We start from the raw sequence: 48,298 nt of genomic DNA, 5'->3' as shown, positions 1-48,298 counted from the left end.
TTTTTGTTTTTTTTGTGGGGTGGGGGGTTTTTTTTTGGGGGTTATCTCTGCCTTGACAAGCACCCCCGAACCGCAGGGAGGCTTCGTATCGGGGTGCGGGGGAGGGGCTGGGTGCCTCGATCGTTGGGTGCCTCGATCGTTGGGTGCGTCGGTGCGGTGGGTGGCGTGGGGCTAGCGCCCCGATGTGGCGTTGGGTGCGTCAGATGCAACGAATGCCACATTGGGTGCGTGGAATGCACCCAATGCCACGTGGGGGGGCGCATCCGGCGGCAGGCGAAGGCGGTCTGTGGAGGACTCCTTGAGGGAATCTGATTCCGTGAGGGGGTGGCGGATTCAGGTGGTGGTTGCAACGCCTGGTGTTTGTTGGTGTGAGAGTAGCGTGTTGAGGGTTTCGGCGGGGGTGTGCCAGCCGAGGGTTTGGCGGGGTCGTCCGTTGAGTTCGGCGGCGACGCGGTCGAGGTCGGCCCGGGTGTGGCGGGAGAGGTCGGTGCCTTTGGGGAAGTACTGGCGGAGCAGGCCGTTGGTGTTCTCGTTGCTGCCGCGCTGCCAGGGCGAGTGCGGGTCGCAGAAGTAGATCTCCATCCCGGTGGCGAGAGCGATCTGCTGGTGGCGGGCCATTTCGGTGCCCTGGTCCCAGGTCAGCGACCGGACCAGCAGCGGCGGCAGGGTCTGGATCGCGTCGGTCATCGCCGCCGCGACCGCGGCGGCGTCGCGGCTCTCGGGCAGGTGCAGCAGCAGCACGAACCGGGTCGAGCGTTCGACCAGGGTGCCGATCGCGGATTTGTTGTCCTTGCCCAGGATCAAATCGCCTTCCCAGCGCCCGGGGACCGCGCGGTCGGCGGCCTCGGCCGGCCGCTCGCTGATGTTGACCATGTCCGCGATCCGCGCCCCGGGCCTCGCGCGGCGGGCCTGGGCCTGCCGGCGCGGGACCCGCAGCGCCCGCCCGGTCCGCAGCGCCGCGGCCAGTTCGCGGCGCAGCGCGCCCCGGCCCTGCACGTACAGCGACTGGTAGATCGTCTCGTGCGACACCCGCATCTCCGGCCGGTCGGGAAACTCCAGCACCAGTCTCGCCGAGATCTGCCGCGGCGACCACCGCCGGCCCAGCCCCGCCGCCACCGCCTCCCGCAGCACCGGGTCGGCGGCCAGCTTCGCCGTCTTCGGCCGTCTCGCGCGCTGCTCCGCCGCGTGCTGGGCGCTGCTGGCCCGGTAACTGCCGGACCGGACCGTGTTGCGGGCCAACTCCCGCGACACCGTCGACCCCGGCCGCCCGATCGCCCGCCCGATCGCACGCACCCCGTGGCCCGCCGCCCGCAGACAAGCGATCTCTTCCCGCTCGGCCAGACTCAACCGCACCGGCCCCGGCCGAGCGGGCGCATTCCCCATCACCCCGCCAGCTTGGCGGAACAACCGCGCCCCCGTCGGCGCGGCAATCCCCACCGACCACGCCGCCGGCTTCACCGCCAACCCGGCCCGGACCCGCTCCCAAAACAACACCTGCACCGACCGCGGCAACCACCGATACTTCCGCGCCACAACCCCACCCTCCAACAAGGCAGTGTTGCAACGACCCCATGACCCCAAGGGTCCTTGAGGGAATGCGGGTCGTGAGGGGAACCCTGAGGGAATCAGAGTCTGTGAGGGGAACCCTCACAGACTGCGGTTCGGCGCGCCCGGTGTTGGTTCCACTCGCCGGGACGACGGCGTGCTCTCGCTGCGGATGATAGGAATGGCCGGTGACCCAACCGAACTTGATCGACGCCGCCGCGGACGAGGCTGTCACGCTTACCAGCGAGCTGATCCGCATCGACACCACCAACACCGGCGACCCCGAAACCCTCGTGGGGGAACGCGTCGCGGCTGAGTACGTCGCGGAGAAGCTGACCGACGCCGGGTACGAGATCACCTACGTCGAGTCCGGCGGCAAGGACCGGCACAACGTCATCGTGCGGCTGCCAGGGGCCGATCCGAGCAGGGGCGCACTGCTGATCCACGGCCACCTCGACGTCGTCCCGGCGGATCCGGCCGAGTGGTCTGTGCACCCGTTCTCGGGGGCGGTCCAGGACGGGTACGTGTGGGGGCGCGGCGCGGTCGACATGAAGGACATGGTCGGCATGACGCTGGCCCTGGCCCGGCACTACAAGATCAACAATATCGTGCCGCCGCGCGACCTCGTGTTCCTGTTCGTCGCCGACGAGGAAGCGGGCGGCAAGTACGGCGCGCAGTGGCTGGTCGAACACCGGCCGGAGTTGTTCGAGGGCGTTACCGAGGCGATCAGCGAGGTCGGCGGCTTTTCGATCACCTTGAAGGACAACGTCCGCGCGTACGTGATCGAGACGGCCGAGAAGGGCATCCGCTGGATGAAGCTGCGCGTGCGCGGCACGGCGGGCCACGGGTCGATGATCCATCGCGACAACGCGGTCACCAAGCTGGCCGAGGCCGTGGCGAAGCTGGGGCAGCACCAGTTCCCGTTGGTGCTGACCGATTCCGTGCGCGAGTTCCTCGCCGGGGTCACCGAGATCACCGGCTGGGATTTCCCGGAGGACGATCTTGAGGGCTCGGTCGCGAAGCTGGGCAACATCTCCCGGATGATCGGCGCGACCCTGCGCGACACCGCGAATCCGACGATGCTCACCGCCGGTTACAAGTCGAACGTGATTCCGTCGGTGGCCGAAGCTGCCGTCGACTGCCGCATCCTGCCCGGGCGGCTCGAGGCGTTCGACCGCGAGCTGGACGAGCTGCTGGGGCCGGACATCGAGAAGGAGTGGATGGAGCTGCCGCCGGTCGAGACGACGTTCGACGGCGCGCTCGTCGACGCCATGACCGCCGCGGTGCTCGCCGAGGACCCGGGCGCGCGCACCCTGCCGTACATGCTCTCCGGCGGCACCGACGCGAAGTCCTTCCAGCAGCTCGGCATCCGCAACTTCGGCTTCGCGCCGCTGAAACTGCCCGCCGACCTCGATTTCTCCGGGCTCTTCCACGGGGTCGACGAGCGTGTCCCGGTCGACGCGCTCAAGTTCGGCGTCCGCGTGCTGGACCGGTTCCTCCGCTCGTCCTGATGCCCGGGTTCCGGCTCGCCGACGGCACGCCCCTGCACCTCGTGCGCAGGGGCGATCCGGCGGCGGCCGTGACGGTCGTGCTGCTGCACGGCTACGCGCTCGACCAGCGCAGCTGGGGCCGGATCGCCCCGGTGCTGCCGGACGCGGTCGAGCATCCGCTCGCGGTGGTCAGCTACGACCACCGCGGGCACGGCGAATCCGGCCGGGCCGCGCGCGGCACCGCGACGATGGGCCGGCTCGCAGACGACCTCGCCGAGGTGATCGAGCAGGCCGTCCCGCACGGCCGCGTCGTGCTCGTCGGGCACGACATGGGCGGGCTCGCCGTGATGTCGCTGACCCAGCGGCATCCGGAGCTGTTCGCCGCGCGCGCCGGCGGGCTGGTGCTGCTGTCGACGTCGTCGGGACGGATCGCCACCGAGGCGTCCGCGGCCTGGCCCAACGCGCTCGGGAAAGTCGCGCAGGACCTGGAAATGGTGCTGGGCGCGAAGCTGTACGGGCTGGTCCGCGAGCACACCAGCCGCGCGGTGAGCGCCGGGCTGCGCTGGTGGCTGTTCGGCGACGATCCCGACCCGGACCTGGTCGAGCTGACCGTCAAGATGATCCGCGGCAACTGGCCGCACACCATCTCGCAGTTCCGGCCCGCGCTCGACGCCTACGCGCGCGAGGCCGCGTTGACGCTGGCCGGAGACCTGCCCGTGACGGCGATCGTGGGGGAGCGGGACCGGATCGTCGCGCCCGCCGACGTGGAGCAGTTCGTGCACGGGCTCGCTCAGGGATACGCCGTGGTGCTGCCCGGCGTGGGGCACGTCGTCCCACTGGAGGCCGCCGCGCAGGTGGTCCCGCGGATCGCGTCCGTCGTCAATGAGGTCCACCGACAACAAAATCTGTCTTGACAAGCTGAGTGTTCCGACGCGACGATGGGACGCATGTTTCCCGTTGCGGTGATCGAGGACGCGGCCGCGGCCGAGGTGTCGCTGGACCCGGTCCGCGCCCGGCTGCTGGCCGAACTGGCGCAGCCGGCCTCGGCGACGATGCTGGCCGCCCGCGTCGACCTGCCGAGGCAGAAAGTGAACTACCACCTGCGCGCGCTGGAGAAGCACGGGCTCGTGGAGCTGGTCGAAGAGCGGCGCAAAGGCAACGTCACCGAGCGGATGATGCAGGCGACCGCGTCGTCGTACGTGATCTCGCCGTCCGCGCTCGCCGCCGTGCAGCCCGATCCGGCGCAGTCTCCGGACCGGCTGTCCGCGCGCTGGCTGCTGGCGGTCGCGGGACGGCTGGTGCGCGACGTCGGGATCCTCATTACCGGTGCGGCGAAAGCGAAAAAGCGCGTCGCCACCTTCGCGCTCGACGGTGAGATCCGGTTCGCTTCGGCGGCCGACCGCGCCGCGTTCGCGGAGGAACTGGCGACCGCGGTGACCACGCTGGTGGGGAAGTACCACGACGAAAAAGCCGAGAACGGCCGCGCGCACCGCGTGGTGCTGGCGGTGCACCCGAGCGTGCCGACGGGGGAGGAAAACGAGCATGGGTAAGGAATTCCGGGAGATCGACGTCGCCGAGGTCCCGGTCGAGCCGGAGCAGGTCTGGGCGGCGATCGCGACCGGGCCGGGCATCGACTCCTGGTTCATGGGCCGCAACGAGGTCGAAGGCGGAGTGGGCGGCGCGGTGCGCGGAGCGTTCGCCGCCTACGAGCCGACGCACGCGATCACCGCGTGGGACCCGCCCCGCCGCCTGGCCTACGGCGGCGAACCGGAGCCGGACGGACGGCGGATCGCGTACGAATTCCTCGTCGAGGGCCGGGACGGCGGCAGTTCGGTGATCCGCTGCGTCACGAGCGGCTTCCTGCCCGGCGACGACTGGGCGGACGAGTTCGAGGCCATGCAGGCGGGCGGCGCGCTGTTCTTCCGCAACCTGGCGGAGTTCGTGCGGTACTTCCCCGGCCGGACGGCGAAGCCGGTCACCGCGTTCGGTTCGACGGTGATCGCGGACTGGCCTGCGCTGTGGGCCGCGTTGGCGAAGGAACTGGGCGTTGACGAGCTGACCGTCGGCGCGAAAGTCCGGCTGGCCGGTGCCGAGGGCGTGCTTTATGCGGTTAACGACCAGACCGTCGGGATCCGCACCGACGAGGGACTTTTCTGCTTCATGCAAGGCTTCCGCGGCCCGCTGGTGGCGACGCACCACATCGTCGCTCCGGAGGTCGATGTGGCTGCCGAGGAAGCGAAGTGGGCGGAGTGGATGGCCGCGCTCGGCTGAGCCTTGTCGAAAACCGGGGCCGCCCGTTCGTCATCCGGTCGAGAGTGTTTTCCGACCAGGAGGAGAAACCGTGCAGTACGCGATGCTGATCTGCGGCGACGACCGCGAATGGGCCGCTTTGTCCCCGGCGGACGAGGAGGACGCGATGAAGCAGATCTACGCGTGGTTCGAACGCTGGCAGCCGGCCGGCAAGATCGGAACCGGCATCGAACTGCAGCCCCGCGAGACGGCGAAGACAGTGCGGGCCGGGTCACCCGGACAACCGCTGATCACCGACGGGCCGTACGTGGAGCTCAAGGAGATCGTCGGTTCGGTGATCCTGCTGGAGTGCGCCGACATCGACGAGGCGGTCGAGGTCGCCGCGAGCTGGCCGCTGGGTCCGGGGGTGAGCGCGGTGGAGGTCCGGCCGGTGATGAGCCGCGAAGAGGAGTGAGTCGCCGGCCGCCCGGAGCGCCATGATTCCCGGCTGACGGCGAGAAAGCCCGTCCCGGCAAACCCAGCGGGCGCCGGTGAGCGGCGGTTACTCGCCCGCGTAGCTGCTGAAGGTCCAGACCTGGCCCTCGGGATCGGCGCACGAGTACTCGCGGACTCCGGCCGGGGAATCGTGCACCGGGTTGAGGATCCGCGCGCCGGCGGCCTCGGCCCGGGCCTGGTGGCGGTCGAGCGTGCTGTCCGGCGTCCATACGCACAACGCGTGACTGGTGCCGCCCAGCACGAGCGGGCTGTGCATGCCGTACTGGTCGGCCTCGTGGTCCCGGCTGAGGAAGATGAGGCTCGCGCCCGCGCGGACCTGGGCGTGCTCGACGCCGTTCGCTCCGTCGACCACGAAATGCGACTCGAATCCGAACGCCTCGACGAGGAATTCGAGCGCCGCTTTCGGATCCGAGTAGGTGAGGTTGGGGTACACGGTTTGCGGCGGCGGAGTGTCGGCCATGCGGCCAGGCTACCGCTCGAACTCGGCTATCCGGCGCGTCATCAGCTCGCGCTCGGCCGGATTCGAAGCCAGCTCCAGTGCCCGCTCCGCCGACGCGAGCGCGTCGCCCGGCCGATCCAGTGCGGCCAGCAAATCGGCGCGGGCCGCGTGCCACAGGTGATAGCCGGAGAGGGCTTCCTCGAGCGCGTCGACCTCGTCGAGCGCCGGGCCTGGGCCGACGGCGTACCGCGTGGCCACGGCTCGGTTCAGCAGTACCACCGGCGAGGGATCCAGCGCGTGAAGCCGGTCGTACATCGCGCGTACGCCGGCCCAGTCGGTGTCCACGAAACTCCTTGCGACAGCGTGGATCGCGGCGATGCCGGCCCGGGTTTGATAAGGCCCGGGCCGGCCGAGCCGCACCGCCTCGCGCAGCCGGCGCAGCGCCCGCTGAATCGCCGGACCGTCCCACAATCGCCGATCCTGCTGTTCCAGCACCACGATCCGGTCCTGCGCGTCGAACCGCGCCGCGACGCGCGCCTGCTGCAACTCCAGCAACGCGGCCAGCCCGGCGGCTTCCGGTTCGCGAGGCAGCGCATCGGCGAGCTGCCGAGCCAACTCGACGCCCTCGCGCGTCAATTCCCGCCGCTGCGCCGAATCCCCGCTGGACAGATAACCCTCGTTGAACACCAAATAGAGCACGGCGAGCACGGCCGGCAGGCGGTCGGCGTACTCGTGCGGCCGCGGCGGTTCGAATCCGACGCCGCGTTCCCGCAACAGCCGCTTGGCTCGCGAAAGCCGTTGCGCCATCGTCGGCACCGGCACCAGAAAGGCGGCGGCGATCTCGGCGGTGGTCAACCCGCCGGCGGCGTACAGCGTCAGCGCGACCTGCGCCGGTTCCGGCAAATCCGGGTGGCAGCACGCGAAAATCATCGCGAGCCGGTCGTCGACCCCCGGCTCCGGCGGCGGTTCCGACGCTGCCCGAACGGCCTTCTCCCGCCCGGCCGCGTCCCGGCGAAGCCGGTCGATCGCTTTGCGCCAGCCGGTGGTGACCAGCCAACCAGCGGGACTGGCCGGCACTCCCTCGGCAGGCCACCGCTTGAGAGCTTCGGCGATCGCTTCCGACAGGGCTTCCTCGGCCAGGTCGAAGTCGCCGAGCCGGCGGCTGAGCGCTCCCAGCATGCTGGCGGCGTCCGCGAGCCAGATCCGCGCGGTCAGTTCGGCGACGTCGTTCACCGCGTCACCCTAGGTTCAGGCGCGGACGTACCGCAGCAAGGCGACGCCGCTCTCGAACGTCCGGCTGTCGGCGAGCCGATAGCTGTCCACCGAGAACCCGGCGTCGAACAGGGGCGCGCCGGAGCCGATGACCACCGGGTACAGCTTCAGGTGCAGCTCGTCCACTTCGTCGCGCAGCGCCCCGGCCAGCGCGCCGCCGCCGACGAGCCAGATGTCCTTGCCGTCTTCCTTCTTCAGCTCGCGGATCTTCTCCGCCGGGTCGGTGTTGACCACCTGCACGGCCGGGCCGGGAGCCTCGGTCATGGTGCGGGAGAAGACGTAGTGCCGCAGATGCGTGTACGCGTCCGGAACGCCGAGGTCGACGCCCATCCGATAGGAGACGCGGCCTTCGACGACCGTGTCGAAATGCCGGTGCGGGACGTCCTCGATGCCGAGCACGGACCGCAGATGGGTCGGCACCATCTCCGGGTACTCGCGCAGCAGCGGCTCGGCGTGGTCGCCCTCGAACCGGAAGACCGAGCCGGTCGGGTCTTCCCGGGTCGGCGCGGCGATGAAGCCGTCGAGCGTGGACGCGACGAGATAGACCAATTTGCGCATAACGGACAGTTAATCAGGTCAGGTGGCGAGCCCCGTCGAGTGGTCGGCCGCCGTGCGCTTCCGCCGCAGCCACACTCTCCGCGTGCCGTCGGCGTAAAGCCGGACCGTGCGCAGCTCCCACCCCGCGAATTCGGCGTGGATGGAGAGCTGGATCATCGCCGCGCGCCGGGACACCGCTGGGGGAAGGCGCAGGCGGCGATACTCCCAATCCCCTTCGACCACCGCCTCGTCGACTGTCGTCATGGCTGGATCACCTGGGTCCCTTCTCCGGCGGCCGAGCCGACGAACACGCGGCCGCTCTGGTCGTCGACGCCCACCGTGTCCGGCTGGCGCACGGTCGGGAATCGGTATTTCTCGACGGGCTCTCCGCCGCGGACGTCGTAGCCGACGACCTCGTTGCGGGCGGTCAGGGTGATCCACGCCAGGCTGCGCTTCGCGTCGTACGCGATGCCGTACGCGCCGCCCGGGACCGGGTAGCGCTGGCGGAGGATCAGGGGGTTGGTGGAGAACGCGAGCAGTGCGCCCGCGCGTGCGTCGGTGACCAGCACGCGGCCGTACGAATCAGCGACCGCGTTGGCCGCGCCGTCGCCCGCGCGCAGGCCTTCGTCCATGGTTCCGGCTTGGACGTCCACGCTGAACACAGCGGTGCGCAGCCGGTCGAGGACCACGACGCCGTTGCCGGTGTTCACCACGTCGTCGGCGCTGTACAGCTGGCCGGTGATCGTTTTCGCCACCGCGCCGTTCGTCAGCACTTCGACGGCCTTGCGGTCGCGGACCGCGACGAGCGTGTCCGGTCCGTCCGCGGTTCCGGCGGCGGGCTGTCCCGCGACCTTCTCGGCGGTCAACTGCCCGCTCGGCAGCGCGACGCGGGCGAGCACGCCCTTGCCCGGGACTCCGGCGAGCGCCTGGCCGCCGGACACGCTGAGCGATTCCGCCGGACCGGGCAGCGCGACGGTCTTCTTCGGCGCGCCGAGCGAGCCTAGATCGTAAAGCCGCAGCTCAGGCGGCTGCGAGAGGGCCACGACGAGGGTGTGGCTCTGCTGGTCGGTCGCGATCGCGGACACCACCGGCATCGGCAGCACCTGCCCGGCCGGCGGGACCGCGCGGGCGGGGGAGACGGCCGGTTTCGCGGCCGTCGGATTGGCCACGACCTGGAGATTGTCCTTCGGTTCGGCCGAGGACGAGCAGGCGGACAGCGCGAGCGCACCGGCCAGCGGGATCGCGATCCGCGACGCGGCGGTGAGCCGACGCACCTTGAAACCTCCAGCAAAGTTCCGGCGAACAGGTCCCTTCAGCATCCTCTCCGAACGCCGAACCGTCACGCCCGTGTCACCGACCCGACACCTACGGCTCACCGGGTGCCCCGCTCCGGATAGCCGAAGCCGACGCTGCTGACGTCGTCCAGAGCGCTGCGGATCGCCGGGGGAAGCGTCAGGTCCTCGGCCGCGAGAGAGCCGGTGAGCTGGCCGGTGTCGCGCGCTCCGACGACCGGAGCGGCCACGCCGGGCCGGTCCCGGACCCAGGCGAGCGCCACCGCGAGCGGCGACGTGCCGAGTCCTTCGGCGGCGGTCACGACAGCCTGCACGATCCGCGCGGCCCGTTCAGTGCGGTGGTGTTCGACGTATCCGGCGTACTCCTCGGACGCTCCGCGCGAGTCGGCGGGCGTTCCGGTGCGGTACTTCCCGGTGAGGACGCCGCGGCCGAGCGGAGCCCACGGCAGCAAGCCGATCCCGTGATGCGCGGCGGCCGGGACGACTTCGCGTTCGATGCCGCGTTCCAGCAACGAGTACTCGAACTGCCCGGACACGAACGGCACTGTGGCGAGCGAAGCGGCGGTGGCGAGCTGCCAGCCCGCGTAGTTGGACACGCCCACGTAGCGGACCTTGCCGCTCGTCACCGCGTAATCGAGCGCGGACAGCGTTTCCTCGATCGGCACGCAGGAATCCCACGCGTGCAGCTGCCACAGGTCGATGTGGTCGGTGCGAAGCCGCCGCAGCGAGCCTTCGAGCGCGGACAGCAGCGCGCCGCGCGAGGCCCCGCCGCCGAACGGGCCGTCCCCGCGCCGGGCGACAGTCTTGGTGGCCAGCACGATGTCCTCGCGCGGGACCAGGTCCGACAGCAGTTCGCCGAGCATCCGCTCGGCCTCGCCGCCGGCGTACAGGTCGGCGGTGTCCACGAGCGTGCCGCCCGCGTCGACGAACGCGACCAGCTGGCTGGCCGCCTCGTCCGGATCGGTGTCGCCGCCCCAGGTCATGGTGCCGAGGGCCATCCGCGATATCCGCAGTCCCGACCGGCCGAGCTGTCGCTTTTCCACGACGGTCGAGCCTAGTGGGCGCACCCCCCGCGACCGGACGAAGGTGACCCCGTGTCGGGCCGAATGCCGGAATGATTCCCTCGCGACCGTGTCTTCCGGTACGTGAGGGGAACCCTGAGGGAATCAGATTCCCTCAGGGTTCCCCTCACGTACGACAACCCAGCCTCCGCCGCCCGCAGCCCCTGGTGCGGACCGGCGCCCTCCCGGGAACCCTCAGGAACCACCCGATAGGTTCCCGACCGTGCGAATCGGACTGCGCCCCGAGCGGGCGGGCGAACCGGCGGGAGCGGCCTGATGGGATGGTTCGAGGCCCTGGTGCTGGGGCTGGTGCAGGGGCTCACGGAGTTCCTGCCGATCTCCTCGAGCGCGCACGTGCGGATCGTGGCCGCGCTGTCGGGCTGGGGCGATCCGGGCGCGGCGTTCACCGCGGTGACCCAGATCGGCACCGAGCTGGCGGTGATCCTCTACTTCGGACCGAAGATCGGCCGGATCCTGCGCGCCTGGTTCTTTTCGATCTACCGCCCGGACTGGCGGCGCGACCCGGACGCGCGGCTGGGCTGGCTGATCATCGTCGGCTCGCTGCCGATCGTCGTGCTCGGCCTGCTCCTGCAGGACGAGATCGACCGCGCGTTCCGCGACCTGCGGATCACCGCGACCACGTTGATCGTGTTCGGCCTGATCCTGCTGTGGGCCGACCGCACCGCGAAGCAGCAGCGGACGCTGGACCACCTGAACGTGCCGCACGGCCTGGCGTACGGCTTCGCGCAGGCGCTCGCGCTGATCCCGGGCGTCTCGCGCTCGGGCGGCACGACGAGCGCCGGTCTGCTGATGGGCTACACGCGTTCGGAAGCCGCGGAGTACTCGTTCCTGCTCGCGGTGCCCGCGGTGTTCGGTTCGGGGCTGTACAAGCTCACCGACATCGGCAAGAACGGCGAGAACGCGCAGTGGGGGCCGACGATTCTGGCCACGCTGGTCGCGTTCGGCGTCGGCTACCTGGTGATCGCCTGGCTGATGGCCTACATCAAGAAGCGCAGCTTCGTGCCGTTCGTGATCTACCGCGTCGTGCTCGGCGCCGTGCTGTTCGGCCTGGTCTTCGGCGGTGTGCTCGACCCGAACGCGGGACCCGCGGGCGGCTGACCGGGCGGATCACCGGTTAGGGTGGCGTCGTGAGTACGGTCATCTTGCTCCGGCACGGGAAGTCCACGGCCAACGGCTCGGGCGTCCTCGCCGGGCGCACCCCGAAGGTCGGGCTGGACGACACCGGCCGGGCGCAGGCCGCCGCCCTCGTCGAGCGCTTCGCCGGGGTGCCGGTCGCCGAGCTGGTGGTGTCGCCGATGCTGCGCTGCAAGCAGACCGTCGCGCCGCTGGCCGCCGCGCAGGGCCTGGAGAAGGTCGTCGAACCGCGGCTGTCCGAAGTGGACTACGGCGAGTGGACCGGCCGGGAACTCAAGAACCTGGTGAAGGAACCGCTGTGGCGCGTGGTGCAGGCGCACCCGTCGGCGGCGGTCTTCCCCGGCGGGGAAGGGCTCGCCGAAATGCAGGCGCGCGCGGTGGCCGCGATCCGCGCGCACGACGCCCGGATCACCGCCGAGCAAGGCGACCACGCGGTGTGGGTCGTATGCAGCCACGGCGATGTGATCAAGTCGATCCTCGCCGACGCGCTGGGCCAGCATCTCGACGCCTTCCAGCGGATCGTCGTGGACCCGGCCGCGGTGTCGGTCGTCCGCTACACCGAAACGCGGCCGTTCGTGCTCCGGGTGAACGAACACGGCGGCGACCTGGCCGGGATCGTGCCGCCGCCGCCCAAGAAACGCGGCCGCGCCAAGAAGGGTTCCAGCGACGCCGTCGTCGGCGGAAGCACGGGCCGCTGACGATCGACAGTCCTTCCGTCGGATGCCAGACCCCGTAGGGTGGGCGGAACCACGTGGAGAACCCTGTGGAGAACCAGGAGCGCAAACCCGAATGATTTCCCCGGACAACCCGTTCGCCGTCCCCAGCGACCTGCCGTACGAGCTGCCGCCGTTCGACCGGATCGCCGACGAGCACTACCGGCCCGCCTTCGAGGCCGGTCTCGCCGAGCACGCCGCCGACGTGGAGCGGATCGCCGACGACCCGGCCGAGCCGACCTTCGAGAACACCATCGCGGCGCTGGAGCGGGCCGGGGCGCTGCTGACGCGGGTGTCCGGCACGTTCTTCAACATCTCGAGCTCGAACGCGACCGACGAGGTCCAGGAGATCCAGGCCGAGCTCGCGCCGAAGCTGGCCGCGCACGCGGACGCGATCCACCTGAACCCGCGCCTGTTCGCCCGCATCGACGCGCTGTACCAGAAGCGCGCGGAGCTGGGCCTGAGCACGGAAGCGCTGCGCCTGCTGGAGCGTCGCTACACCGACTTCAGCCGGGCCGGAGCCGGGCTTCCCGAGGCGGACCAGGCGAAGCTGCGCGCGCTGAACGAGCAGCTTTCGACGCTGCAGACCCGTTTTTCGCAGAACCTGTTGCGGGACACCAACGAACTCGCCGTCGTCCTCGACGACGCCGCGGAGCTGGCCGGTCTGGGCGAAAGCGCGATCGCGGCGGCGGCGCAGACGGCGGCCGAGCGCGGTCTCGAGGGCAAGTACGTGCTGACCCTGACGCTGCCCACCGCGCAGGCAGCCGTGGCATCGCTGGAGAACCGCTCGGTGCGCGAGCGCGTTTTCACCGCTTCGGTGTCGCGCGGCAACCGCGGAAACGACTATGACAACAACGCGATCGTCGAGGAGATCACGCGGCTGCGGGCCGAGCGGGCCGCGCTGCTGGGCTACCCGAACCACGCGGCGTACGTGATCGCGGACGAGACAGCCAAGACCGTCGAGGCCGCCGGCGGGCTGCTGGAGCGGCTCGCGCCGGTGGCGGTCGCGAACGCGCGCACCGAGGCCGCGGAGCTGCAGAAGCTGCTGGAAGCCGACGTGCCCGGCGCGACGCTGCAGCCGTGGGACTGGGCGTTCTACGCGTCGAAGGTGGAGCGCGAGCGGTTCCAGCTGGACACCGCGGCGCTGCGGCCGTACTTCGAGCTGGACCGGGTGCTGCACGACGGCGTGTTCGTGGCCGCGAACCGGTTGTACGGCTTGACTTTCACCGAGCGGAACGACCTGCCGAAGTACCACCCGCAGGTGCGGATCTTCGAGGTCTTCGACGCCGACGGCAGCGGGCTCGGCCTGTTCCTGATGGACTACTACACGCGCGACTCCAAACGCGGCGGCGCGTGGATGAACAACTTCGCGGACCAGTCGCGGCTGCTCGGGCGGCGCACGGTCGTGGTCAACGTGCTGAACGTGACCAAGCCGCGCGAGGGGGAGCCGACGCTGCTCTCGCTCGACGAGGTGCGCACCGCGTTCCACGAGTTCGGGCACGCGCTGCACTCGCTGCTGTCCGGCGTCGAGTTCCCGACCTTCACCGGCACCAACGTGCCGCGCGACTTCGTCGAGTACCCGTCGCAGGTCAACGAGATGTGGATGCTGTGGCCGGAAATCCTGGCCAACTACGCCAAGCACCACGAGACGGGGGAGCCGCTGCCCGCCGGGCAGGTCGAGCTGCTGGAGGCCGCGCAGCAGTACGGCGAGGGCTTCCGCACGACCGAGTACCTCGCCGCCGCGCTGCTCGACCTCGCGTGGCACCGCCTCGGCCCGGACGACCGGGTGGAGGACGTGCAGCGGTTCGAGGCCGAAGCGCTGGAGAAGGCAGGCGTGGCACTGGAAAGCGTTCCGCCGCGCTACCGGACGACGTACTTCAACCACGTCTTCTCCGGCGGCTACAGCGCCGGGTACTACTCCTACATCTGGAGCGAGGTGCTCGACGCGGACACCGTCGAGTGGTTCACCGAAAATGGCGGCCTGAAGCGGGAAAACGGCGACCACTTCCGGTCGACCCTGCTGGGCCTCGGCGGCAGCGTCGACCCGATGGAGGCGTTCGCGACCTTCCGCGGCCGCGCGCCGGAGATCGAGCCGCTGCTGAAGCGCCGGGGTCTCGCGGGCGCGTAAGCTGGGTGTATAACGACCTATACGGCGGGGCTGAGGCGACCGGCCCCGCCGTTGGCGTTTCGGCTCGAAAACCTCAGCCGACGGCGATGTTCGGCAGCCAGAGCGCGAGCAGCACCGCGAACGTGGCCATGCTCGCGCCGAAGGCGATCGGCTTGGAGTGCCGGATCGGCCAGGTGCGCGGGCCCACTCCCACGAGGAACGAGATTCCCCCGGCGATCAACGCCGGGGGAAAGAGCGCGTCTGCCCGGGTGTCGGCATGCGTCGCGCCGCTCAGGGTGATCATCGTGACCACGACGGCCATCGCCACGCCGAATGCGGTCGCGATCGTCCCGGCAATGATTCGCGGCCGGTCCGCTTGCTGGCGCGGCGGCACAGGTTCCGGATCGACCGGCTGCTGAACGGTCTCGACCCGGGTTTCGCGTCGCGGCGAGTTCGCCGCGACGGCAAGTTCCCGTGCCTCGGCGAAGGACGGACGGGCGGCCGGATCTTTCGCCAGCAACCGGACGATGAGTTCGGTCAGCACACCCGCGCGCCGGGGCGGCGGGGGCTCGCGGAAGAGAATCGCGGCCATCGTCGCCTTGGCGGTGTCGCGCGCGAACGGGGAGACGCCCTCGACGGCGTGATAGAGGGTGGCCCCGAGCGAGAACAGGTCGCTGACCGCGCCGCGGCCGTGGCCTTCGAGCCGTTCCGGGGCGGTGTATTCGACCGAGCCGATGAACATGCCGGTGGAGGTCAGCTGGGTGTCGGCGTCGTGGGTGGCGATCCCGAAATCGGTCAGCAGCACGTGGCCGGTCCCGGTCAGCAGGACGTTCCCGGGTTTGACGTCCCGGTGCGCGATGTCCGCGTCGTGCGCGGCGCCGAGCGCGTCCACCAGTGCCGCCGCGATCGGTGCCGCCTGTGCGGGGGAGAGCGGGCCGTCGGCGAGGCGGGCGGCCAAGGTCTGGCCGTCGACCAGGCGCATCACGATCCACGGGACGCCGTCTTCGACCACGACGTCGTGCACGGCCACGATGTTCGGATGGTCGCGCAGCCGGGCCGCGTGCCTGGCCTCCCGCTCGGCCCGCTTGAGCCGGTCGGCCTGTTCGGCGTCGCTGGACGACGGCGGCAGCCGCATCTCCTTGATCGCGACTTCCACGGCGAGGGTTTCGTCGTAAGCCCGCCACACCCGCCCGAAACCGCCGGACCCGAGTTCGCTGATCAGCCGGTAACGGCCGCCGATCATCGCGTCCGGTCGCCCTTCCGCCATCCCCACCGTCCCTGCGCGCTCGCGGTCGTCAGCTTCGCCAGCGTAGGGAACGACGCCGAGTTCCGCCGTTGAACGGCCGGTTCCGGCCGCCGGTACCCGCGCGAAACCGGCTCTTCGTCGGATCCGCTGACACTCAGGCCCGGGATTCGGCGGATCCGACGAAGCCGCGGAGGGGGTGCATGACCACACAATGCGGCGTCGCCGAATCAAGGAGGATCCGACGGTGAGCATGGGCAGTTCCGCGCCGGGCGTGCGGCGGACCGAACGGACCACGTTGGCGCTGCTGGTCGGCGTCTTCATCATCGACTACATCGACCGCGTCATGATCGCGGTCGCGCTGCCGCTGATCGGCGCCGAGTTCGGGCTTTCCAAGACCACGCAGGGGCTGGTCGTGTCCGCGTTCGCGATCGCCTACCTGCTCGGGCAGATGCCCGGCGGGCTGCTCGCGGACCGGGTGGGCGCGCGGCCGTTGCTGGTGATTTCCCTGGTGGCGTGGTCGGTGTTCACCGCCGCCACCGGGTTCGCGCCCGGATTGGTCGTGCTGCTGGTGCTGCGCGCGGCGTTCGGGTTCGCGCAGGCGTTGTTCCCCGGTGCGGCGTTCAAGGCGCTCGCTGAACGGACGACACAGGAAGGCCGCAGCCGCGGCGCGGGGCTGCTGCTGGCGTCCAACTCGGTCGGCGCCGGGCTCGGGCCGCTGCTGGTCGCGCCGCTCGTGGTCGCGGCTGGCTGGCGGCATACGTTCTGGATCGTCGCGGTGGCCGGGCTGGTCGTCGGGTTGTTGCTGTGGCGGTTGCTCCCGGCTCCGCTGCCGCGGGAGCTGACCGAACCCGAGGCGCGCGTCGCCCCGGTGAAGGTGCCGGTGTCGCAGGTGCTGCGGAACCGGCTGGTGATCCGCTGCGCGGCGATGTTCGCCTGCTTCAACATGCTCGCCTACGGGATGATCACCTGGGTTCCGTCCTACCTGGTCGAGACGAAGGGCCTGTCGCTGGTCGCGGCCGGAATCTCGGCGGCGATCCCGCAACTGGTCAGCGCGGCGGCGGTGCTGCTGGGCGGCTGGCTGATGAGCCGGTACTTCGACCACCGGCCGCGCTGGCTCGTGGTGCCCGCACTCGTCGCGGCGGCGGGTGTGCTCGTCGCGATGCTGCTGTCGGATTCGGCGACCGGATTCACCGTGCTGCAGACCGTCGCGATGTTCATCAGCGGCCTCGCTTCGATCGGCATTGTCGGACTGCCGTTGCGCGTCCTGCCGCGCGACCTGGTCGGCGCGGGGATGGGCCTGGTCAACACCGGCGGTCAGCTCGCCGGCGTGCTCGCGCCGCTGGTGATGGGCTGGCTCGCGGACCGGTTCGGGTTCGCCGCGGCGTTCGGCTTCCTGGCGGTGTCGACGCTGGCCGCGGCCTTGATTTCGCTGACCACGCGGTCGACGACGCTCTCGCTCGGCGCGCCCGCTCCGGCCAGGGAACAGGTCGGCTGATCCACTGCGGCCTGGTGGTCCGGCACCGGACCACCAGGCCCCGGTGGCGCCCGACGATCCGACCCGGCCGTTCGGCCGCATTAGTGGTCTAGACCTTGACGGGTGACTGGTCCAGTCCAATTCTGAGAAGGTTCCGGCCGTGCGCCGCCGCCGCACGGCCCCTTTTTCGGCACTGGAGCCCGCATGCGACGAAGAAGTCACTTGTCACGATTGTCCGCTGTCCTGGCCGCCGCCGCGGCTCCGCTCGGCGTGCTGGTCGCCACCGCGGCCCCGGCGCACGCCGCGACGCCGCTGCCGAACCACGTGTTCGCGCCCTACTTCGAATCCTGGAACGGCCAGAGCCCGGCCGCGATGGCGCAGGAAGCCGGCGTCAAGCACCTGACGATGGCCTTCCTGCAGACCGCCTCCTCGGGTTCGTGCACCGTGCTCTGGAACGGCGACGCGAGCCTCCCGGTCGCGGATTCGTCGTTCGGCGCGGACTTCCGCACCATCCGCTCGCGCGGCGGGGACGTGATCCCGTCGTTCGGCGGCTACACCGCGGACCACAACGCCACCGAAATCGCCGACAGCTGCACGAACGTCGACCAGATCGCGGCCGCGTACGAATCGCTGATCACCACCTACGACGTGCCGCGCCTCGACATGGACATCGAGGACAACTCGCTGACCAACTCGGCCGGCATCGACCGCCGGAACAAGGCGATCAAGAAGGTGCAGGACTGGGCCGCGGCCAACGGCCGCCAGCTGCAGATCTCCTACACGCTGCCGACCACCACGAGCGGTCTCACCAGCGCGCTGGGCGTCCTGCAGAACGCGGTTTCCAACGGAGCCAAGGTCGACGTGGTCAACCTGATGACCTTCGACTACTACGACAACGCCACGCACAACATGGCCCAGGACACCCAGACCGCCGCCGCCGGACTGGTGTCGCAGCTGGCCTCGCTGTACCCGGACAAGTCGCAGGACCAGCTGTGGGGGATGGTCGGCATCACCGAGATGCCGGGCATCGACGACTTCGGCGCGGCCGAAACGTTCACCACGGCCGACGCGGTCACGGTCTACAACTGGGCCGTGTCCAAGGGCATCAACATGCTGTCCTTCTGGGCGCTGCAGCGGGACAACGGCACCTGCCCGGGCACCGGGGCGCAGGACACCTGCTCCGGGATCCCGCAGGACAAGTGGTACTTCAGTCACACGTTCTCCCCGTTCACCGGCGGAACTCCGGTGCCGGGCAACGACTTCTCGGTCTCGGCCAGTCCCGCGTCGGCTTCGGTCGACCCGGGCGGTTCGGCGACCGGGAAGGTGACCACCGCAGTGACTTCCGGTACGGCGCAGCAGGTTTCCCTCGCGGTGAGCGGCGCACCGGGCGGCGTGACTGCCTCGGTCAGCCCGACGACCGTCAAGGCGGGGGAGAGCGCGAACCTGTCGATCACCACGACGGCGGCGACTCAGCCGGGTGTCTACCCGTTGACCATCACCGGCTCGGTGGCGGGCGGCGGCAGCCACACCGCCACGTACACGTTGACGGTCAACGGAACCAGCCCGACCGGCAGCGTCGTCAACGGCAACTTCGAGACCGGTGCGCTGAGCCCGTGGACCGGAGGCACGATCGTGTCCTCGCCGGTGCACTCCGGCAGCCACGCACTGCAGGTGTCGCCGACGGCGTCGACGACCGGGGAAGCGGCGCAGAAGCTGACGCTCGCGCCGAACCACGCGTACACGCTGACGGCGTGGGTGCAGGGCGGATACGCCTACGCCGGGGTCAGCGGGGGAGCGACAGCCAGCTCGTGGACGGCGAACTCCAGCTGGACCAAGCTGACCGTCCCGTTCACGACCGGATCCTCCGGCGCGGTGACGGTGTACGTCCACGGCTGGTACGGCCAAGCCCCGATCTACGCCGACGACATCTCGGTCAGCTGATTACTGTATAACGACCTATACAGCCGGGCGCTAGGCGAGAAACTTCGCCTAGCGCCCGGCTCGCGTTCCCAACAGAAAAACTCAATGACGGCCGAGGGCCGAGATCAGGCCGCGGTACAGCCAGTACATCGGCTTCGGGGCGTAGTCGTCGGTCATGAGGCCGAAGTTGTCGAACGCGCTGGGGGAGCCGGTGACATCGTCGCGCAGGTCGAACATCTCGTAGCTGGCCACGTTTTCCGTGCCGCGGTCCTGGTTGACCGCCAGGATTTCGGTGGTGAGCGCGCGGGCCTGGTCGGCGGGCGTGCGCTCGGCGGTGTGCGTCGCCCAGCCGTTCTCCGACACGCGGATCGGCACGTCGGCGCCGAGGCCGGCGATCGGCATCTCCTGGGTGCGGACGTTGTGCAGGGTCTGGTGGACGAAACCGGCGAGGTCGGACTGCGGCGGAATGCCGGGCAGGCCGGAGTCCGGGTAGAGGTCGACGCCGACGAAGCCGACCGATCGGCTGAACTCTTCGCCGCCGAGCTGGGCGAGGTGCTGCCAGAACTGGGTGAACGGCTTGGTGTAGGCGACCTCGTCGAAGCCGATCTGCAGCCGGTGGAAGCCGTCGCGGTCGGCGGTCTTCTTGCCCGCGATCACGCCTTGCACCAACGCGGTGTCGCCGTTCGGCTTGGGCACCACGTTCTGTTCGAGGGTCACCGAGATCGTGTCGGCGACCGGGCTGTAGCGGTGCACTGTGTTCTCGACGCAGGTTTGCCATTCCGGCATGCTTTCGCCGGAGTAGCTGAGCACGACGTCGAGCCGGCGGCCCGGGGCGAGGTACTGCATTTCGTCGTCGGGGAAGGCGCTTCCGCAGCCGAGGTAGTCGCGGAGCAGGAACGGCTGGCGCCCGGATTGCAGCTGCGCCAACGCTTTCTGGATCTTCGCCGGATTATCCGGTTTGCCGGTGGTGGAACCGCCGCCCGCGTAACCGCCCGGGTAGATGCCGAAGGTCAGCGGCGAGGTCGTGGCGTCGGCGGCGGCCGGGGCGAGCACGGAGAATCCCGCGACGAGGGCGGCGGCCGCGGCGGCGGTCCGGATCTTGTTCATAGGAGTGAGTATTGCGGCGCACCGGGGACTGGCCCGGTGACGGATGTCATCTTCCGGCCGGGGTATTCGTCAGCAGTCTCGGGAAGGTTCCTTCGGCCGGACAACGCCGTTCAGGGTGCGGCGGGACGGTGCCGGGGCCGATCACGACCGGTTCCGCGCTGCCGAGTGCGGCGTCGAAGACAGCAGGATCCCAGCGGCCCCACGCGATCGACACGGCGGGCAGGTTTTTCGCGTGCCGGTGCGCGGCGAGGGTGTCGAGGAATCGGTTGGCGGCGGCGTAGTTCGCTGGTCCGGCCTGGCCGAGGATGCCTGCGACGGAGGAGAAGAGCACGAATGCCGACAGCGGCAGGTGTTGCGTGGCTTCGTGGAGGATCCAGGCGGAGTCGGCTTTGGCGCGCAGGACCGGGTCGAGACGCTCGGCGAGGACATCGTCAGCGAAGACGGCCGCGCAGTGGATGACGGCGGTCAGCGGCGGGTTGCAGGAGGCGATGAGGCTTTCGGCCTGGCAAGGGTCGGCGACGTCGATGGCGGCGATGCGCACGTCCGCGTCGAGGTTCTGGAGATGTTCGGCGTTGGGTGCGGCGGGGCCGCTTCGGCTTGCTAGCACGAGGTGCCGGACGCCGTGTTCGGCGACGAGGTGCTCGGCCAGGAGTGCCCCGATTCTGCCGGTGCCGCCGGTGATGAGGACGGTGCCGGACGGATCGATGGGCCGGGCCGTCCGGACTGCGGCCGGACGGATCCGGAGGGCGTGCGGAACTCCGTCGCGGAGGGCGAGCTGTGGCTCGGTGTGGCCGCCGACGAGCGCGAGGACCTCGTCGGCGGGCATAGGCGTGTCGAGGTCTACGACGGTGACCTTGCCCGGGTACTCGGCGGCAGCCGCAATGCCCAAGGCCGCGGCACTTGCGGGGCCGGTGGCATTGGCCGTGACGACGAGCCGGTCTTCACGGTGCTGCAGAGCGTCGAGGGTGTGGGCGGTGAGGGAGTGGAGGTCGTTGCTGACGGGGATTTCGAGGATCTGGGCCGCGCGGGGCTTGGCCGGGACGGGGACCCACTCCGGGCGGTAGAGCATGGCTTCGGCGGGCAGGTCGACCTGCCGGGCACCGGTCCCGGCGAAGACCGCGTTCCAGGCGACCGGGATGCCCGCCGTGTGCAGCCGGGCGACCTCGGCGAGGAGATCGCGGACGGAGGCCGGGGTGAGGTCAAGGACGAGGCTGGTGTCGTCCCAGGGCCGCTTGGTCACGCGGGCGACCGCCTCAGGGTAGAGGCCCCAGGATTCCAGCAGACAGCACAGCGCGCCCTGGAAAGCGAAGTGGCGGTCCTGGTAATCGCCGAACATCGCGTCGAACGTTTCCGCGAAGAGCGGAGACCGTCGGGCGAACTCGGTTTCCCTGCCCGGCGGGAGTTCGGTGGTGCGGGAGACGAAGGTCAGCCGAGGGCGCCGCACGACGGGTTCGCCGGTCGTCTCGCCGCTCGCCACGGCTTCGAGGGCGGCTCGGTCCCCGGCTGGGACCAGGACGCGGAGAGCCAGCGGAGTCCGGGTCGCGAGCGTGTAGGAGAGGTCGAGATCGGACGCCGTGCTGTCGAGGATGCCCCCGGCGAGGGCGCGCAGGGCGACGCTGTCGGTCGCGCTGAGCAGCCAGGGCGGCGTGGGGAAATCCGTGCGGGCAGCGGGTTCGGGCATGGGAGTCTCTTCCGAAGGGCGTTCGCGGGATCGGGCCGGGGAATGCCGTCGACGGGCCGGGGACTCCAGGATCCGCGTCGGCGAAGGGGAGGGGCCTCGCGGTTCCAGCCTGCCGCAACGGAATTGCGCGGGATTCAGCCTGGCGAGCCACGATTTCCGCACCAGCGACCGCGAATCCGGTCCGTGAGCGCACCCGGCCCGCGGCGAGGGTGCGCGCGGTCCGCCGGGCGAGCGGCGGCCGGACCGCCTCGGCTCTGTGTCCTGGCACTCCTCGACATATACCGCGCTCAGGCCGGGCCGGGCGGCGGCTTTCCCGTTTGGTCCCCGTTCCGTGCACTCGGTGCCTCCGCCGCTGCTCGGCGGGCAACAATCGCCGCGACTCTCGCGCACGTTTCGTCCGGGTCGAGATGCTCGGTGTCGAGCACTGTGCACTGTGGACGGAGCGGGAGGTACTCCGCGACGTGGTCGTGGATCCGGTCGAGCACGACCGGTCCGCCCAATTCGGCCATCGCGTCGGTGGCCGCGTGGTCGCCCCGCGCGGCGAACCGGGCCTTTGCCTGCGGCCGGGGCGCGGCGAGCATGATCTCGACGTACTCGCCGCCCGCCGCGCGGGCTGCCTCTTCGAACCGCTCGGCCTGCTCGACCCGGGTCACCAGCTGCGGCATGACCACGTCGTGCCCCGCCCGCAGGTGGGTTTCCGCCATGGCGAGGGCGAGCCGTCGCGCGGCGGGCAGCGTGTCCCAGAACGCGGTCCGCCAGCCGCCGATCATCGTCACCACCTGGTCGGCTTCGAGGGCGAGCACTCCCGGGTGAAGATCGGCGTAGCGCCGCGCGACGGTGGATTTCCCGATGCCGGACGGGCCGTTGAGGTGGATCAGCCGGGCCATGCGCCCGACCCTAGCGGTCGAGCGGCTGCCAGCGGCCGTCGCGAACGCGGCCGAAGACGACGTCGGCGAAATGGTTGCCGTAGCCGATCGTGCCGGGTTCGGCGAGTTCGGCGACGAGCTTCCGGCGGTGGCTGGCGGCCTCGAGCGGATCGTGGTCGTACACGCAGGACCAGTCGGGATTTTCGATCTGCATCGGGGAATGGACCGCGTCGCCGAACGCGATCAGCCGTTGGCCGCCCGCGGTGATGACGTACTCGGCGTGTCCCGGCGTGTGCCCGGCCGTGAAGCGAATCCGGACGCCGGGAAACACTTCCTGCCCGTCCTTGATCGTGCGGACCCGCTCTGTCATCGCGTCGATCTCGCCGGACGCCTCGCGCTGCGTCCATTCCGGTTCCGTGACCAGATATTCGGCCTGAGGGAACGCTTGTTGCACCGCCCAGCCGATGTGGTCCGAGTGCAAATGCGTGAACGCCACCGCCTCGACGTCTTCCGGCTTTCGCCCGAGCGCGGCCAGACTGTCGAGCAGCCCGCCGCCGTACAGCAGGCCGTTCGGCGCGCCCGGCTCAGCGGGCACCGACTGCGGTCCGAACCCGGCGTCGATCAGCAGCGCCCGGCCGTCGCGTTCCACCAAGAGACCGCCGATGCTGGCGACGAGATAGCCGTCGTCGTCCAGATACTCCGGGCGCGCGGCCCAGGTCTCGGCAGTGCTGTCGGGCAGCCACAGCCGCGGATTCCCTTGCACAGCACCGTCCGGCACGAAGGACACCTTCGTCTCGCCCAGGTGCACGGTCTCGAGCAGCGCGGGCCGGCGCAGTCGTTCGTCGAGCACGGTTTCGTTCCCTTCCCTCGGTCTGTCCCGACCATAAGCATCAAGCTAGAAACATTCAAGCTTTAAATATGCTGACTTGATGAAGTTGCTAGGATGAGGCCATGACGGAACCTCAGGCGATCGCCGAACGGGAGCTGTGCGGTCTGGTGAACGGGCTGGCGCAGCAGATCGCCGACCACGTCCGCGAGCGCGCGGTGGCGCTGGGGCTGACCGCCGCGCAGGCGACCGCGTTGCGGGAGCTGACCGGCCCGATGACCATGCGCGAGCTGGCCGAGCGGATGAGCTGCGAGCCGTCGAACGCGACGTTCGTCGTCGACAAGCTGGAGAAACAGGGGCTGATCGAACGGCGTGCGCACCCGACCGACCGGCGCGCCAAGCATCTCGTCCTGACCGGGGACGGCACGGCGTTGCGGGAGCGGCTGCTCGAACTGCTGACGCGGGATTCGCCGCTGGCCGGGCTCAGTCCGAAGGAACAGCGGGTGCTGCAGGGTCTTCTGGAGCAAGCGATCGTGCCGGGCGCAGGCCGTCGAGGATGATGCGCAGGTTTCGCCGCCACTGGTCGCCGCTCGGGACGAGGCCGATCGTGCGGCCGGGCGGGATCGCGGTGGCGAGGGCGAAGGGGATGTCCCGCCAGTCGAGGTCGGCTCGGAGCACGCCGGCCTTTTGTGCGCGCTGGACGAGTTGACGCATTGCACGCTGCAGCCGGGTGATGCGTGGTCCCAGGTCAAGCCGCTCGCCGCGGCCGGAGAGTGCGTCGTGCAGGCCGCAGCTGGATGCGCGTAGCTGGACGTAGGTTTCGGCGAACTCGGCGAATCCCTGCCACGGGTCGGGGGAGTCGATCGCGTGGGCGGCGCGGTCGGTCATCTCGTCGATGGTGTCGGTGAGGATCGCGGCGAGGAGTGCGTCCAGCGACGGCACACGCCGGTACAGCGTGCCGAGGCCGACGCCCGCGCGCTGCGCGATATCACGAGTGGTGACCGCGAGCCCCAGTTCGTCGAGCGCTTCGCGGGTCGCCGCGACCAGCCGCTCGACGTTGCGCTGCGCGTCGGCACGCGGTTGGCCTTGGGCGAGCAGTGCTGCGACGGCGGAGTCCGGCATTCCCGCAGTCTAAACCAAGCGGGTCAGACTGTTCCGCTTCTGGTAGCTTGACAGAACCGGAACATCGTGACCCGCTTACTGGAGGCAGGGACTTGACCAAGCCGATCGGCGTCGGAATCCTCGGCGCGAACCCGGACCGGGGCTGGGCCGGGCGGGCACACGTACCCGCGATCGCCGCGTCGCCCGACTTCTCTCTCGCTGCGGTCGCGACTACGCGCGCCAGCAGCGCGGAGGAGGCACGCATCCGCTTCGGTGCTCGACATGCCTTTACTGACGCCCGAAGTCTTGCCAAGCATCCGGACGTTCACCTGGTTGTCGTCACGGTGAAAGTGCCCGCGCATGTGGAGCTGGTGACGGCGGCGCTGGAGGCAGGCAAGCATGTGTACTGCGAATGGCCGCTCACGACGACCGCAGAGGAAGCCGCCGCACTGGCTGTCGCGGGGGAGCGGGCCGGCGTGCACACGGCTGTCGGGCTGCAGGCGCGGTTCTCGCCGACCGTTCGCCGAGCCCGGGCGATGATCGCCGAGATCGGCACGGTGCAGTCCGCGACCGTGTACAGCTCGCGCACCAAGGGAAACACCCGCGACGTCCCTAGTTGGACTGCTTACACCTACGACCGTCGCGCTGGGGCAGGGCTGGTGGAAGTCCTCGGCGGGCACACGCTCGATCTGGTGCAGTACCTGCTCGGGCCGATCCGCGAGCTGACGGCCCGGACTGCGATCCGGAACCGTTCGCATCGCATCGCCGAGACGGGGGAGCCGATCGACGTCACGGCCCCGGATCACTTCCTGGCCCACGCCGAGCTAGACAGTGGGGCAGTGGTGTCAGTCCATCTGCACGACGGGGAAGTGGCGTTGCCGCGGACGCGGATCGAAATCGTGGGCACCGAAGGGAATCTCGCGCTGACTTCCGCGCCGGAGGCCGATCCGTGGGCGGCCCAGCTGCAGATCGGTCGGCTGGAGCTGCGCTCGTCGCGCCCAGAGAGTCCGGAATGGACGGTGGTTCCGGTGAACGAAGCCAGCGCATTGCCGATCCAGGCGGCGAATGTCGGCCGGGTCTACGAACAGCTCGCGGCGGACCTTCGGGACGGCACGCACACGGTTCCCGACTTCGACGTCGCCCGCCGCCTGACCGAACTACTCTCAACTGTATAACGACCTATACGGCAGGCGATGGGAAGAGACATCGCCATCGCGAGGCATCCCGGCCAACTCACTGCTTCAAACACAGCAAAGACGTCGAGACCGAACGATGGCCGCCCCGAACCCGGGGCGGCCATCGCGGAAAACAAACGTCAGATCAGGCCCAGCTTGCGGACCGCGTCGCGCTCCTCGGCCAGTTCGGCCACGGAGGCGTCGATGCGCGGGCGGGAGAACTCGTCGATCTCCAGGCCCTGCACGATCTCGTACTTGCCGTCCTTCGCGGTGACCGGGAAGGAGGAGATGAGGCCCTCCGGGACGCCGTAGGAGCCGTCGGAGACGACGCCGGCCGAGGTCCAGTCGCCCTCGGCGGTGCCGTTGACCCAGGTGTAGACGTGGTCGATCGCGGCCGACGCGGCGGACGCGGCCGAGGACAGGCCGCGGGCCTCGATGATCGCGGCGCCGCGCTTGGCGACGGTCGGGATGAAGGTGTCGGCGAGCCACGCCTGGTCGTTGATGGTCTCGGCGACGTTCTTGCCGTTGACCTCGGCGTGCTGCACCGACGGGTACTGGGTGGCGGAGTGGTTGCCCCAGATCGCGACCTTCTTGAGGTCGGTCACGGCCACGTTCAGCTTCTTGGCCAGCTGAGCCAGCGCGCGGTTGTGGTCGAGGCGGGTCATCGCGGTGAAGCGCTCGGCGGGCACGTCGGGGGCGTGCGACTGGGCGATCAGCGCGTTGGTGTTGGCCGGGTTGCCGACCACCAGCACGCGGATGTCGTCGGCCGCGCCGGCGTTGATCGCTTCGCCCTGGGGCTTGAAGATGCCGCCGTTGGCCTCGAGCAGGTCGCCGCGCTCCATGCCCTTGCTGCGCGGGCGGGCCCCGACCAGGAGGCCGATGTTCGTGCCGGAGAAGGCCTGCTTCGGGTCGTCGAAGATGTCGATGCCGGCCAGCAGCGGGAACGCGCCGTCGTCCAGTTCCATCGCGGTGCCCTCAGCCGCCTTGACCGCCTGGGGGATCTCCAGGAGCCGAAGCTTCACCGGGGTGTCGGCGCCGAGCAGCTGACCGGACGCGATGCGGAACAGCAGCGCGTAGCCGATCTGGCCGGCCGCACCGGTGACGGTGACGTTGACAGGGGCTTGGGTCATTGCGCTTCTCCAGCTTGAGACGACTTTGGCTAGTACCGAGGATGCTAGCCCTACCGGCGGGCGTCGTCCGGGTGCGTCCAGTCACGGTAGCCAGGATCACGTTCGGGGCCGGCGGGATCCGCCTTAAGTCGCGCGCCGAAGGGCGTAACTCGAGATCACGATCTCGTTGCGGGCCGGTGCGGGGGAGGCGGGTCCGGCGCCGTCGGATGGGGCGGCCGCGGCCGCGACGGGCGGCGGCGCCGGGAGATTCCGCCGGATCGGGTGAGAAGCCCGGGCCGGCGCGTCGGCCGCCGCGGCGCACGAACTGTCCTGATTGCCCCGGTTTTCGGGCCGATTTCCGCCGGAGTTGTCCGGACCAGTCGGGCCGGGTGGTTCTGGGTCGTGTATTTTTGAATCATTTTTGTTGATTCGTCAATTGTCCATAATAGCTTTTGTCAACGGTTTGTTAACACGTTGCTGTGCGCAGCTAAGCAGTTGCGTTGCTCCATTCAGTGGGACTCGGAGAGTAGTTCTCGCGCTACCCTGTCGAAACCCCCCACCCCTCGGAAGTAATGGGAAGGAACCCATGCTTGCCACAATGGCCGCTGCGCTTTTGGCCCTCTCCTCGACTATTACCCCGCATTCCTGGCCGCAGAATCCTCCGCCGGACAAAATTATCATCGACGTCGCGACCGTGAACGGGACCGGCTGCCCGCCGGACACGGCCGCGGTATCGGTTTCGGCGGACAACACGGCTTTCACCGTCACCTACAGCCAATACACCGCCCAGGTCGGCGTCGGCGCGCAGCCGACGGACTTCCGCAAGAACTGCCAGATCGGGCTGCGCGTGCACGTGCCGCAGGGCTTCACGTACGGAATCGCCTCGGCGGACTACCGCGGATTCGGGCACCTCGAAAAGGGCGCGTACGGCGTGGAACGCGCGAACTACTATTTCCAGGGAAACTCGCCGACGGCGTACGAGACGCATCGGCTCGACGGGTTCTACGACAATGACTGGCAGTTCTCGGATTCCACGGACATCGACGCGATTATCTATGAGCCGTGCGGCCAGGAGCGCAATCTGAACATCAACACGGAATTGCGGACGTATGCCGGTTCTTCGGATCCGGCGAAGACGACGAGCTTCCTGACGATGGACTCGACGGACGGCAGCGTCCAGACGGTTTACCACTTCGCCTGGAAGCAGTGCCCGACCACCCCGTAACCGCGGAACTCGGACCCGTGAGCGCTTCCTCGGACGCTCACGGGTCCGTCTGCGTCACGTTTTCGGTGAGCCTGCCCAGCAATGCGGCCAGTGTCGCGATCTCGTCGTCGGTGAATCCGCGGCGCATCCGTTTGTCGTGCGCGATCGCGGCGTCGGCGAGGCGGTGGAAGGTTCGTTCGCCGTATTCGGTGAGTTCGACCTGGTGCACGCGCCGGTTTTCCGGGTCGCGGGCGCGGGTGAGCAGGCCCGCGGTCTCCATGCCGTTGAGGTGATGGGTGAGCGTGGCGCCCTGGATGCCGACGGCGTCGGCGAGTTCGCGCTGGCTCGCGTGGCGGCGGGTTTTGAGCGCGATGAGGATCTGCCACACCGGCTGCGATCCGCCGACCTCGGCGAGCGCGCGGTCGAACGCCTGGCCCGCGGTCTTGGCGGTGCGGGCGAGGAGGACGCCGAGCGGCGGCGTGTCGGGTCGGGGCACGGGGAGACGGTACCGCAGGTTCGTCGAACTCTAACCGTTTGACGACGAACGATTAGATATCTAACGTTTGTGATGTCTCATCGACCGGCGCTGGAGGGCATCATGGACACTGCGGAGATCGCTGAACTGGGCAAACGCTGGGCGGCCGCCGAGGTAGCGGGCGACACGGATACGCTGGGCGGCATGGTCGCCGACGAATTCCGCCTCGTCGGGCCGCTCGGCTTCGTGCTCGACCGGGAGCAGTGGCTGGACCGCTACCGCTCCGGCGCGCTGGCGACGCTGCGGCTGGATTGGCGCGACGTCGAGGTGCGCGTGCACGGCGACACCGCGATCGCGATCGGCGTGCACGACCAGGAAGCGACCCATCAGGGGAACCGCGTCGACGGCACGTTCCGGGCGACGCACGTGCTCGTCCGCGGCGGGAACGGGTGGCGGATCGCGGGGATGCACCTCAGCCCGATGGGTGCTCCGCCTGCTTTTGCCCGCTGAACCGGGGATCGCGACGCGGGATTGGGCGTGCCAGCAGGGTCACGGGGTACACCGCGGCCGTGTCGTTGGGCGCGATGCCCGTGCAGAGTGGCTCGATGGCAAGCGCCGCTGGGGGTTTGCCATCGAGCCGCGGAGAAAGCGGTCCGTGAAGGGACCCCTCACGACCGGCGGTCTGTCGCCGGTCGTGAGGTCGCCGACCGGATGGTGCGGGTCAGGGTTTGCGCCACAGGTGGACGGTGGTGTCCGCCGTCGAGTCGGAGGTGGTGGCGACAGTCGTCCGGTCTGGGCTCACGATGAGCGAGGCGATTCCGGGCAGGCCCGCGCCCTGCTGTTTCCCGTCGAGACCGAGGACGGCGAGGGTGCCCGCCGCGATCGCGAGAAGGTGCTGGTCGTCCAGCCCGGGCAAGACCATGGTGTACCGGACGCCGTTGGTTTGCGCGTCGAATTGAGTGGGCGGCAGGAGGAAGCCGAGCCGAAGTTCCTTTCGTGTCGCAGTGTCCCACTGCTGCACTTTCGCGGGCTTGCCGGGATCGCTGCCGGTGGTGGTGATCAGCGTCCGGCTGTCCGGGGTGAAGGCGAAGAAGTTGATCTGCTCGTAGTCGGCCCACGAGATCGGGTCGCCGATCGGCTTGAGCGATGCCGTTTCCCACAGGCCGAGTTGGCTGGTGTGGGAGTCGTGGCCGTCCCACTGGTAGACGGCGAGCACGCGTCCGTCGGGGCTGAACTGCGCACCGTGGAAGGTGGCCGGTGTCGCGATGCTGCCGATGCGGGTGCGGTCGGCGATCCGCCACAGTTCGAGCCGGCGCGGGGAGGCCATCGGCACCACCAGGAGGCTGCCGTCGGGGCTGAGAGTCGGCCAGCTGCCGTCGATGTCGATGTCGTCGAACACCAGGGGCTCGCCGATCGTCCGGCCGGTTCGCGGGTCCCAGGCTTGAGTCGTGAGCTGCTTGAATTTGACCCGCGAGACCACCAGGGCGCTGCCGTCGGGGCGGAACGTCATCCCGGCCAGGATGGTGTTGGGGAACGGGCCGATGCGCTGGCCGACCGGTTTGCGTGTCGCGACGTCCAGGACGTCGATGGTGAAGTCGACGTTCATCGTGGCGAGCATCCGGCCGTCGTTGTCGAACTGGAGAGATTGCGGATGTCCGCGTGCGGTGAGGAATCCGGATTCGACGAGCGGCGGCTGCGGTGCGGGCGGAAGCGCGTCGGGCACCGGCGGACCCGGCCACGCGAGCCAAGCGGCGAGTCCGGCGATCACCACGGCAAGGGCGCCGATCAGGATTCCCCGGCGCGGTGCCGTACGTCGTGGAGGCGGCGGGGCGTCTGAGAGCTGGTAGATCACCGAGTCGTCCTGCGGTACCGGTTCGCCGTCGAGGAACTGGGCGAGTTCGGCGGTCCGCTCGGCGATGAGCTTCTCGACGGCAGGCGGCCACGGCTCAGCCGACGGTCCGATCGCTTCGAGGAGTTCGGCGGCGGTGGGCCGGTCGGCCGGGTTTTCCGCGAGGCACGGGCGGAGCGTCTCGGGAAGCGCGGAGCGCGCGGCGAGAAGCGTGCCGAGGGCGAACAGGTCGTCGGCTGGGTCGTCGCCGGTCGCGCGGGCGATGAGCCTTGCCCCGCTGCTGGTGAGCCGGACGTGCCACGGGTTCAGGCTCCCGTGGGCCAGACCGGCACTGTGGAGTTGAGCCAGATCCGCGGCGATTCCGGCGGCCAGCCGGAGCACCGCCGGTTCGGGCAGCGGGTCGTGGACGTCCTGCAGAGAGGGGCCGGGCACGAACTCTTGCGCCCACCAAGGCATCGACGCGTCCGGCGCGGCCTCGAGAACCGCGCTCAACGCAGCGGCCTCGGCGGAGCGCCCGAGGGTGAGCGCTACGAGGCGGTCGTCCGGTCCGCTGCCGAGCAGCACCCGGGTCGTCTCGTCCCGGGCCAGTTCCGCGAGCACCCGGTATTGGCCGAGCCAAAGCGGGTCGCCGACCGCCGGTCTTCGCATCAGCTGCCTCCCCAGAAGCTGTCCGAGAAGGAAGATCTTGCCAGCCCGGCGGCCGGGTCAGGTACGGGCGGGCAGAATCTTCCGTCGGCACGGGCATTCCCCGGGCCGGGAGTGCTTGAATGCGATCATGGTCGCACTTCGCACTCTGGGCTCATCCGACCTCGCCGTCTCCCCGCTGTGCCTCGGCGGGAACGTGTTCGGCTGGACCGCCGACGAAACGGCGTCGTTCGCCGTGCTCGACGCCTACGCCGAGGCGGGCGGGAACTTCCTCGACACGGCGGATTCGTACATGTACCAGTTCCCGGGCAACGAAGCCGGGCAGTCCGAGACGATCATCGGCAGGTGGCTCGCCGCGCGCGGGAACCCGGACGGGCTGGTGGTCGCGACGAAGGTCGGGGACAGTCCGCAGGCCAAGGGGCTCGCTCCGGCGAACATCAAGGCCTCGGCCGAGGGGTCGTTGCGGCGGCTGGGGATCGACCGGATCGACCTGTACTACACGCATTTCGACGACGAATCCGTCGCGGTCGAGGACATCGTCACCGCGCTCGACGAGCTGGTGAAGGAAGGCAAGGTCCGCGCGATCGGGACGTCGAACATCAGCCCGGAACGGCTGGCCGCGTCGCTGGAGTTTTCCGACCGCGAGGGGCTGGCGAAGTACGTCGCGCTGCAGCCGAAGTACAACCTTGTCGCGCGGGAGTACGAGAGCGAACGCCGGGGGATCGTGGAGCGGCACGGGCTGGCCTGCGTCCCGTATTTCGGCCTGGCGTCCGGGTTCCTGACCGGCAAGTACCGGCCCGGACAGCAGGTGGACAACATCCGCAACATGCCCGGGCTCGCCGGCGGTTACGCGGACACCGAGCACGGCGTGAAGGTGCTGGCGGCCCTGGAGGAGGTCGCGAAGGCGCGCGGCGCGGAGATGCCGACGGTCGCGCTGGCCTGGCTCGCGCAGCAGCCGACGGTGGCCGCGCCGATCGCGTCCGCGCGGACGGTCGAGCAGGTTCCGGCGCTGGTCGCGATGCAGGAGGTAGAGCTGAGCGACGAAGAACTGCGGATCCTCGACGCCGCTTCCGCGTAGGTCAGTTGTGCCGCGGCGGGTCCTGCGCGCCGACGCCCAGGACGCGGCCGAGCGCGATGAGGCCCTCGTCGAGGTGGCTCATGCTGGACAGGACCGCGCGGGTTTCGGCCTCGTCGATCCGGTCGGCGACCGGGGTCCCGTCGTCGCGGACGAGCTTGCGCAGCCGCGTGCTGCCCGGGTTGCTGACCGCTTCGTGCACGAGGTCGACGTTCGCGATGATCCGGCCGGCGAACTGGTCCAGCCGCTCCGAGACCGGACCGGCGAGCTGGCCGGGTTGCGCGCGGGCGGCGACGTGCCGGGCGCGGAAGGCGATGCCCTCCAACGTGGTCAGCACGTGCCAGCCGTAGTCGCGGCGGGCGCTGCGCAGGTTGATCGGGTGGGTGAGCGGTTCGATCGTCAGCCGCACCTGCTCGACCGCGCGGTCGAGGTCGCGGGACATCTCGATGATGTTCACGTTCTCGCGGCCGGACAGCAGCGTGGCGGCTGATTCGACGAACTCGTGCAGTTCGTCGAGCGCGATCGCGATGTCGTCCAGCATCACCGCGCGCGTGCGGACCGGCAGCACCACCACCGCGGCGAGCAGCCCGCACGCCGCGCCGACCGCGGTTTCGGCGACCCGGATCCACAGCACCTCGATGCTGAACGTGCCGAGCAGGCTGTAGAGCAGGCCCAGCATACTCGTTACGAAGAACGCCATCAGGAACTGCGAAACCCGCGCCGTGTAGACCATGCCGAACACGCAGACCAGCAGCAGCGCGAGGATCGCCGGGGTGTTGCCGCTGACCAGCAGCGCCAGCGCGACACCGCCCACGATGCCCAGCAGCGTCCCGCCGGTGCGGCGCATGCCTTTCACGAACCGCGCGCCCGCGCTGGACGTGCCGATGAAGACGACGAACACCGTCAGCACCGCCCAGTACCAGCGTTGCGGCGAGATCAGCTGCCCGGCCAGCACGGCGAGCCCACCGCCGAGCACGGCCTGGATCGCGCCGCGCGTCTGGTTGTCGTAGGCGAACGCCTTGGTCGGTTCGTCTTCCTCGTCCTCTTCGGCCGGGAAGTCCACTGTGGATTGCAGGCTGGCGATGCGCTGCGCCCGGTCGTCCGCGACGGCCAGTTCGGCGATCGCGCGGCGGACTCCGTCGCCGGGGTGTGCGCGTTCGTCGATCCGGCTGCCTTCCACCAGCATCCGGCTGTACTCGCCGGTCTCGCTGATCAGCGGCAGGTCGCGCGGATCGCGTTCCATCAGCGACCGGAACCGGGACAGCCGGGCCACGAGATCGTCCGCGACGCCCTCAGGCAGCGGCTGCGAGCACGTCCGCCGCACGGTGATCACCAGCCACTGCACGGCCAGCTCGACCTCGATGACCCGGCGGCGCAGCTGGTCGGCACGCCGGTCGTCGACTACGTCCGGAGCGTGGTCCTCGATCAGCAGGACCACCTCGTGCAGCCGCTCCACCGACGTGCGGATCTGCCGGTTGCTGCGGTCCGAACCGCCGGAGGAGATGTACGCCTCGGTCGCGCGCACCGCCGCACCGAGCCGCGCGCGGAACGCCTGCCGGTAGCGGATCAGCTCGCTTTCGGCGTTGCGGCGCAACAGAAGGAACCGAACGACCGCGTTCGCCGCGACGCCGATCGTCAGCGCGAGCAGCAGGTGCGGCACCTGCGCGAGGTGCGCCTGCAGGAACATCGGGAAGAAGAACAGGAAGAACGCCATCGACCCGAGTGCGATGCCGCGCGCGCCGAACCGCTGCACGTACACCGCGACGAAGATCAGCAGCACGAACACGACGCTGTCGAGCGGCGCGTAGGCGGAGCCGAAACAGGCGGCGGTGATCGACGCGGCCCCGACCACGAGCGCCAGCAGCAGCGTGACGGCCTGGCCGCCGCTGGTGGCGTCGTTGACGGTGAACGCGCTCATCATCGCCGCGATGGCCGCGACGAGCGTGGTGGTGAGCGGGAAGTGCAGCGGCAGCATCGCGAGGACCGCGATCACGATGCCGAGCACCGCCGACGCGGCGAGCCGCAGCCGGACGAGACCGGGGTCGGCCGCCGCCAGCCGGTCGAGGAAGGCGTTGCGCACGTCGGTGATCATCGGGCCAGCAGCTCCCACTGGGCGAGGGCGACGCGCCGCCGGGTCGAGGCGCGCACGCGCAGCCGGTAGTGCCGGCACGCGGCGGGATCGGCGAGCACGAACGGCCGGGTCTGGCGCCGCCAGCGGAACACCTCGCCGGAGCGTTCGTCCAGGGTCCGCCACTGCTGCCCGTCGTCGGAGCCTTCGAGGACCCAGTCCCGCGGATCGCCAGCGCTGGCGCCGGAGGTGAGCGTGTAGAGGACGACTTCGCGCGGCTCGCCGTCGGCGGTGAAAGTGATTGTCGGCCTGGGGGTGCGGAAGACGGCTTGGGTGCGGCTGGTGTTGTCGATCAAAGCGGCGATCCCGGTGCCGGTGAGATCACTGAGCGGCGCGGGGGCGACCGGGGTGACCGGTTCTGCGCCCCAGTCGCCGGGTTCGGCGCGGACGTCGAACTCCAGCACCGCGCCGCGCGCGAGGGCCGCGTGCGCGAGGGTGGCCGAAGGGTGCGGTTCGCCGTCGACAGTCAGGCCGTGCACGTACGGCGTGTCGGTTCCGCTGTCGGCGCTCGCGGCGCGGGGTGCTCGGATCACCAGGTCCTTTCCGTTCTCGAGGTGCACGGTGGCGGAGCGGAACAGCGGCGCGCACACCGCGTACCGCGGGCTGCCGACGGCCAGCGGGTAGAGACCGAGGGCGGTGAAGACATACCAGGCCGACATTTCGCCGTTGTCCTCGTCCCCGGGATAGCCCTGGCCGAGTTCGCTCCCGAGATACAGCCGGCGCAGCACCTCGCGGACGGTGCGCTGCAGTTTCGCCTGCGCTCCGGCGAAGCCGTAGACGAACGGGATGTGGTGCGAGGGCTGGTTGGAATGCCCGTACTGGCCCATTCGCACGTCCCGCGCCTCGGTCATTTCGTGGATCCGGCCGCCCTGGCCGGTCTCGGGCGTCCGGAAGAACTCGTCCAGTTTCGACTCGAGGCCTGCCGGGCCGCCGTGCAGCGCGGCGAGGCCCGGACCGTCGTGCGGCACGGAGAACGCGGTGTTCCAGGCGTTGGTCTCGACGTAATCCGGGCCCCACACCGTGGGATCGAATCCCTCAGCCGGGTGCCGCCAGCCGCCGTCGAGGGTGCGGCCCTGGAAGAAGCCGATCCGCGCGTCGAAGTGGTTGGCGTAGTGCTGCGCGCGCTGGCGGAAGTAGACGGCGTTGTCGGCGAACCGGCGAGCCCGCGCGCCGCTGCTTTCCCGGGCGAGCGCGTCGGAAAGGTTGGCGAGGCCGAAGTCGTTGAGGCAGCCTTCGAGCGCCCAGGACAGGCCGCCGCGCGTCGAGGTCGGCGTGTAGCCGAGGAACGCGGAGCGGTCGAGCCCCTTGCGGCCGACGCCTGCGCGCGGCGGGGTGACAGTGGCGTTCTTGAGCGCGGCGTCGTACGCGGCTTCGACGTCGAAGTTCGTGACGCCCTTCAGATACGCGTCGGCGAACGCCACGTCGGAGCTGGTGCCGGTCATGAGGTCGGCGTAGCCGGGGGAGGACCACCGGGCGATCCAGCCGCCTTCGCGGTACTGCTGCACGAAACCGTCGATCATCCGGCCGCACTGGCGCGGCGCGAGCAGCGCGTACGCGGGCCACACGGTGCGGTAGGTGTCCCAGAAGCCGTTGTTGACGTACAGCTCGCCGTCCACGACCTTCGCGCCGGTGCGCCGCCGCGTGCTCGGCCGGAAACTCCGCACGACCGGGCTCGCGTGCCGGATGCCGCGCGGGGTGTTCTCGTGCGCGACGTTCGGATACAGGAACATGCGGTAGAGGCTGGAGTAGAAGGTGCTCAGCTCGTCCTCGGACGCGCCTTCCAGCTCGACCCTCCCCAGCACCTCCTGCCAGCGTTCCCGGGCGTTGTTTCGCACCTGGTCGAACGTCGTGCCCGGCGGGATTTCCAGCGTCAGGTTGCGTTTCGCCTGCGCGAGGCTGATCAGGGACGTCGCTATCCGCAGCGTCACCTCGGGCGCGGCGAACTCCAGGCTTCCCGTCACCGTCCGCCAGAACGGCCGCCGGATCCGCCCGCCTCCGACCGGGCGTTGATCAGCCTCGGCGTACACGAACATCCGCCGCGCGCCGGTCGACAGCCCGCTCCGCACCCACGTGTGCCCGGTGACGATCCCGCTTTCGGCGTCGATCCGGAGACCGCCGCGGTTGCGGGCGTTGTCGAACAGCACCCAGCCGCGGCCGTCGGGAAAAGCGAAGCGGAACATCGCCGCGTGCTCGGACGGCGCGACCTCGGCGGCGATGCCATTGCGGAACCGGACTCGGTAATGGTGCGGCCGGTCGGTCTCGTCGCCGTGGCTGAACGCCAGCGAACGCCGCACGCGATCCGGCTCGACCGGCCCGGTGCCGGGCATCAGGTGGAAGGTGTGCCGGTCGCCCATCCACGGACTCGGCTGATGGCTGAGCCCGAACGCCTGCAGCCGCGGCTCGTTCCGGTCGTCGTTGTGCCGGTGGTAGGAGTAGAACCAGTTCAGCGCGCGGGCGTCGGTGACCGGGGTCCAGAAGTTGAACCCGTGCGGGACCGCGGTGGCCGGGAAGGTGTTGCCGCGCGAGAACTCGTTGCTGGAATGCGTGCCGCGCGTCGTGCGGACCCAGTCGACGGGGTCCTTGCGCTGTGGCGGATGCTCGGCGATCCGGACGTCGTCGAGCCAGCCCGGCGCGTCCGTCGCCAGCAGGATGCGCCGCACCCGTCGTCCCGCGAACGCTTTCAGCGGACGACGCACCAGATTCCACTGGTCGACGTAGAGCTTCTTCGGCTCGGGGGAGAACCCGGCGCGGGTGCCGTCGTCGAACTCGAGGTCAAGCGTGACGTAGGTGCTGCGGTCGCTCGGGCCGGCGGACTCCGGGGAGACCACATACGACAGTGCACTGTGGCCAGTGACCGGAATGTCCACCTCGAACAGCGTCACGATCGGTCCGGCCTGGTAGCGCAAGGCTTTCGCCCCGGTGAACCCGACGCCGGTCTTCGCAGTCGGCGACCGGCGCGGCCCGCTGTCCACCCGCGCCCCCGCGACCGGCTGCGGATCGCCCGCTTCGAACGAGGAGAAGAACGCAGCCGTGGTCACGGCCCCCACGGTAATCGCTCCCGCACCGGCGGTGCCGGATCAGCTCGCGGTGAGCCGGATCAACCCCGCGTCGGTCGACGTGAACCCGCAGGCGCCGAAGTAGAACGGGCGGAGATGCGGTTCGAAGTCCACGTGCAGCCACTCGCAGCCCGCGTCCCTGGCGGCGTCCCGTGCCCGGCCGACGAGTTCGGCTCCGATGCCGCGGTGCTGCCAGTCCGCGTGGACCTTCGGATCGAGGAGGAACGCGTGGTCCGCGCCGTCCCATGCCAGGTTCGCGAAGCCGATCAGCTGGTCGCCGTCGTGTGCGCTTACCCAGCCGAGACTGTGGCGCTTTGCGCGGTCCCACCAGCCGGGTTCCGCGTGGCCGCCGTGGGCTTCGGTGAGGGTGACTAGTTGCGTGTCGGTGAGGTCGGCGCGCCAGGAGTAGTTGATCTTCATGGGCCGACGCTCCCACGGGGACGGAGGCGTGAGCCAGCGAATAAGCTGGTGCGGCGATGAAACACGTCAGAGTGGAAGCGACCGGGACAGGCAACTACCTTGACCCTCGCGCGTATCTCGGCCTGCTGCCCGCGCTCTCGGCCGAGCTCCCGCCCGGCGCACGAGCGTTCGCCGCCGACCCGGGTCACTACGACTTCTCCGCCCAGCGGTGCGTCAAGGACCTCGTCCTCGAGACGCTGCAGCGCGGAACCGCGGACGGCGAGGACTGGCTGCGGCTCGGCTTCCGCCACAACTGCTGGAAACACGAAGAAGACCTGAGCATCCGCTACGCCGGTCTCAGCACTCTCACGCCCGACCCGGCTGACTGGACCGGCTTCGGCCCGGTCACGCTGGACGAGATCCTGCCCGGCGAACACGGCTGCAGCCACGAGATCGGCTTCATCGGCGGATCCCTCACCGTCGTCAGTCGCGATCTGACCGCGACCTGGACCGTAGCCGACTGCCCCGACAAGTAGCCGAGACGCCGCAGGCCAGGCACCCGGAACGAATCCGAGCCCCTGGCCTGCGGCTATCTGCCGAAAATCAGCCGATCAGAACTGCGCGCACTGCCCAGCGGAAGGCCCGCGAACAGTATTGGCCAGCTGATGATCCGTCGGAGCAGGCGAGTTGCCCGTACAGGCCAACGGCCCACCGACGGTGCTGCTCGAGATCACCGGCCCCTGGTTCCCCGTCAGGTTCACCGGACCCGAGATGTCCGTCAGCTCGATCGACACCGGCCCAGTCGAGCCGGTGATCGACACCGGACCCTCCACCTTCGTGCGGTTCAACACCACCTGCGCCGCACCGGCCGCCGCCACTGGACCGGTGATCTGGCCGCCTCGCACGATCAGCGAAGCACCGCGCGCCACGTTCACCGGACCCGACACCGTCGCGCCGTTCAGGCACACCACGCCGCTCGACACGGTCAGCGGGCCGTTCTGCACGCCGGTCAGCGTTTTGCCGCACGAAGCGTCCGGGCGGCCCAACAACTCGAGCTCCGCCAGCGTCGCCGGGCCGCCGGTGGTCGCGGTGACCTCCAGCCGGTAGTAGGCGTAGTGCGCCGGGTTCTTCACCGCGAACGCCCGGGTCTGCTGCCGCCACGGGAAGGACTGGTCGGTCTGCTGGTCGGCCACCGTCCAGTTCTTCCCGTCGTACGAGCCCTTCAGCGTCCAGCTCTTCGCGTCACCCGCGCCGGTGCCGGAGGTGAGCGTGTAGTGCGTGACCGCCTCGTCCGTCGACTTGAGCTGGTACTGCACCGCGCCGGTCACCTTCGCCTGCGTGCGCGAAGTGTTGTCCACCAACGCCGACGCGTCCGAACCGTCCGAAGTGGACAGCGTGCCCAGGCCGGGGCCGGTCTCGTCGTGTAGCGGCGTCGGCACCGCGTCGCCCGTGGTGATCGACTTCGGCGCGTCGCCCGCACCGGTGCCCCACGTCGACGGGTTCGGGCCCATGTCGAAGTCGAGCGTGGCGCCGTGGGCGAGCACGTCGTGCGGCAGCGACGTCGACGTCCAGTTCTTCCCGTTGACCTTCAGGCCCTGGACATAGACGTTCTTCGCCGAGTTCTTCGGCGCGTTGATCACCAGGTCCCCGCCGGGCAGGTGCACGGTCGCCTTGGTGAACAGCGGCGACCCGATCGCGTAGTTAGGGCTGCCCATCTGCAGCGGGTAGAAGCCCAGCGAGCTGAACACGTACCACGCGGACATCTCGCCGTTGTCCTCGTCGCCCGCGTAGCCCTGGCCCAGTTCGCTGCCGGTGTACAGCCGCGACACCGCTTCGCGCACCTTCGCCTGCGTCTTCGCCGGCTGGCCCGCGTAGTCGTACATGTAGAGGATGTGGTGCGAAGGCTGGTTGGAGTGGCCGTACTGGCCCATCCGCACGTCCCGCGCCTCCCGCATCTCGTGGATCACGCCGCCGTAGCTGCCGGGGTAGTTCGCGGTCTCCTGGTCGGCGAAGAACTGGTCGAGCTTGGCGCCCAGCTTGTCCTTGCCGCCGTAGAGATTCGCCAGGCCCTGCCCGTCCTGCGGCACGGTGAAGGCCATGTTCCAGCCGTCGGTCTCGGTGTAGTCACCGCCCCACTGCCGCGGATCGTAGTCGGCCTTGGCCTTGGTGAACTTCCCGCTCGCGTCCTTGCCCTGGAAGAACCCGGTGCTCGGGTCGAACAGGTTCACGTACTGCTGCGCCCGGCTGGTGAAGTACTGGTAGTTCTCCAGGTACTCCGCCTTGCGCGGATCGTTCGCCGTGGCCGTGTCGTACAGCTTCTTCGACAGGTTCGCGATGCCGAAGTCGTTGACGTAGCCCTCGATCGCCCACGAGAAGCCCTCGCCGGTCGAGTTCGGCGTGTAGCCCAGGAACTCCGACTGGTCCAGGCCCTTGCGGCCGACCGCCGAGTTCGGCGGCGCCACCGTGGCGTTCTTCAGCGCCGCGTCGTAGGCCGACTTGACGTCGAAGTTCGTCACGCCCTTCTGGTAGGCGTCGGCGAACGCGACGTCCGAGCTCGTGCCGGTCATCAGGTCCGCGTAGCCGGGGGAGGACCAGCGCGCGATCCAGCCGCCGTCGCGGTACTGCTGCACGAAACCGTCCACCATCTTGCCCGCCATGTCCGGCGTGAGCAGCGAATACGCCGGCCACGTCGTGCGGTAGGTGTCCCAGAACCCGTTGTTGACGTAGGTCTGGCCGTCGACGATCTTCGACCCGGTCCGCGTCGCGGTGTCCGTGCCGGTCTTCGGCGACACCGGGCTCGCGTACTGGTACTTCGGCGCTTCCTTCGTGCCGACGTTCTCGAAACCCTCATTCGGGTACAAGAACAACCGGTACAGGTTGGAGTACAGCGTCTCCATCTGGTCCTTCGACGCGCCCTGCACCTCGATCACGCCGAGCTGCTTGTCCCAGGCCTGCTGCGCCGCGTCCCGCACCGCGTCGAACCCGGCGTTCGGGGCGATCTCCTGCTCCAGGTTCTTCTTCGCCTGGTCCACGCTGATCAGCGACGTCGCGATCCGCATCGTCACCGTCTTGTCCGCGCCCGCGGCGAACCGCAGATACCCGGTCACATTGTCCCGGTTCTGCCCGGTCAGCTTGCCGCCGGTCGTGACGGGCTTGTCGAACGTCGCGTAGACGAACATCCGCCCGGCGCCCGCGGACAGCCCGCTCTTGGCGTCGGAGTACCCGCTGAGCGTGCCGTTCGCCGGGTCGAGCGTGAGCCCGCCGGAGTTGTTGACGTTGTCGAAGATCAAGCTGGAATCGTTGCCCGGGAAGGAGAACCGCATCATCGCCGCGTGATCAGTCGGCGCGATTTCGGTCTTGATCCCGTTCTGGAACGTGACGCCGTAGTAGTGCGCCCGCGCCACCTCGTTGTCGTGCGTGAACGGCAGCGCCCGCTTGTCGCGGTTCGCGTCCGGCACCCCGCTCGCCGCCGAAGGCATCACCTGGAAGCTCTGCCGGTCGCCCATCCACGGGCTCGGCTCGTGGCTCACGCTGAACGCCTGCAACGCGGGAAGATTGTCCGCGTTGTTCTGCGAGTGGTAGTTGTACAGCCAGCTCGCCGAACCCGCGTCCGTCACCGGAGTCCAGAAGTTGAACCCGTGCGGCACCGCCGTCGCCGGGAAGTTGTTGCCCCGGGAGAACGTGCCGTTCGCCATCGTGCCGCGCGTGGTGAGCACGTTGTCGCTGGGCCGCGTGCTGGCCGGTGGCGTCGGCGTCGCGGAGATCTTCAGATCGTCCAGCCAGCCCGCGAACTGCGCCGGGCCGTTCGCGTTGTCGTAGCCGATCGCGATCCGGTCGATCGTCTTGCCCGCGGCGACTCGTCCGATCGCCGAACGCACCAGGTTCCACTGGTTCGCGTAGAGGACCTTGCTCGCGCCCTGGCCCTCCGGCGTCAGCGGGAACCCGTACTGGTCGGTCGCGCCGAGATCGCGCAGATGCGTCCCGTCGGTGAAGTCGAGATCGACCGCGACGTTCGTGCTCGGGTACTTCAGATCGCCCTCGACGAACTGCGGCTGCACCTTGTACGACAGCTCGGTCGCCGCGGTCACCGGGATGTCGACGTCGTAGACCTTGTTGTAGGAGTACCCGTGCCCGGCCTTGGGCTGGCTGCCGGAGTAGCGGAACGCCTTCTTGCCGGTGAACCCGACCCGGTTCTTGTTGGTGTAGCCCGACGTCGGCCCGGAATCGACCACGCTGCGCATGTTCGGCAGCGGTGGCGGGGCCGGATCGTCGTTGGCCAGCAGCAGCTCGGACATCTGCATGATGCTGTCGCCGTTGTTGCCCGTGACGTTCAGCCGGTAGTAGGTGTACGCGGCACTCGGCGCGGCCAGCTTGTAGTCGTTCTGCTGGAAACGGTTCGCGAACGACTGGCCGGACTGTTTGTCCAGATCCGTCCACTGCTGCGCGTCGTTCGAGCCCTGCAGCGTCCAGTCCCGCGGGTCCCGGCCGGGGAAGTCGTTGGCCGAACTGATCGCGTAATGCGTGATCGACGTCGGCGCGGACAGCGTGAACGTCACCGACGCGGCCGGATCCCACGACAGCCACTTCGTGCCCGTGCTGCCGTCGATCAGGTTCGCGGCGACCTCGCCGCCGCCGGTGTTCTCGCTGGTCGCGCTGAGGTCGGTGACCTTGCCCCGGATGTCGCCGGGGATCGCGGTCCCGTTCGCGCCGTCGACGCCCGAAGCCCGCGGCTTCCCGGCGGCATCGGTGTCGACGGCGTCCTGCGTCGGTTGCGGATCGTTCGGCTCGAACGAAGAAACGAAGTCCGGCGGGGCGGCCTCGCCCGGCGCGGCACCGGCCGCGGCAGGCAGGACGACCAGGCCCGCCGCCGCCACGGCCGCGGCGAGCACGACGTGGAACGGTCTGGCGCTTCGGGGCATCATTGCTCCCAGTTCGTCAGGGGATCAGGGATCGGGACTCGGGGCCCCGGAAGCTCAACTCGCGGGTGACATCGATGTCAAGGCCGCCCCGCAAACCTGACCGGAAACGGACAACACCCGAGGGCTGCCGCTGCGGCAACCGGGTGGCGCCCGCCCGGCCGGTCGAGCGCACCGGCTCCGAGCCCCGGCGGGTATAACAGAGCCCATGCCAGCCGACGCCATCGATCCCGACGAGGAAGCCCGCCGCCGGGCCGGACTCGCGCTCGCCAACGGTGACCCCACCGGGTGGTTCGAGCCCCTCTACGCGGCCGCGGAAGCCGGAGAGGCCGTCCTGCCGTGGTATCGCGGCAAGCCCTCGCCGGAACTCGCCGACTGGATCGACGGGCGGCCGGGCGACGGCCGCCGCGCCCTCGTCGTCGGCTGCGGAATGGCCGACGACGCCGAACTCCTCGCCGCCTCCGGATACGAGACCTCCGCCTTCGACGTCTCGCCCAGCGCGATCAAAGCCGTGCTCAACCGCTTCCCGGACACCGCCGTCTCCTACCGCACCGCGGACCTGCTCACCCCGCCCGCGGAATTCCACTACGCCTTCGACCTGGTCGTGGAGATCATGACCGTCCAGTCGATGCCGAAGGACGTCCACGACCCGGCCATCGCCTCGGTCTCCGGTTTCGTCGCCCCGGGCGGGACGCTCGTCGTCGGCGCGGTCGCCGAGGAAAGCATCGACCTCGACACCTGGGAGGGGCCGCCGTGGCCGCTCAGCAAAGCCGAGGTCGAATCCTTCGCCCGCGACGGCGTCACCCTGACCTCGCTGAGGCGGGTCCGCGACGACGCCCGCTGGTGGGCGGAGTTCACCCGCTGATGTCCGAGGACCGTCCCGCGACCAGCCACGAACGCGCCGCGGGCCGTCCGTGGGACGAGTCCTATCAGGACGGTCCGGCCCCGTGGGACCTCGGCCGCCCGCAACCGGCGATCGTCGAACTCGCCGCCGAGGGCGCGTTCCGCGGCACGGTCCTCGACGCCGGATGCGGCACCGGCGAGAACGCGCTGCACCTCGCCGCGGCCGGACTGTCCATTGTGGGCATCGACGTCGCGGAAACCGCCGTGACGCAAGCGAAAGAGAAGGCCCGCGCGCGGGGGCTCTCGGCCGAGTTCGCGGTCGGGGACGCGTTCCGGCTGTCCACTCTGGACCAGACCTTCGACACGGTCCTCGACTGCGGGCTGTTCCACACCTTCGACGCCCGGGAACGCCACGCCTACGTCGCCAGCCTCGCGTCCGTCACCGAACCGGGCGCGAGGCTGCACATCCTGTGCTTCCGCGACGCAGGCACGGATTCCGGACCGCACCCGGTCACCCAGGCGGAACTCGAAGCGCCTTTCCAGCGCGAAACCGGTTGGCAGCTCGAAACCCTGCGCGACAGCCGGATTGTCGCCAGGTTCGCGCCGGACGGTCTTCCAGCCTGGCTGGCGACCGTCCAGCGCGCCACTCCCTGAACCTCAGCAGGACTCCAGGAACCGCGTCAGCACCCGCGTCCCGAACCGCAGCCCGTCCACCGGCACCCGCTCGTCCACGCCGTGCGCCATCGCCCGGTACGGGAAGCCTTCCGGCAACGCCAGGGGAGCGAAGCCGTAGCACGCCATCCCCAGCTGCGTGAACGCTTTCGCGTCCGTCCCGCCGCCCATGCAGTACGGCACCACGACCGCCTCCGGGTCCTCCGCCCGCAGCGCCGCGGTCATCGCGTCGAACCACGGCGAATCCACCGGAGCCTGCACCGGCGGCTGATGCGCCACGAATTCCCGCGTGACACCCTCGCCCAGCAACGAATCCACCACCGCGAACAGCTCGTCCTCGGTCCCCGGCAGCACCCGCACGTCGACCTGCGCGCTCGCCGTCGACGGGATCACGTTCACCTTGTACCCGGCGTCGAGCATCGTCGGCGTGGTGCTGTTGCGCACCGTCGGCACCACCAGCGACCCGGCCGTCCCCAGCCGCGCCACGGTTTCGTCCACCGCTTCGCCCGACGAAAGATCCACCGGCACGCCCAACGCGGCGCCCGTCCGCTCCAGGAACGCGCGCACGGTCGGCGTCAGCTGAACCGGCCAGCGATGCTCCGCGATCCGCTGCAGCGCCCCGACCAGCCGCACGACCGCGTTCTCCGAGTTCGGCCGCGACCCGTGCCCGGCCCGCCCGGTCGCGGTGAGCCGCAGGTGCGCGGTCCCGCGCTCGGCGGTCCCGACCGGGTACAGCCGCACTTTCCGGCCGTCCGCCGCGGGCACGTGATAGCTGTACCCGCCGGACTCGCTGATCGCCGCCGCGCAGCCCTCGAACAGGTCCGCGTGCTCCTTGACCAGCCAGTGCGCGCCGTAGTCGCCGCGGTCCTCCTCGTCGGCGACGAACGCCAGCACGATGTCCCGCCGCGGCCGCAGCCCGGACGCGACAGCGGCCAGCACCATCGCGCAGAAATCCTTCATGTCGACCGCGCCGCGGCCCCACAGGAACCCGTCGCGGACCTCGCCGGAAAACGGCGGTACAGACCAATCGGCCGCCGCCGCGGGCACCACGTCCAGATGCCCCTGCACGAGCAGCGCGGGCAGTGTCGGATCGGTGCCCGGAATCCGCGCGACAACGTTCGACCGCTGCGGCTCGGGCTCCAGAATCCGTGCCGGAACCCCGTGCCGGTCAAGGAATTCGGCGACGTACTCGGCGGCCAGGCGTTCGCCCGCGGCCTCCCCGTCGCCCCAGTTGGTGGTGTCGAACCGGATCAGGTCCGCGCACAGCGAAACAACGTCGACCTCAGCCATAAATGCCCTGCACCGCCCCTGCCGCGATGGCCGTGACCACCTTGAACGCCTTCATCGCCTCGGTCATGCTCGGCGCCTCGAACGCGACGCGCCGCGTCCCGGTCTGCTCCACGGTCGGGATCACCGCGGTCGCCTGCGCCAGATGGCTCGCGTCGAACTCGACCTCGATCCGGTGCCGCCCCGGCGTCCGCTCGGCCCGCCCGGCCAGCGCCATCGACTCCCGCGCGCCGGTCTCCAGCAGCTTCGCCGTGCGCGCCGGCGGCAGGCAGATCGCCGCGTACCGGCTCACGCATTCCTTGACCTGCACCAGTTCCGCGTCCGGCGCGTAGTCGCGCGCGTCCTCGCAGGTCTGGTCGTCGCCGCTGACCAGCAGCACCGGCACGCCGTACTCGGCCGCCATCGCCGCGTTCAGCCTGCCCTCGCTCGCGGGCACGTCGTCCAGCCACACGCCGGTGATCTGGTTTTCCAGATACGTGTGCGACAGGACGCCGTCGAACCCGGCCCCGGCGTGGTAGCCGAGGAACACCACACCGTCCACACCGGAATCGATGCCTTGCATCATCGACAGCGGTTTGTGCCGCCCGGTCAGCATCCGCGCGCGTTCGTCGAGGTCTTCCAGGAGCAGGTTGCGCTGCGACGAGTGCGCCTCGTTGACGAGCACGTCGGTCGCGCCCGCCGCGTACAGGCCGGCCAGCACCGCGTTGACGTCGCCGGTGAACATTCTCCGGAACCGCTGCCACTGCGGGCTCCCGGGCACGACGTCGTCGGTCCAGGTGACCCCCGTGGCGCCTTCCATGTCGGCCGAGATCAGGATCCGCATGCCGGGCACTCTAGTGATCCGCGCCGCGACCATAACGATCGGACACGCAGCGGCGCCGTCACATATTGCGCGCTTCCCGCCGTATGTGGTTACTTTTCGTCTCTGGGGTCGGGGATTGACGATGGGGTGGTTCTCAAGTGCGAAATAAGCACAGGCGGCACGGTTTGCGCCGCGTTTTCGGTGTCGTGATGGCAGGAACGCTGGCGATTCTGCCGTTGGCGGGCACTGCGACCGCGCAACAGCAGGCGCCGCCGAAGGTGCTGCGGGTCGCGTTGACCACTGGTATCGACCACTTGAACCCGTTCACCGCCGGGCTCGCCGCGTCGACCCAGGTCGGCCGGTTCATCTACGAGTTCCTGACGATCCCGTCGCAGGACAAGGCCGAGGCCGCTCCGGCGCTCGCCGAATCCTGGACGACGTCGCCGGACAAGCTGACCTGGACGTTCAAGATCCGCAAGGGCGCGAAGTGGTCCGACGGGCAGCCGGTCACCGCGAAGGACGCCGCGTTCACCTTCAACCGGATGCTCACCGACGCCACCGCGCGCACCGCGAACGGCAACTACGTCGCGAGCTTCCAGTCGGTGACCGCGCCGGACGACGCCACGCTGGTGATCAAGACCAAGACCGTGCAGTCGTCGATGGCGCTGCTCGACGTCCCGATCGTGCCCGAGCACGTGTGGTCGCAGATCAAGGACTTCAGCGACCCGAAGACCGACACCATCCCGGTCGTCGGCGTCGACGACGGTCCGTACACGATCACCGAGTACAAGCAGAACGAATACGTCAAGTTCAAGGCCAACAAGGACTATTGGCGCGGCGCGCCCAAGGTCGACGAGCTGCAGTTGCTGGTGTTCAAGGACGTCGAGGCCGCGGTCAACGCCCTCAAGCAGGGCGAGGTCGACGTGATCAACCGGCTCACCCCGACGCAGTTCGACGCGCTCAAGGACCAGCCGAACATCGCGCTGAACAAGGCTCCGGGCCGCCGCTACAACGAGATCAACCTGAACTTCGGCGTCCAGAACTCCGAGAACAAGCCGATCGGCAACGGAAACCCGGTGCTCAAGGACATCCGGGTGCGCCAGGCTATCGCGCAGTCGATCGACATCAATACGATCGTGGACAAGGTCGCCGGCGGCTACGCCCAGCCCGGCGGCGGCGTGATCCCGCCGATCTATTCGGCCTACCACTGGGATCCGGCGCCGGGGGAGGCGCGCAAGTTCGACCTCGCCGCCGCGAACGCCGCGCTCGACGCGGCGGGATACGCGAAGGGCCGCGACGGCATCCGCACCGCGCCCGGCGGCGCGCGCCTCGAACTGCGCCTCACCGGGCACGCGAACCGCGCGCCCGACCAGCGCCTCGCCCAGTACGTCACCGGCTGGCTGCACGACATCGGCATCTCGGTGAAGCAGGAGCTCGTCTCCGACGACGAGCTGAACGACCGCACCAACGCGGGCAACTACGACCTCGCGATCTCCGGCTACGCGAACAACCCGGACCCGGACTATTCGCTGGCCCTGCACACCTGCGCCGCGCGGCCGAACGCCGAGGGCAAGGGCGGCACCACCGACACGTTCTTCTGCGACCCGCAGTACGACGCGCTCTACGCCAAGCAGCTCGCCGAAACCGACCCGGGCGTGCGCGCGGGCTACGTGAAGCAGGCCCAGGCGCGGCTCTACAGCCAGGCCGTGAACGTCGTCTACGACTACGACAACGCGCTCGAGGCCTACCGTTCCGACAAGTTCTCCTCGTTCGGCAAGCAGCCCCAGCCCGAGGGTTCGATCCTCGAGCAGACCGGCTACTGGGGCGTCTACGGCGCGGTCCCGGCCGACGCTTCGGCCGCTTCGTCGGACAGCGGTTCCGGCACGACCGTGTGGATCGTCGTCGCCGGGGTAGTGCTCGTCGTGCTCGTGGGCGGCGGCATCGCGCTGTCCCGCCGCGGCAAATCCGCCGACGACCGGGAGTAAATCCGATGCTGTGCCAGTCGCCCGCTCCGGCGCGCGAGTCCGTCGCGTCCGTGAGGGGAACCCTGAGGGAATCTGATTCCCTCAGGGTTCCCCTCACGGAC

The 48,298-nt window shown here is 69.7% G+C and carries 41 protein-coding genes; 19 read left to right on the top strand and 22 right to left on the bottom strand.

Annotation, left to right across the window (positions count from 1 at the left end):
• Positions 1-333: 333 nt before the first annotated feature.
• A complete protein-coding gene (locus tag ACWDNU_RS28535) occupies positions 334-1,551 on the bottom strand; it encodes an IS30 family transposase (protein WP_449671162.1) in 1,218 nt (405 codons plus the stop codon).
• 182 nt (positions 1,552-1,733) lie between these two features.
• On the opposite strand from ACWDNU_RS28535, the gene ACWDNU_RS28530 reads away from it, so the two are divergent.
• From ACWDNU_RS28530 to ACWDNU_RS28510, 5 genes are all read left to right on the top strand, one after another.
• On the top strand, positions 1,734-3,056 hold the full coding sequence (locus ACWDNU_RS28530; RefSeq protein WP_449671161.1) for a M20/M25/M40 family metallo-hydrolase: 1,323 nt from the start codon (positions 1,734-1,736) through the stop codon (positions 3,054-3,056).
• On the top strand, positions 3,056-3,949 hold the full coding sequence (locus ACWDNU_RS28525) for an alpha/beta fold hydrolase (RefSeq protein WP_449671160.1): 894 nt from the start codon (positions 3,056-3,058) through the stop codon (positions 3,947-3,949). Before ACWDNU_RS28530 ends, ACWDNU_RS28525 begins: the two co-directional genes overlap by 1 nt.
• 33 nt (positions 3,950-3,982) lie before the next feature.
• A complete protein-coding gene (locus ACWDNU_RS28520) occupies positions 3,983-4,585 on the top strand; it encodes a winged helix-turn-helix domain-containing protein (protein WP_449671159.1) in 603 nt (200 codons plus the stop codon).
• Entirely contained in the window at positions 4,578-5,306 is a 729-nt protein-coding gene (locus tag ACWDNU_RS28515; RefSeq protein WP_449671158.1) for an SRPBCC family protein, read from the top strand. The genes ACWDNU_RS28520 and ACWDNU_RS28515 overlap by 8 nt, the downstream gene beginning before the upstream one ends.
• 70 nt (positions 5,307-5,376) lie before the next feature.
• Positions 5,377-5,739, top strand: a complete 363-nt coding sequence (locus ACWDNU_RS28510) for a YciI family protein (protein WP_449671157.1) — start codon at positions 5,377-5,379, stop codon at positions 5,737-5,739.
• An 87-nt stretch (positions 5,740-5,826) separates the two neighbouring features.
• On the opposite strand, the gene ACWDNU_RS28505 is transcribed toward ACWDNU_RS28510, so the two are convergent.
• The 6 genes from ACWDNU_RS28505 to ACWDNU_RS28480 all read right to left on the bottom strand — a co-directional run bounded on the left by ACWDNU_RS28505 (position 5,827) and on the right by ACWDNU_RS28480 (position 10,363).
• Positions 5,827-6,240, bottom strand: a complete 414-nt coding sequence (locus ACWDNU_RS28505) for a VOC family protein (RefSeq protein ID WP_449671156.1) — start codon at positions 6,238-6,240, stop codon at positions 5,827-5,829.
• A 9-nt stretch (positions 6,241-6,249) separates the two neighbouring features.
• On the bottom strand, positions 6,250-7,452 hold the full coding sequence (locus tag ACWDNU_RS28500; RefSeq protein ID WP_449671155.1) for an RNA polymerase sigma factor: 1,203 nt from the start codon (positions 7,450-7,452) through the stop codon (positions 6,250-6,252).
• 15 nt (positions 7,453-7,467) lie between these two features.
• Entirely contained in the window at positions 7,468-8,049 is a 582-nt protein-coding gene (locus ACWDNU_RS28495) for a dihydrofolate reductase family protein (protein WP_449671154.1), read from the bottom strand.
• An 18-nt stretch (positions 8,050-8,067) separates the two neighbouring features.
• Positions 8,068-8,292, bottom strand: coding sequence for a DUF5703 family protein (locus ACWDNU_RS28490; RefSeq protein ID WP_344275483.1), 225 nt, complete (start codon positions 8,290-8,292; stop codon positions 8,068-8,070).
• A complete protein-coding gene (locus ACWDNU_RS28485) occupies positions 8,289-9,302 on the bottom strand; it encodes a YncE family protein (RefSeq protein WP_449671153.1) in 1,014 nt (337 codons plus the stop codon). Before ACWDNU_RS28485 ends, ACWDNU_RS28490 begins: the two co-directional genes overlap by 4 nt.
• 98 nt (positions 9,303-9,400) lie before the next feature.
• On the bottom strand, positions 9,401-10,363 hold the full coding sequence (locus ACWDNU_RS28480; RefSeq protein WP_449671152.1) for an aldo/keto reductase: 963 nt from the start codon (positions 10,361-10,363) through the stop codon (positions 9,401-9,403).
• A 294-nt stretch (positions 10,364-10,657) separates the two neighbouring features.
• Here ACWDNU_RS28480 and ACWDNU_RS28475 point away from each other — a divergent pair, with 294 nt between their 5' ends.
• The 3 genes from ACWDNU_RS28475 to ACWDNU_RS28465 all read left to right on the top strand — a co-directional run bounded on the left by ACWDNU_RS28475 (position 10,658) and on the right by ACWDNU_RS28465 (position 14,377).
• The gene (locus ACWDNU_RS28475; RefSeq protein ID WP_449671151.1) at positions 10,658-11,500 is read left to right on the top strand and encodes an undecaprenyl-diphosphate phosphatase; all 843 of its coding nucleotides are present in this window, start codon (positions 10,658-10,660) and stop codon (positions 11,498-11,500) included.
• Positions 11,501-11,529: 29 nt separating this feature from the next.
• Entirely contained in the window at positions 11,530-12,234 is a 705-nt protein-coding gene (locus ACWDNU_RS28470; RefSeq protein WP_370936940.1) for a histidine phosphatase family protein, read from the top strand.
• A 91-nt stretch (positions 12,235-12,325) separates the two neighbouring features.
• Positions 12,326-14,377, top strand: coding sequence for a M3 family metallopeptidase (locus tag ACWDNU_RS28465; protein ID WP_449671150.1), 2,052 nt, complete (start codon positions 12,326-12,328; stop codon positions 14,375-14,377).
• A 73-nt stretch (positions 14,378-14,450) separates the two neighbouring features.
• Here ACWDNU_RS28465 and ACWDNU_RS28460 read toward each other — a convergent pair whose 3' ends face one another.
• Entirely contained in the window at positions 14,451-15,623 is a 1,173-nt protein-coding gene (locus ACWDNU_RS28460; RefSeq protein ID WP_449671149.1) for a serine/threonine-protein kinase, read from the bottom strand.
• A gap of 229 nt (positions 15,624-15,852) precedes the next feature.
• Here ACWDNU_RS28460 and ACWDNU_RS28455 point away from each other — a divergent pair, with 229 nt between their 5' ends.
• Both ACWDNU_RS28455 and ACWDNU_RS28450 read left to right on the top strand, forming a co-directional pair.
• Positions 15,853-17,097, top strand: coding sequence for an MFS transporter (locus tag ACWDNU_RS28455; protein WP_449671164.1), 1,245 nt, complete (start codon positions 15,853-15,855; stop codon positions 17,095-17,097).
• Between the two features lie 201 nt (positions 17,098-17,298).
• The gene (locus ACWDNU_RS28450) at positions 17,299-19,017 is read left to right on the top strand and encodes a glycosyl hydrolase family 18 protein (RefSeq protein WP_370936944.1); all 1,719 of its coding nucleotides are present in this window, start codon (positions 17,299-17,301) and stop codon (positions 19,015-19,017) included.
• A gap of 81 nt (positions 19,018-19,098) precedes the next feature.
• Here the strand turns inward: ACWDNU_RS28450 and ACWDNU_RS28445 are convergent, their stop codons facing one another.
• The 4 genes from ACWDNU_RS28445 to ACWDNU_RS28430 form a co-directional block, all read right to left on the bottom strand.
• Positions 19,099-20,103, bottom strand: a complete 1,005-nt coding sequence (locus ACWDNU_RS28445) for a hypothetical protein (protein WP_449671148.1) — start codon at positions 20,101-20,103, stop codon at positions 19,099-19,101.
• Between the two features lie 46 nt (positions 20,104-20,149).
• The gene (locus tag ACWDNU_RS28440) at positions 20,150-21,784 is read right to left on the bottom strand and encodes an SDR family NAD(P)-dependent oxidoreductase (protein WP_449671147.1); all 1,635 of its coding nucleotides are present in this window, start codon (positions 21,782-21,784) and stop codon (positions 20,150-20,152) included.
• Positions 21,785-22,071: 287 nt separating this feature from the next.
• Complete coding sequence (locus tag ACWDNU_RS28435) at positions 22,072-22,671, bottom strand: AAA family ATPase (RefSeq protein WP_449671146.1); 600 nt, start codon at positions 22,669-22,671, stop codon at positions 22,072-22,074.
• A gap of 10 nt (positions 22,672-22,681) precedes the next feature.
• Positions 22,682-23,500 carry an MBL fold metallo-hydrolase gene (locus ACWDNU_RS28430; RefSeq protein ID WP_449671145.1) on the bottom strand — a complete coding sequence of 273 codons (819 nt, stop codon included), beginning with the start codon at positions 23,498-23,500 and terminating at the stop codon, positions 22,682-22,684.
• A gap of 101 nt (positions 23,501-23,601) precedes the next feature.
• Here ACWDNU_RS28430 and ACWDNU_RS28425 point away from each other — a divergent pair, with 101 nt between their 5' ends.
• Positions 23,602-24,036 (top strand): MarR family winged helix-turn-helix transcriptional regulator, encoded by a 435-nt coding sequence (locus tag ACWDNU_RS28425; RefSeq protein WP_370936949.1) that lies wholly within the window; start codon positions 23,602-23,604, stop codon positions 24,034-24,036.
• Here ACWDNU_RS28425 and ACWDNU_RS28420 read toward each other — a convergent pair.
• Positions 23,960-24,598: a TetR/AcrR family transcriptional regulator gene (locus ACWDNU_RS28420; protein WP_449671144.1), complete on the bottom strand. Its 639-nt coding sequence runs from the start codon at positions 24,596-24,598 to the stop codon at positions 23,960-23,962. The genes ACWDNU_RS28425 and ACWDNU_RS28420 overlap by 77 nt on opposite strands.
• A 92-nt stretch (positions 24,599-24,690) precedes the next feature.
• Between ACWDNU_RS28420 and ACWDNU_RS28415 the strand changes: the two genes are divergently transcribed.
• The gene (locus tag ACWDNU_RS28415; protein ID WP_449671143.1) at positions 24,691-25,752 is read left to right on the top strand and encodes a Gfo/Idh/MocA family protein; all 1,062 of its coding nucleotides are present in this window, start codon (positions 24,691-24,693) and stop codon (positions 25,750-25,752) included.
• A gap of 140 nt (positions 25,753-25,892) precedes the next feature.
• Here the strand turns inward: ACWDNU_RS28415 and ACWDNU_RS28410 are convergent, their stop codons facing one another.
• On the bottom strand, positions 25,893-26,882 hold the full coding sequence (locus ACWDNU_RS28410) for a malate dehydrogenase (RefSeq protein ID WP_370936952.1): 990 nt from the start codon (positions 26,880-26,882) through the stop codon (positions 25,893-25,895).
• A gap of 565 nt (positions 26,883-27,447) precedes the next feature.
• Here ACWDNU_RS28410 and ACWDNU_RS28405 point away from each other — a divergent pair.
• Positions 27,448-28,086, top strand: coding sequence for a DUF4360 domain-containing protein (locus ACWDNU_RS28405; protein ID WP_370936953.1), 639 nt, complete (start codon positions 27,448-27,450; stop codon positions 28,084-28,086).
• A gap of 37 nt (positions 28,087-28,123) precedes the next feature.
• On the opposite strand, the gene ACWDNU_RS28400 is transcribed toward ACWDNU_RS28405, so the two are convergent.
• On the bottom strand, positions 28,124-28,561 hold the full coding sequence (locus tag ACWDNU_RS28400; protein ID WP_370936954.1) for a MarR family winged helix-turn-helix transcriptional regulator: 438 nt from the start codon (positions 28,559-28,561) through the stop codon (positions 28,124-28,126).
• A 102-nt stretch (positions 28,562-28,663) separates the two neighbouring features.
• On the opposite strand from ACWDNU_RS28400, the gene ACWDNU_RS28395 reads away from it, so the two are divergent.
• A complete protein-coding gene (locus ACWDNU_RS28395) occupies positions 28,664-29,050 on the top strand; it encodes a nuclear transport factor 2 family protein (protein WP_449671163.1) in 387 nt (128 codons plus the stop codon).
• A gap of 211 nt (positions 29,051-29,261) precedes the next feature.
• Here the strand turns inward: ACWDNU_RS28395 and ACWDNU_RS28390 are convergent, their stop codons facing one another.
• Positions 29,262-31,037 carry a hypothetical protein gene (locus tag ACWDNU_RS28390; protein WP_449671142.1) on the bottom strand — a complete coding sequence of 592 codons (1,776 nt, stop codon included), beginning with the start codon at positions 31,035-31,037 and terminating at the stop codon, positions 29,262-29,264.
• A 127-nt stretch (positions 31,038-31,164) separates the two neighbouring features.
• Between ACWDNU_RS28390 and ACWDNU_RS28385 the strand changes: the two genes are divergently transcribed.
• Positions 31,165-32,112 (top strand): aldo/keto reductase, encoded by a 948-nt coding sequence (locus tag ACWDNU_RS28385; protein WP_449671141.1) that lies wholly within the window; start codon positions 31,165-31,167, stop codon positions 32,110-32,112.
• A gap of 1 nt (position 32,113) precedes the next feature.
• On the opposite strand, the gene ACWDNU_RS28380 is transcribed toward ACWDNU_RS28385, so the two are convergent.
• From ACWDNU_RS28380 to ACWDNU_RS28370, 3 genes are read right to left on the bottom strand one after another with little or no spacing between them, the layout of a single operon-like run.
• On the bottom strand, positions 32,114-34,201 hold the full coding sequence (locus tag ACWDNU_RS28380; protein WP_449671140.1) for an FUSC family protein: 2,088 nt from the start codon (positions 34,199-34,201) through the stop codon (positions 32,114-32,116).
• A complete protein-coding gene (locus ACWDNU_RS28375; protein ID WP_449671139.1) occupies positions 34,198-37,275 on the bottom strand; it encodes a GH92 family glycosyl hydrolase in 3,078 nt (1,025 codons plus the stop codon). Before ACWDNU_RS28375 ends, ACWDNU_RS28380 begins: the two co-directional genes overlap by 4 nt.
• Positions 37,276-37,314: 39 nt before the next feature.
• Positions 37,315-37,713, bottom strand: a complete 399-nt coding sequence (locus ACWDNU_RS28370) for a GNAT family N-acetyltransferase (RefSeq protein WP_449671138.1) — start codon at positions 37,711-37,713, stop codon at positions 37,315-37,317.
• 56 nt (positions 37,714-37,769) lie between these two features.
• Between ACWDNU_RS28370 and ACWDNU_RS28365 the strand changes: the two genes are divergently transcribed.
• The gene (locus ACWDNU_RS28365; protein ID WP_449671137.1) at positions 37,770-38,228 is read left to right on the top strand and encodes a hypothetical protein; all 459 of its coding nucleotides are present in this window, start codon (positions 37,770-37,772) and stop codon (positions 38,226-38,228) included.
• Positions 38,229-38,303: 75 nt separating this feature from the next.
• Here ACWDNU_RS28365 and ACWDNU_RS28360 read toward each other — a convergent pair whose 3' ends face one another.
• A complete protein-coding gene (locus tag ACWDNU_RS28360) occupies positions 38,304-42,611 on the bottom strand; it encodes a GH92 family glycosyl hydrolase (RefSeq protein WP_449671136.1) in 4,308 nt (1,435 codons plus the stop codon).
• Positions 42,612-42,816: 205 nt separating this feature from the next.
• On the opposite strand from ACWDNU_RS28360, the gene ACWDNU_RS28355 reads away from it, so the two are divergent.
• Positions 42,817-43,473: a class I SAM-dependent methyltransferase gene (locus tag ACWDNU_RS28355; protein ID WP_449671135.1), complete on the top strand. Its 657-nt coding sequence runs from the start codon at positions 42,817-42,819 to the stop codon at positions 43,471-43,473.
• Complete coding sequence (locus tag ACWDNU_RS28350; RefSeq protein WP_449671134.1) at positions 43,473-44,105, top strand: methyltransferase domain-containing protein; 633 nt, start codon at positions 43,473-43,475, stop codon at positions 44,103-44,105. Before ACWDNU_RS28355 ends, ACWDNU_RS28350 begins: the two co-directional genes overlap by 1 nt.
• 3 nt (positions 44,106-44,108) lie before the next feature.
• On the opposite strand, the gene ACWDNU_RS28345 is transcribed toward ACWDNU_RS28350, so the two are convergent.
• Both ACWDNU_RS28345 and ACWDNU_RS28340 read right to left on the bottom strand, forming a co-directional pair.
• On the bottom strand, positions 44,109-45,413 hold the full coding sequence (locus ACWDNU_RS28345; protein WP_449671133.1) for a M20/M25/M40 family metallo-hydrolase: 1,305 nt from the start codon (positions 45,411-45,413) through the stop codon (positions 44,109-44,111).
• Positions 45,406-46,233 (bottom strand): M55 family metallopeptidase, encoded by an 828-nt coding sequence (locus ACWDNU_RS28340; RefSeq protein ID WP_449671132.1) that lies wholly within the window; start codon positions 46,231-46,233, stop codon positions 45,406-45,408. Before ACWDNU_RS28340 ends, ACWDNU_RS28345 begins: the two co-directional genes overlap by 8 nt.
• Positions 46,234-46,421: 188 nt before the next feature.
• On the opposite strand from ACWDNU_RS28340, the gene ACWDNU_RS28335 reads away from it, so the two are divergent.
• Entirely contained in the window at positions 46,422-48,197 is a 1,776-nt protein-coding gene (locus tag ACWDNU_RS28335) for an ABC transporter substrate-binding protein (RefSeq protein ID WP_449671131.1), read from the top strand.
• Positions 48,198-48,298 lie beyond the last annotated feature (101 nt).

The organism is Amycolatopsis sp. NPDC003676 (genome assembly GCF_053587275.1).
The sequence above is the reverse complement of the archived record's forward strand: the minus strand, read 5'-3'. Positions and strand labels throughout refer to the sequence as shown.

Coding starts and splice junctions, on each gene's coding strand:
- ACWDNU_RS28525 (WP_449671160.1), top strand. CDS start 3,056: ATGCCCGGGTTCCGGCTCGCCGACGGCACGCCCCTGCACCTCGTGCGC.
- ACWDNU_RS28520 (WP_449671159.1), top strand. CDS start 3,983: ATGTTTCCCGTTGCGGTGATCGAGGACGCGGCCGCGGCCGAGGTGTCG.
- ACWDNU_RS28515 (WP_449671158.1), top strand. CDS start 4,578: ATGGGTAAGGAATTCCGGGAGATCGACGTCGCCGAGGTCCCGGTCGAG.
- ACWDNU_RS28505 (WP_449671156.1), bottom strand. CDS start 6,240: ATGGCCGACACTCCGCCGCCGCAAACCGTGTACCCCAACCTCACCTAC.
- ACWDNU_RS28495 (WP_449671154.1), bottom strand. CDS start 8,049: ATGCGCAAATTGGTCTATCTCGTCGCGTCCACGCTCGACGGCTTCATC.
- ACWDNU_RS28490 (WP_344275483.1), bottom strand. CDS start 8,292: ATGACGACAGTCGACGAGGCGGTGGTCGAAGGGGATTGGGAGTATCGC.
- ACWDNU_RS28475 (WP_449671151.1), top strand. CDS start 10,658: ATGGGATGGTTCGAGGCCCTGGTGCTGGGGCTGGTGCAGGGGCTCACG.
- ACWDNU_RS28465 (WP_449671150.1), top strand. CDS start 12,326: ATGATTTCCCCGGACAACCCGTTCGCCGTCCCCAGCGACCTGCCGTAC.
- ACWDNU_RS28460 (WP_449671149.1), bottom strand. CDS start 15,623: ATGGCGGAAGGGCGACCGGACGCGATGATCGGCGGCCGTTACCGGCTG.
- ACWDNU_RS28455 (WP_449671164.1), top strand. CDS start 15,853: ATGGGCAGTTCCGCGCCGGGCGTGCGGCGGACCGAACGGACCACGTTG.
- ACWDNU_RS28445 (WP_449671148.1), bottom strand. CDS start 20,103: ATGAACAAGATCCGGACCGCCGCCGCGGCCGCCGCCCTCGTCGCGGGA.
- ACWDNU_RS28440 (WP_449671147.1), bottom strand. CDS start 21,784: ATGCCCGAACCCGCTGCCCGCACGGATTTCCCCACGCCGCCCTGGCTG.
- ACWDNU_RS28435 (WP_449671146.1), bottom strand. CDS start 22,671: ATGGCCCGGCTGATCCACCTCAACGGCCCGTCCGGCATCGGGAAATCC.
- ACWDNU_RS28425 (WP_370936949.1), top strand. CDS start 23,602: ATGACGGAACCTCAGGCGATCGCCGAACGGGAGCTGTGCGGTCTGGTG.
- ACWDNU_RS28420 (WP_449671144.1), bottom strand. CDS start 24,598: ATGCCGGACTCCGCCGTCGCAGCACTGCTCGCCCAAGGCCAACCGCGT.
- ACWDNU_RS28410 (WP_370936952.1), bottom strand. CDS start 26,882: ATGACCCAAGCCCCTGTCAACGTCACCGTCACCGGTGCGGCCGGCCAG.
- ACWDNU_RS28405 (WP_370936953.1), top strand. CDS start 27,448: ATGCTTGCCACAATGGCCGCTGCGCTTTTGGCCCTCTCCTCGACTATT.
- ACWDNU_RS28395 (WP_449671163.1), top strand. CDS start 28,664: ATGGACACTGCGGAGATCGCTGAACTGGGCAAACGCTGGGCGGCCGCC.
- ACWDNU_RS28390 (WP_449671142.1), bottom strand. CDS start 31,037: ATGCGAAGACCGGCGGTCGGCGACCCGCTTTGGCTCGGCCAATACCGG.
- ACWDNU_RS28385 (WP_449671141.1), top strand. CDS start 31,165: ATGGTCGCACTTCGCACTCTGGGCTCATCCGACCTCGCCGTCTCCCCG.
- ACWDNU_RS28380 (WP_449671140.1), bottom strand. CDS start 34,201: ATGATCACCGACGTGCGCAACGCCTTCCTCGACCGGCTGGCGGCGGCC.
- ACWDNU_RS28370 (WP_449671138.1), bottom strand. CDS start 37,713: ATGAAGATCAACTACTCCTGGCGCGCCGACCTCACCGACACGCAACTA.
- ACWDNU_RS28365 (WP_449671137.1), top strand. CDS start 37,770: ATGAAACACGTCAGAGTGGAAGCGACCGGGACAGGCAACTACCTTGAC.
- ACWDNU_RS28360 (WP_449671136.1), bottom strand. CDS start 42,611: ATGCCCCGAAGCGCCAGACCGTTCCACGTCGTGCTCGCCGCGGCCGTG.
- ACWDNU_RS28355 (WP_449671135.1), top strand. CDS start 42,817: ATGCCAGCCGACGCCATCGATCCCGACGAGGAAGCCCGCCGCCGGGCC.
- ACWDNU_RS28350 (WP_449671134.1), top strand. CDS start 43,473: ATGTCCGAGGACCGTCCCGCGACCAGCCACGAACGCGCCGCGGGCCGT.
- ACWDNU_RS28345 (WP_449671133.1), bottom strand. CDS start 45,413: ATGGCTGAGGTCGACGTTGTTTCGCTGTGCGCGGACCTGATCCGGTTC.
- ACWDNU_RS28340 (WP_449671132.1), bottom strand. CDS start 46,233: ATGCGGATCCTGATCTCGGCCGACATGGAAGGCGCCACGGGGGTCACC.
- ACWDNU_RS28335 (WP_449671131.1), top strand. CDS start 46,422: ATGGCAGGAACGCTGGCGATTCTGCCGTTGGCGGGCACTGCGACCGCG.